Source organism: Streptomyces sp. NPDC058773, assembly GCF_042746015.1.
Classification (GTDB): Bacteria; Actinomycetota; Actinomycetes; order Streptomycetales; family Streptomycetaceae; genus Streptomyces.
In genome coordinates this window covers 56124-102137 of sequence record NZ_JBHYPE010000029.1, presented here as the reverse complement: position 1 = coordinate 102137, position 46014 = coordinate 56124, and the positions used below count along the sequence as shown (strand labels likewise).

Sequence of the window (46014 nt, the reverse complement as noted above, 5' to 3'; positions counted from 1 at the left end):
CGGATCAACGTGCTCTTCGCGATGCTCCGCGACAGCACCTTCTACGAACCCCGAACCCCACGCCTCGCTTGACGAAAGACATAGAGGCACCCCCCGCGCGTCCGGCCAGGCGACGGTGCGTCACACCGACGGTACGGGGCCCTGCATCCGCTCACTGATCCAGTGCAGCGAGTCGGCCATCCGCCGGATGTAGGTGTGCCCGCTGTGCCCGCCGTGCGGTATTTCGAAGAGCGTGGAGTGGACCGGCCCGCCGGTGTAGTCCTTGATGAAGCGCTTCACATCGGGCACCGCCGCCTCCCTGCTGCCGAGCTCGAAGGCGAGGTAGACCGGCAGTCCGTGGCCCGCGGCCAGCCGCCGTGCCAGGTGGCGGGGGTCGTTGGCGCGCATCTCGTCCGGATACCCCTGCCACAGCGGTGAATCCGGCGCGGTGTCCGGACCGTTGACGACGGCCGCCTTGAACTTCCGCGGTTCCTTGAGGACCGCCTTCAGCGCGGCGAAGCCGCCGGAGGAGGACCCCATGAAGGCCCAGCCGTCACGGCTGTCGTACGTACGGAAGTTGGCCCGCGCGAAGTCCGGTACGTCCTCGGTGAGCCAGCTGCCCATCTTGGGCTGCCCCGGGATGTCGCTGCCGTCGTAATACGTCCGGCCGGGATTGAGCACCGGCATCACGACGATGAACGGCAGCGTCCGGCCCTGCCGCGACCACCGCGCGATCCGCTCCTCCAGCGCGAAGTCCGCCCCGGCCCAGTAGTTGAACGGATAGCCGTAGGCACCGGGCAGCGCGATCAGCACCGGGAAGCCGCTGCGTGCGTACCGCGCCTGGTGGTACTGCGGCGGCACCCAGGCCCATATGTCGCCGGTGACACCGGACTTGCGGCCGTGCCACGTCGTCCGTACGACCCGGGTGCCGTCGCCACCGGTCGTACGGAACGCGGTGAAGGACGAGCGCGGGCCGCGGGGCGGCACCATCCGGGGCTGTCCGTTGAGGGCGTCCGCGGCCGGCCGTCGGGGCACGCTCGCCGCGTCGACGGTGTTCCGTCCGGCGCAGCCGGCCAGGAGCCCCAGGGCCACCACACTCACCGCGACGCGGACGCGCAGGCGCTTCATCGGGACGTTCTCCTCGGTTCCTCGGGCCGGCCGTGGTTCCTCGGGCCGGCCGCGGGCAGTCACGCTGCCACTGCGGCACCGGTCGCACGACACGACGGTGAGATCGTCCGCAGCGCCCCCGGCCCCGTCTTCTGCCACGCTGACCTGCCGATCCGCACTCCCCGCGCCCCACTTGACCGTCCCGGCACGTCAATTGCACCGGCCACGTTTCCCTCGTTCGATGAGGCCACGGGTTGTTTACCGGTCGGTCGGTTCTGGCAAGGTTGGTTCCCACTTCCGAAGGGCGCGGCATTGTGCCGTGGTTGGGGATGACGGATGACCGCGAGGGCCGATCGCCGGCCACTGCCCGGCGTAGTGGGACGGGCAGTTGAGCACGATCTGGTGTCCGGGCTGCTGCAGAGCGCCCCGCTCGTGACACTCACCGGAGCCGCGGGAGTCGGCAAGAGCGTGCTGGCCCGCGCCGTCCTGGAGGAACACACCGCCCGGCACGACGGCACGGTCCTCCGGGTCGGCTGCTGGGACGGACCGGCCGAGGGCGGGCTGGTGGCGGCGCTGCTCCGGGCGGCCCAACCAGGGGACGGCGCCCGCCGGGACAGTGCGACGGCTCTCGTCCGGCGGACCGCCGGGTCCCGCGTCGGCGAGCCGGTGCCCGGCGCGGCAGGGCCGCCGGATGTCCCAACAGGGCCTGCTCCGGCGGACGATACGGCGATCGCCGGGCTCGCCGCGCACTGCCGGCGCCATCGCTCGACCGTGCTGCTGGACGACTGCGACCCGCTGCGCGACGAGTGCGCACGGCTCGTACGGCAACTGCTCCGGGCCGATCCTGCGTTGCGCATCGTGGTGACCGCGCGGGGCGCGCTCGGGCTGCCCGAGGAGCGGGTGGTCGAGCTCGCACCGCTGCCGGTGACCCTGGGCGAGGGCACCGCCGGCCCCGCCGTCGAGCTGCTGGCCGCGCGGGCCGGAGCCGCCGCGCCGGAGCTGCTGGCGGCGGTGTGCCAGGCCCTGGAGGGCTCGCCGCTGGCGATCGCGCTGGCCGCGCAGCAGCTGGACCGGATGTCGTTGCCGCAGCTCGCGGCGCAGGTGGGGGCGGACGGCCCGCTGTACTACTCGGGGCCCGCGGCGACCGTGCGGCACACCTCGCTGTACGCCGCGCAGGCCGCGGGTTACGCCCTCTGTTCGCCCACCGACCGGCGGGTCTGGGCGCGGCTCTCGGTGCTGCCCGGCGACTTCGATCCCTGGCTCGCCGGTTGTGTCTGCACCAGCTGTGACGTTCCTGCGGCCGCGGTCGACGGCGCGCTGGAGCGGCTCGTCGGCGCCTCCGTCCTCGAACGCGTACGGGACGGCGGCGCGCACGACGACACCGGCGCGGCGCTGCCGCCGCGCTACCGACTCCCCCGCGCCGCCCGGGACTTCGGGCGGACGCAGCTGCGCGAGGCGGGCGAGGAGTCCGCGGCGCTGCGCCGGTTCCGGCAGGCCTGTGCAGCGCTCGCGGCCGAGGCACAGATCGCCTGGCAGGGCCCGGACCAGCAGGTCGCCGTGCGCCTGGTGGCGGACGAGCGGACCAATCTCGACGCGGCGCTGACCCGGCCCCCGCAGGACGCGGAGGATGCGCTGGGCGCGCTGGAGATCGCGGTGTCGCTGTGGTTCCACTGGGCGGCCTGCGGCCACCGCCGGGAGGGCCGGGCGCATCTGGACCGGCTGCTGCTGCTCTCCCGGGACGACACCGCGCTGCGGGCCAGGGCGCTGTGGCTGGCCGGATATCTCGCGGCGCAGGAGCATGCGCCCGGCGCCGCGGAAGCGCTGCTGGACCAGGCGTGGACGGCGGCCGTGATGCATGCGGACGCCGACGGGCTGGCCCGTATCGCGCATGCGCACGGGGTACTGGCGCTGCGCCGTGGGAACTCCGCGGCGGCGGTGGCCTGTCTGGAGGAGGCGGCCGGGCACCGCTCCAGGGACCCGTGGTTCGGTCCGGGGCCGGCCCACAGCTGGGCGCTGCTCGCCCTCGCCCTGTCCTCGCTCGACGCGGAGCGGGCGCAGGCGGCGGCCCGGCACGCCTGGGAGAACCGGCACTCGGACGGCGACTTCTGGCTGTACTCGACCGTCCTCTATGCCTGTGCGGCGACCGAGCGCGTCCATGGGAAGCCGGGGGCGGCGCTGGAGGCCTGCCGTAAGGCGCTGGCGGCCAAAAAGCTCATCGGGGACCCGCTGTTCATCGCCGGCGCCCGCGAGATGGTGGCCGGTCTGCGGCGTGAGGTGCGCAGCGGGGAACCACTGCCGGACCCTCCGCAGGAGGACCCGTGGTGGCGGCCCGGCGGACCGGGCGTACCGCCGCACCCGTTCTTCTCACGGCTGCGGGCGGGGCCTTGAGGGCCGGAACGGCCGGTGCCCGCCCGGCACCGCCCCGGCAGTTGACCGCCCGGCGACTGAACACGCTGTGTGACGGGAGCGCCACTTTCAGGATGCGGCGATGACGGGCCGGCCGCATGCTGGGCGTATGAAGCGTGCCCCCGTGATCGTGCATCCGCCCTGTACGGGCGGTCGCCGTGTGACGCTCTACGGACAGGATCTGGGACGGGCGCTGCGCCCCGGTGACGTGGCCGCGATACTGCGCCGGGCCGGTTTCTGTGCCACGACCTTCGTCTGGGACGACACCGGCGTCTTCGAGTGGCGGAACGGCGGACCCGACGTCTGGCTGATGCCCTGAGGCGGCAGCCCTTCGCGCCGGGCCCGAAAGCCTCTTGCCCGTGGCCGTGTTGCACCACCGATACGGTCAACTGCCCGTTTTCACGGACAGTCGTCGCGTACGGCCCCTAGGACACGAGCCGCCGTCCGGACGCTCAGTCGACCGTCGCCGCGACCGGGCTCTCCGCCGCCTCGCGGGCGGCGGCGGCCTTCTTCGCCCGGTGCTTCATGAGCAGGAAGGAGCAGAGGCCGAAGAGCAGAGCGGCGACCAGGCCGAGCCAGGAGAAGCGCTTGAGCCAGGACTCGGCGACGATGCCCACGCTGTAGATCAGCGCGGTCGTGCCACCGGCCCAGACGATGCCACCGAGGACGTTGGCGATCAGGAACTTCCAGTACGGCATCTTCAGCACGCCGGCGAGCGGTCCGGCGAAGATGCGCAGCAGTGCGATGAAGCGGCCGAAGAAGACCGCCCACATACCCCACTTGTCGAACTTCGCCTCGGCCATCGCGACATGGTCGGGGCCGAAGTGCTTGGGGAACTTCCGGCCCGCCCACTGCAACAGGGGCTGGCCCCCCTTGCGTCCGATCAGGTACCCGATGGAGTCACCGATGATCGCGCCGGCGGTCGCACAGGCGCCCAGCACGTACGGATTGATGTGATCCTGGGTCGCCGCGAGGATCGCGGCGCTGACGAGGACGATCTCACCGGGCAGCGGGATACCGAGGCTCTCCAGTCCGATGACCACCCCCACCAGGAGGTAGACGCTCACGGCCGGTACCGACTCGAGCCACTCCTGGATGTGCAACGCCGATTCCTCCGCTGGTGTAGGGCCCCGTGGGCCGTGACCCGACATCCGTGAACACCGTGCCGGTCGATCCCCTGGCGCACCGCAGCGCGCCCGGGAAGCGTACTTGATCGGGCCACCCCGGGGCCGAATCCACGTGCGGTACGCAACATCTGGCGTCCGGACGCGACGACGGCCCGCCGCGCGGTGCACGGCGGGCCGCGAGAGGCCCCATGGAGCGGCGGCTCACTTATTGGGGCGCAGGGTCCACACGATGCTCATCTCGCCGGTCACCGCGCCGTCCTCGCGGGTGATGGCGATGTTCACCGGGAATTCGGGGCGCTCCCCGGCGTCCAGCTCGGCGACGACCTCGGCGACCGGCCGGCCCAGCTCGGCGGTGGCGATGACGGGCCCCATGGCGAGCTTCTTGTAGCCGATCTCGGCGCGTACGGCCAGCGGCACCGCGCGGCCGAGCTGGTCGCCGAAGGCCGCCATCACGATGGCGCCGCTCGCCGACTCGGCGAGGGTGAACATCGCGCCGGCGTGCGGGCCGCCGACGTGGTTGTGGAAGTCGGGCTGGTCGGGCAGGCGGACCACGGCGCGCTCGGCGGTGGTCTCGGTGAACTCGAGGTTCAGGGTGCGGGCCATCGGCACGGATGCCGCCATCATTTCGCCGATCGACGGCAGGGTCTCGGAGGACATGGAGTCATGTTACCTAGCGGTAGCTTAGGTGTGAAGAGCCGGCCTCGGCCGGTGCGTGCCGTAGCCGTACAACGAGTGACGCCCCGCTGCCGTCCGCTGCCCCGTCCCGCATATCGTTGACGCCCATGTGGGCAGGACAACAGCACAGCGGAGCCGGGCGGATGACGTGTCCGGCACACCCCGGGCACCGGCCCGACGCCTCGGGCAGGCAGCGGTCCGCCACGGCACCCTCCCGGCCGGTGCGGTCTTGGTGAAGGCCGTCCCCGCATGGGCGGGGCGCAATTTTCTGCTGCTCACGGGCGCCACGGTGATCGCGAACCTCGGCAGCTCGGGCGCGCTGATCGCGACCGCCTTCGCGGTGCTCGGCGCCGGCGGTTCCGCCACCGATGTCGGCCTGGTCGCCGCCGCGCGGACGGTCCCGCTGCTCTGCTTCCTGCTGATCGGCGGCGCGGTCGCCGACCGGTTCCCCCGGCATCGCGTGATGGTCGCCGCGAACGCCCTCAGCTGTGTTTCCCAGGGGTTGCTGGCGCTGCTCGTACTGGCCGGGGAGCCGCGGCTGTGGCAGATGGCGCTGCTGGCCGCGCTCGGCGGCACGGGGCAGGCGTTCTTCGCGCCGGCCTCCGAAGGCATGGTGCTGGCCGGCGTCTCCGGCGACCGGGCGGGGCGTGCCTTCGCCGTGTTCCGCATGGGCATGAACGGCGCGAACATCGGCGGTGCGGCGCTGGGCGGCGCGCTGGTCGCCGCGGTCGGGCCCGGCTGGGTGCTGGCCGTCGACTCCGCCGCCTTCGCTCTCGCTGCGGCGCTGCGCGCCTTCCTCGACGTCCGCGGGGTCCCCGAACGGGCCCCCGGCGGCGGGATGCTGCACGACCTGCGGGACGGCTTCCGCGAGGTCGTCTCCCGCCCGTGGCTGTGGGCGGTGGTGGTGCAGTTCTCCCTCGTCAACGCGGTGGTGGCGGCCGCTGAGGCGGTCTACGGACCGCTGGTCGCCGAGCAGCATCTGGGCGGCCCCGGGCCCTGGGGGCTGGCGCTGGCCGCGTTCGGGGTGGGCACCGCGGCGGGCGCGCTGCTGATGACGCGCGTCGCACCCCACCGCATGCTGCTGACCGGGGTGCTGTGCGTCTTCCCGCTCGCCCTGCCGTCCGCCGCGCTCGCCGTCCCGCTGCCCGCGGCCGGGCTCTCCGCGATCATGTTCGGCACCGGAATCGCCATCGAGGTCTTCGCGGTGACGTGGATGACGGCGCTGCACCAGGAGATCCCCGAGGAGAAGTTCTCCCGGGTCTCGTCCTATGACTGGCTCGGGTCCCTGGCCCTGGTCCCGGCGGCCACCGCGCTGGCCGGCCCGGTCCAGGACCTGATCGGCCGGAGGGCGGCGCTGTGGGGCTGCTCGGCGCTGATCGTGCTGCTGACGGCGGCGGTCCTGTGCGTGCCCGGTGTCCGGCGTCTGACGCGGCGTACGAGCACGGAACCGGCCGCCGGGGCACCGGCCTCCCGCGCGCCCGGTGCGGCGGAACCGGACCCCGCGGGGACGGAGTGACCGGTCACGGCGGCCCCGCGCCGGAGCGGACCGGGCTCAGCCCACGCTGAACGCGCCGTCCGGCGGCACCGGGGACGCCACCACCTCGGCGTCGCCCACGGGGGCCGCGTCCGCGATCAGCCGCCGCAGCGTGGTGCCGTGTTCGACGCGGGCGGGGAAAACGTCACCGGCCGTCCGCCGGGCCAGGGCGGCGACGGGGAGCGGCGCGCGCGAGGCGAGCAGCACGGCGTTGCCGAACCGGCGGCCGCGCAGCACCGAGGGCTCGGCGATCAGTGCCAGATGCTCGAAGACGGTGGCGAAATTGGCGAGTTGGCCGCGCAGAAAGCCGAACGGGGCGCTGTCCGCGAGGTTGGCCGCGTAGCAGCCGTCCGGTCGCAGCACCCGCGCGGCGGCCCGTGCGTATTCGACCGAGGTGAGCTGGGCCGGTACCCGTGATCCGCCGAAGACATCCGCCACGATGACATCGGCGCTGTCCTCCGGCGCCGCCTCCAGCGCCGTACGGGCGTCCTCGGCATGCACGGTGATCCCGCAGGCGCCGGGCAGCGGCAACCGCTCGGTCACCAGGGCGAGCAGCCCGCGGTCGGCCTCGACGACGTCCTGCCGGGAATGCGGACGGGTGGCGGCGAGGTAGCGCGGCAGGGTCAGCGCTCCGCCGCCCAGATGCAGCACGTCGAGCGGCCGTCCCGGTGCGGCCGCCTCGTCCAGTACGTGTGCCAGCCGGCGCACGTACTCGAACTCCAGGTGGGCGGGGGCGTCGAGGTCAACGTACGACTGCGGTGCGCCGTCCACGGTCAGCAGCCAGGCGCGGGGCCGGTCGACGTCCGGCAGCAGCTTGGCGGTGCCGCAGTCCACGGTCCGGGTGACGGGTATCGGCTCGGGTGCTTCGTCCACGGCCCCATTGTGCCGGTGCGGCTCCGCGCTCCTGCTCCGGGCACGGGGGCGCCGGTCAGTCCGACCAGACCCGCCGGATCTCCGCCGCATGGACGGCGGCCTGCCGGCGTCCCGCGCGGGCCGCGTCCGCGCGCTTGGCGGGGTCGAGGACGTTGCGGCCGAACGCGGACCGGGCCGCGCGGTCGGGCGTGAGCACGGACACCCGGGCGCCGTCCCGCGCCAGCCGCTCGCCCTGCGCCCGCGGTCCGGCGATCGGCCCGCCGGAGGCCGCCATCGGCGCGACGACCACCACCCGGCCGTATCCGGTGGCCAGATCGGCGTTGGCGGTGGAGTGCACCCCACCGTCGATCCAGCGCGTGCCGTCGATGCTGACCGGCGGATAGATGCCGGGGACCGCGCAGCTGGCGCCCACCGCGTCGAGCAGCGCCACCCCGCTCGTGTCGTCGAACGCGGTGCGCTCCCCCGTTGCCGCGTCCACCGCGGTGATCATCAGCCGGCGGGCCGGCCAGTCGGTCATCCCCAGGGTCCGGGCGATCACCGCGCGTTGTTCCGCCTCGGGGACCGTACGGGCCGCGAGCGCCAGCTTCCCCATCCGTACGCCGAAGGAGACCGTGTCGCGGGAGCGCAGCGCGATGGCCGCGAACCGGGCGAGCGCGGCCGGTCCCATCCGGGCGGCCGGGCTGCCATCCGGTACGGCGAGCTGGCGTCGGTACATCTCCTCCAGGGGCAGCTGCCGGGAGGTGAGCTGGGCGCCGACGACCGATCCGGCGGAGGTGCCGATGACGACATCGGCACCGGCAAGGTCCACACCGGCCTCGGCGAGCCCGGCGAGCATCCCGATCTCCCAGCCGATGCCGGTGAGCCCGCCGCCGCCCAGGACCAGTGCCGTGCCCGCCATGGGGGTCTCCTTCGCGCCGCCCGTCCGGCCGGCCGCCCGCAAGGCGCGGCGCGGCCGGATCGCCCTCGTCATCCGTGGCGAGCAGTCTCGCACTCCGTCTGTCCCCGGGACAGCGAGCGGCTGCGCCCGGCACCGGGGAGGCGCCGGGCGCACTTGCTGACCTGCGGTCCTACTCCTCGACGGTGCGGACCGTGCCCGCGCCGACGGTCCGGCCGCCTTCACGGATGGCGAAGCCCAGACCCCGCTCCAGCGGCACCTCGCGGCCCAGTTCGACCGACACCGTCACCGTCTCGCCGGGACGGGCGATGCCCCGCTCGCCGAGGTCGAGGTCGCCGACCACGTCCGCGGTACGGATGTAGAACTGCGGCCGGTAGCCGGTGGAGAGCGGCGTCCGGCGGCCGCCCTCCTCGGTGGAGAGCACATACACCTCGGCGGTGAAACGGCGCCGCGGTGTGACGCTGCCGGGCGCGGCGACGACATGCCCGCGGCGCACCTGGTCACGGTGCACCCCACGCAACAACAGCGCGACGTTGTCGCCCGCCTCGGCGGACTCCATGGGCTTGCCGAACGTCTCCAGACCGGTGACCGTCGTCTCGGTCTCCGCGCCGAGCACCTCGACCCGGTCGCCGATCCGCACCGTGCCGCGCTCGACGGCTCCGGTGACGACCGTGCCACGCCCGGTGATGGTCAGCACGTTCTCCACCGGCAGCAGGAACGGCGCGTCGACATACCGTTCGGGCATCGGGACATAGGTGTCCACGGCGTCCAGCAGCGCCTCGATCGCCTGCGTCCAGCGCGGGTCGCCCTCCAGGGCGCGCAGCCCCGAGACCCGTACGACGGGGACGTGCTCCCCGTCGTAGCCGTGGCCGCTCAGCAGTTCGCGCACCTCCAGCTCCACCAGGTCGGTCAGCTCCGGGTCGCCGGCGTCGGCCTTGTTGAGGGCCACGACGATGTGCCGGACGCCCACCTGCTTGGCGAGCAGCACGTGCTCGGCGGTCTGCGGCATGATCCCGTCGAGCGCGGAGACGACCAGGATCGCGCCGTCGAGCTGCGCCGCACCGGTCACCATGTTCTTGATGAAGTCGGCGTGGCCGGGCATGTCGACATGGGCGTAGTGCCGGGTGCCGGTCTCGTACTCGACGTGCGAGATGTTGATGGTGATGCCGCGGGCGGCCTCCTCCGGGGCCCGGTCGATCCGGTCGAACGGCACGAACGTCCCGCTCCCCCGGTCGCTGAGGACCTTGGTGATGGCCGCGGTCAGGGTGGTCTTGCCGTGGTCGACGTGGCCCATGGTGCCGATGTTGAGGTGCGGCTTGGTGCGCACGAATGCCGTCTTGGGCATGGTGTTCTTCCTCGCAACAATGCGGTGAGAACGGCGACTTGGCGCCGTGGGGACCCCTGGAACCGGCCGACCCTCCCCCTGCGGGGTCCGCCGGACGATCCGGAGAGGGTCAGCTTCGTGCGCCGTCGGTCGCTGCGGCGGCCGGGACGGCGGCTGCTGCGACGGCGGTGGCCGCGGCCACCGCATCGGCGCCTGCGGGTGCGAAGTCCGCTGCGGCGAGGGCCGCGAGGGGGTCGACGGCAGCCTTCGGCGCGTCCGCGACTGCGGACGGGAGCGCGAGGAAGGCGTACCGGGACATGCGTCCTATGGTGCCGGTCGGCCGCCCCGGCGTCGAACGATTTATCCGGCCCCGGAGGCGGCAAGGCGGCGGCGTGCCTGGGGACGCCGCTTGGCACCGCCGTCGGTTACGCTCCCGGAATGCTCCCGCCCGCCGCAACGCCCGACGGCCTCGCCGCGCGCTGCTCGCGTGTGCTGTTCTCCCCCTGGGCCCGGCTGGGGCTGCTGCTGGCCCTGCTGGCCTGCGCCGCGGCCGCGATGCTGCTGTGGCGGCCGCAGCAGCTCCTCACCGACGGCTGGCCCGACCGGCTGTCCGGCCCGACCGCCCTGCTGGTCTTCGCCGCGGCCTACGGCGGGTGCACCACCGCCTTCGTGCCGCGCCCGGTCCTCAATCTCGCGGCGGGTGCCCTTTTCGGAGGCCAGGCCGGACTGGCCGCCGCCCTCGCCGGGACGGTGCTGGGCGCCGGGATGGCCTTCGGGCTCGGCCGGCTTCTCGGGCAGGACGCTCTGCGTCCGTTGTTGCGAGCCCGCTGGCTGACCGCCGCCGACCGGCAGTTGAGCGAGCACGGCTTCCGCTCGATGCTGGCCCTCCGGCTCTTCCCCGGGTTGCCGTTCTGCGCCACCAACTACTGCGCCGCGGTCTCCCGTATGGGCTGGCTCCCCTTCCTTCTCGCAACAGCGCTCGGCAGCATCCCGAACACCGCCGCGTACGCCATCGCCGGTGCGCGGGCCACGACGCCCACCTCGCCGGTCTTCCTCCTCGCCCTGGGCTTCATCGCGGTCAGCGGGCTGGCCGCGCTGGTGGTGGCCTGGCGCAAACGGAAGGCGCTGCGCGGGCGCTGAACGCGGCGGTGCGGGCGCCGGATTCCGCCGCTGCCCCGGGGTGGGCAGGGTACGAACAGGCCCCTTTGCCCGCCCGGACATGGCCGGACGTTACGCTGCCCGGGTCGGCGGTGATCTGCATCAGCCGCCACTGTCCGCTTTCTCCCGTCTCGCGCAGGTCAGCGCTTGATCACCCTTGGATAGCGTATTTTCCATGTCTTGGTTTGAATCTTTCGTCCTCGGACTTGTTCAAGGGCTGACCGAGTTTCTGCCCATCTCCTCCAGTGCACACCTCCGTTTGACCGCGGCGTTCGCCGGCTGGCACGACCCCGGTGCGGCGTTCACCGCCATCACCCAGATCGGCACCGAAGCGGCGGTCATCATCTACTTCCGCAAGGACATCGGGCGGATCATCTCGATGTGGGCCCGCTCCCTGGTCAACCGGGAGTTGCGGCACGATCACGATGCGCAGATGGGCTGGCTGGTGATCGTCGGCTCGATCCCGATCGGTGTGCTGGGCATCACGCTCAAGGACGCCATCGAGGGCCCGTTCCGCGATCTGCGGCTGATCGCCACCACCCTCATCGTCATGGGCGTGGTCCTGGGCATCGCCGACCGGCTGGCCGCCCGCGACGAGACCGGCGGCCGGCACCGCGCCGCCAAGCAGCGCAAGACCCTCACCGACCTCAGCGTCAAGGACGGCCTGCTGTACGGCGTCTGCCAGGCGATGGCGCTCGTCCCCGGTGTCTCCCGCTCCGGCGCCACGATCAGCGGCGGTCTGCTGATGGGCTACACCCGCGAATCCGCCGCCCGTTACTCCTTCCTGCTCGCCATCCCGGCCGTACTGGCCTCCGGCGTCTACGAGCTCAAGGACGCCGGCGAGGGGCACGTCTCCTGGGGACCCACGGTCTTCGCCACGATCATCGCCTTCGTCGTCGGCTATGCGGTGATCGCATGGTTCATGAAGTTCATCTCCAACAAGTCCTTCATGCCCTTCGTCATCTACCGCATCCTCCTGGGCATAGCCCTCTTCGCCCTGGTCGCGGCGGGCACCCTGTCGCCGCACGCGGGCGAGACGGCGGGCTAGAACAGCCCCGCCCCGGTACGTGCCTGCCAGGGTCCGCGCCATAAGGTGCCCCGCATGGACTCCTTGATCACCGCCATCCGCGAACACGACGACGCCACCGACTTCCTTGCCTGGCCAGGCGATTTCGAGCTGGGCCGAGGCGATCACGTCGAGGAGGTCCACCTCGCTTCGGGTGCCGCGCTGGAGGGTTTCGCGGGTGACGGGGCCGGGGGCACCTTCTTCTTCTGCGGCGAGGGCGGCGAGGAACGCCCGGTCCTGTACGCGGACTCCGAGGGAGGGGCCGCCCTCCTCGCGATCGGTCTGCCCGAACTCCTGCGACTCCTCCTGGTCGCCCCGTGGTGGCGCGACTGCCGCACATTCACCGAGGAGGAGAGCCGGGAAGTCGCAGCGGACTACCTGGAGGACATGCCGGACCTGCCGGCCCAACGGGGCCGCGCCGCCACGGCCCTTGGCCTCACCCTTCCCACGGAGGCGGACGCCTTGGCCCGCATGCGGGAGGTGGCCGTCGAGACCGGCAAGGACTTCGTCCTCGTCTACACACCGGAAGACAAGCCCTACTCTCCGTTGATCACGAAGTGACGTCCGGTGGCCCGGCCCCGCGGTACCGCCGTGCCACGAGGCGGCGCACGAGGAACCGTCAGCGATAGCCGGTGTCATCGGCGGGGCGGCCCGGGTCCTGCACCTCGACGAGGTAGCGCCAGCAGTCCGGCTGGGTGCCGTCGGTGTCGGTGAACCCGTAGAGCGGGGCGAGTTGCCCGCTGGAGACGACCTGGCCGGTCCAGCGGGCGACATCCGGGTCGGCGGCGAGCGCGACCACCGCCCGTGCGACATAGACCGGGGACTCGGCGATGCAGAAATGCGGCACGTCGGCGGTCGCGTCCCGCCAGTTGCCCTCGGTCACACCGAACGCCTCAAGCATCTTCTCCGAGCGCAGCCAGCCGGGGGTCACGGCGACGGCGGAGCCACGGTACGGGGCGAGTTCATGGCTCTGGGCCAGCGTCATCCGCTGCACCGCCGCCTTGACCAGGTCGTAGTAGAAGCCCTCGTGATGGCGGTAGGCGGCGTTGTACTCCGCGGTCCCGTCGGTCATCTCGATCACCAGCCCGCCGGGACGCCGGATGAGCAGCGGCAGCGCGTGATGACTGGTGATCGCGTGGGTGTCGATGCCCATACGCAGCATCCGCAGCCCGCCGCCGAGATCGTGCTCCCACAGGGTGGTGCCGAACTGCGCGTAGGCGTCGCCACCGAAGATGTCGTTGACGAGGAGGTCGAGGCGGCCGTGATCCCGGTCGATACGCCCGACGAGGTCGCGGACCTGATCGCTGTCCAGGTGATCCACCCGCAGGGCCGCGCCGGTGCCCCCGGCCGCGGCGATCAGCTCACCGGTCTCCTCGATCGTCTCCGGCCGGTCGATCTCCGACCGGCCGGCGGTCCGACTGCTGCGCCCGGTCGCGTACACAACGGCGCCCGCGCGCCCGAGTTCCACCGCGATCGCCCGCCCGGCACCCCGGGTGGCGCCGGCCACCAGCGCCACCTTCCCCTCCAGTACTCCCCCCGGCCCACCCGGCGCCCCCGCCCGCGCGTCCTCCCTCCTCATGGCGCGGCCTGCTTCCTTCCCGTCATCCGCCAGAAACCGTGCCAATATCAGGAACTCAGGTGGTACTGGGCCCAGGGCTGATGGGCCGCCACCGGCTCCTCGTGCGAGGGGGCGAGGGTGCCCCACGGGGCGAGAGCACTGTCCCATTCGGAGGCCAGGGCGGTCATGTCCGGCACGGACTCCGGCGACGGCATCGTGCCCGTGTGCCATGCGGACGCCATGTGATGCCCCGAGGCCGCGGCGTTCCAGGAGGCCGTCTGCTGTGCGGGGATGCTGTATTCGGATTCATGAACGTCGGCTCCGCGCCGATGGCGTCCCGCATGGGTTTCCACCGGCCCCGGGTAGAACCGCCCCTGGGCGGAGAGCTGTTGGGCCCGGGTAACCAGGCGGGTGAGGTCGAGCCCGAATTCAGCGGCGAGTTCGCGCAGGTCCACCCCGGTCTGCCAACTGCCGATGAGCACCGCGTCCATCGCCGGGGACCAGGTCTGCTCCGGCGCCCCCACACCGCCGGTGGCCTCGCGGGTGGCGCCGGCCGGGCGCGCTCCGGCGGGCGGATTCTGGTGGGAATAATCAACCGCGGGTTCCGGCGCCGGAGCGGCCTCCTCGGGCTCCCGCGGGGGCGCGGCGGGCGTGGCGGCCGCCAGCAGCTCGTCGGCGACGGCGCGGGCGTCCTCCTTGCCCACCGTGCGCCGGGCGATCCGCACTTCGCGCTCGTTCAGACCGAACAGGCCGGCCACCGCGCCGGTGCTCCCCACCGTCACCGCGAACGCCGCCAGCACCCGCGACCGGTCGGCCTGGGCTTCGTCAAGCCTGGCCTGCGCCTCGCGCACACGCTCGTCACCCAGGCAAAACGCTTCTGCCAGGACGGCGTTGCGGTCCCACAACTCTCTAGGATCCATACCCATTCAACGGCTCGTGGCACCAGGTGTCCCGATCGGGCGCAGTAAAGCACCCCAAAGCACCCATCGAACCACCAGATGAAAATCGTCCTGAATGCGCGGCCGCGGACCGCCCCGGACCCCATCTGGCGTCACATGCCCTGGCCAGAGGCCCGCGTAAAGACGCAAGACCGATTGTCAGTGCCATGAGTTACGGTCTGGATCAGTCGCATCTTCGCATTTCCAGGTGTTCATGGGGGGACCATGGCTCAGCGCTTCCGTATCTCGTCCCGCGTCGCCGGGGCGCTGCTCACCGCCGCCGCGCTGTGCGGCACGGCGGCGTGCTCGGCCGACGGCCCTTCCGATGCCCGCTCCGCCGCGTCGCAGCGCCCCGACGCGGCGACGGTCGCCGCGGTGCGCAGGGCCGTCGACAAGGACGCCGCGCTCAACTCCCTGTCGTATCGCGTCTCCGGCAAGGTCCCCGGGCAGGGGACCGTCGAGGGCAAGGCATCGTCCAGCCTCCGTCCACGCGCCGTCGACATGCGGATGACGGCGTCCGGGGGCTTGAAGGAGGGCGAGTTCTCGGTGCGGCTGCTGGGGGACGCGGTGTATCTCGGCGGGGGCGGGCAAGCGGCTGCCCTGCTGGACGGCAAGCACTGGCTCAAGCTCGCCATGGCGGACGCGGGGGCCGACGCCTTCGGGGGTATGCAGCGGCAGGCCGACCAGGACCCGGCGGCGCAGGCGTCGTTGCTCCGCCGGGCCGATGACGTCAGGAAGGTCGGCGAGGAGACCGTCGACGGGGTGCGGACGACGCGTTACGCGGGGGTGGTCGACGTGGCGGAGCTGCCGGAGGAGCGGGGCGTCGCGGGTCCGCCGGCTGCCGGGCGCCGGGCGAAGGTCATCGAGCAGTATCAGCAGCTCGGGGTGGGCAAGCTGCATCTCGATCTCTGGGTCGGCCCCGGCGACCGCACGGTGCAGTTCCGTGAGCGGGCGAAGGCGGCTCAGGGACCGCTGGACGTGACCATACGGATCCTCGACCGCGGCAAGCCGGTCACGGTCCAGGCGCCACCCGCCGCCGACACGATGGATCTGGGGCGGAAGCTCAAGGAGAGGGGGCGGCAGGGGGCCTAGGCTCCGGGGTCGCGTCGTACCGGCTCGTCGAGGTGGGGCAGGCCGATCGGGTTGGGGAACGGGAGGACATCGGCGGCCAGGATGCGCCGGACGACGGGATCCAGGCCCTGGAGCAGTCGCTCGGTCTCCGCTTCGGGCAGCGCGCGCAGCAGTCGGCCGGCCAGCCGGTCGGTCGCCTCCTCGATGCGCTCCCGTTCCCGTCGGCCGTGGTCGGTCGCGTCGCCGTATGCGTCCACGAGGCCCCGGGAGCGGAGCCGGTCGGTTGCGGCGGCCCACTCCGCCTCGCTCCAGCCGCGGTCCTCCCGCATGGTGTCCTTGGGCACCCGACCGGACGCGGCGGCCAGGACCAGCGCCTCGCAGCCGTCCAGGCCCTCGTCGGCGAGTACGGCGTGGTGTGCGTCGCCCCGGAACTCCCGGACGGTGGTGGCAAGTTGCCACAGGCGCTCGACGGGGTCGGCGTGGTCGCAGAGGGCGCGGTTGGCGGCGAACAGGGGCCGTGCGGTGGCCGGTGCGTCGTCGACGACCGCCTGGAGCGGGGGCAGCAGCTCGGCCGCCGCGTGCTCCAGACCGGGGTCGATCCCGCGCAGGGCGTCCGCCGCACGGCTGCCGCGCTCGTCGAGCGCATGGGCCGGGCTGACGATGCCCCAGGCCGCCGGCAGCGCGCGGGCGACCATGCCCGGGGCGAACACCCCGAGGACGGCCGTGGCCGCCGCCGGTTCCACCGCCCCCAAGGGTGCCGTGCGCGAGGCGAAGTACCCCATCCAGAAACCCTTGAGACCGAGGTCCTTGCCCAGGTTGCGGCACCGCTCGTCGAAGTAGCAGACCGCGTGCAGCGGCTCGGTCAACAGCCAAAGCGATCGTGCTTGCAGCTCCATGTCCCGCACGCTACCGCCGCCCGTCGCCGGGCGCAGCGCACCTGAAGGGAAAGGCCGCGAGCGGCGCCCCGTCGGCGGACCCGGTCCGCGTCGAGAGCCGACGGCCGGGGAGGGGCCGGGCCTGGGCCGTCCGCCCGCGGGACTGGCGTCAGCCGTCGTTGCGGCCGCCGGCCCCGAAGCCCGACTGCCAGGCCCACAGATGGGTGCAGTTGGGGCACTGGAGATGCAGCACGCTGCCCTTGTTCGACAGGAGGTAGCGCCAGTGGTCGGCGCAGGTACGGCCGTCGAGGCAGGTCGCGCAGCCCTGGTGGTCCTGGCAGCGGGGGCAGGGGACCCAGGCCCGGCGGCCGATGTCGGCGGTGGGGTCGAGCGGCAGCATGCTCAGGCCTGCCCGGAGGCCGGCAGCACCCCGGCGGCGACCAGCGCGTCGTAGGTGGCCTGCTGCTCCGCGTCCAGGCCGGAGTAGAGGAGCCGGTATGCCTCGGCCTCGCCCTCCATCGCCGCGATGGGGTCCCAGGTGTCACCCAGGGCCGCAAGGACTTCGGCCCGCCGCCGGGTTTCGTGCGCGGTGAGGTCGACCTCGAATGTCTGAGGCTCCGGTATCCGGGGTTCCGAGGTGTTGCGGTCGTTCATGGTGCGCGTCCCATGCCACTTGCGGATGATTCGGACGTGTCTATCAAGTGGGGCGGCACTGAGGAAGCGTCAGGGGGGAAAGGGGCAGTTCGGGGGCCGGGCGGCGGCACGGGTGAGTGCAGAGCGTGAGGTGGCGAATCGGAATACAGGCGAACAATTCGGAAATATAGGGCGGAGAATTTTTCACGGTATGCCTTCTATCGGCTACCCATCCGGTAATTCTCTGCGTGAGGGAATTCATCTCCCGCGCCGCGCCCGCCACGAGGGCGACAGGGGCTCGCCCCGCCCCTCACCCCGACCGCTCCGCCACCTCCTGGCGCATGGCCGCGATGAGCAGAGCGAGGGCGGACTCGACGGCCGAGCCTCCCATGAGCGGCAGGTGCTCGCGTACGCGGTGCAGGACGGGGAAGTCGTCCGCGGGCAGGTTGCCGTACTCCTCCTGCCAGGCCTGTTCGTCGGCCGCGCGCTGGGCGGGAGCCAGCCGCAGGACGCCGGCGTCCATGGCCGCATGGCCCAGGGCGGTGTCGACGAGGGTGTGGTAGTGCCGGACGGCGGTGGCGTCGTCGAAGCCGGCCTGGAGCAGCAGCCCGATGCCCGTGTCGACCGTGCGCTGCTCATGGGGCCGGCGGGTGACCCGGACCGTGCTGAACGCGGCGATCTGCGGATGGCGCAGCGCGGAGCGGTACGCGCGCATTCCGAGGTCGTGCAGATCGGCGGCCCAGTCGCCGCTGGGGGCGAAGTCGGCCATGGACTCGCCGATGAGGCGGTCGGCCAGGGCCAGCAGCAGATCCTCGGTGTTGCGGAAGTAGCGGTAGACGGCGGAGGGATCGGCGCCCAGCGCCGCGCCGAGTTTGCGCACGGTGAAGGCCTGCGTCCCCTGGGCGTCGATGAGTTCGCAGGCGGCGTCGACGATGAGATCGGCCGACAGGACCACGCCTGAACTGGTCCGCCGTCGACGCTTGCGCTCGACCGGGACGCGCTCGCTCTCCGCCACGCAGAACCCCTCCGCTTCGCTCCGGCCCCGGCCCCTGACCCTTCCCGGAGCCAGTTAATCACCAGGTTACGTCAACACCGTTGACACAAGATTGAACGGCCTGTTTCATCGGCGGACATACACGGACCGCCGCGGTGCCGCATCCCGCACCACCCCCTTCCGTACGAGGCGGCCGGGCCCCGATCCCTGGGCCCGGCCCGCGTCGCCCTGCTCCGCCACCCCCGCCCGCGCCTCCCCGTTCCCCCAGGTCCGGCCGCGACCGGACCGGCCCGCCGTCCAAGGAGTGAGTGCCATGCCTTCCGAAGTGCAGCAGGACCCCGGCCCGGCGCGTATGCGCCGCTCGCTGGGGGTGAAGGACGGGGTGGCGATCGCCGCGTCGAGCACCGCCGCGACCACCAGCATCGGTATCGGCATGGGCACCCTGGCGGCGTACGCCGGCCGGCAGACGCCTGCCCTGTTGCTGCTGGCCTTCGTGCCCATCCTCGGTATCGCGCTGTCGTACGCCCGGCTCAACCGCAGCGAGCCGAACTGCGGCAGCGGCTACACCTGGGTGGGCCGGTCCATCGGCCCCTGGCCCGGCTTCCTGACCGGCTGGGTGGTGCTGGTCGGCAACGTGATCTTCATGGCGTATACGGGGGCGGTGACCGGCTCCGTCGTGCTCCAGTTCCTCAACAAGCTGGGCCTGTACAGCGTCCTGGGGCTCCGACTGGACCCGGCCTCGACCGGCGTCAGCACCGCCGTGGGCCTGGTCGCGCTGGTCGTCGTCACCGTCACCGCCATCACGGGCGTGCGGGCCGCGACCCGGCTCCAAATGGCGCTGCTGATCTTCGAGTACGCGGTCCTGTTGGTCTTCTGCGGCTACGCCCTGCTCATAGGCGACCAGCCGTTCTCGCTGTCCTGGCTCAACCCTCTGGAGATCGGCTCGCCGCAGGCGGTGGCCCAGGGGATGGTGCTGGCGGTGTTCTTCTACTGGGGCTGGGACGCCGCGTTCAGCGTCAACGAGGAGACCCGCAGCACCTCCGACGCGGCCCGCGGCGGACTGATCGCGCTGGTGGTGATGATGGGACTGTTCCTGGTCGGCGCGCTCGCCTTCCAGCGGGTGATGAGCACGGGGGAACTCGTGCACAACGGGCCGCAGGCGCTCACCTTCCTCGGCGCCAAGCTGGCCCCGGAGCCCTGGGCCTCGCTGCCCCTGGCCGCCCTGATGTGCTCCGCCTTCGCCTCGCTCCAGTCGAGCGTCATCCCCACCGCCCGCGGCACGCTGGCGATGGCCCGTGACCGGACGCTGGGCCCGGTGTGGCAGCGCGTGCACCCGCGCTACGGCTCGCCCGCCGTGGGCACCCTGCTGATCATGGCCCTCGCCGCGCTGCTCGCCGTGCTCGCGGTCGGCATCCCCAAGCTCAACGACATGATCCTCACGGCCGTCAACTCGATCGGCCTGACCGTCGCCCTCTACTACGGGCTCACCGCGCTCGCCTGTGCGGTGCGCTTCCGCGACAGCCTGCGCGCCGGGGCCGTGCGCGCACTCCGGGACGTGGTCGTGCCGGCAGCCAGCGCACTGTCGCTGTTCGGGCTCGGCGGCTACCTCGTCTGGGACTACGCGACCATGAGCGACCACTTCGAGGCGAGCCCCGACAACGGCTGGTTCATGCTGCTGCTCCCCGCCCTCTTCATCCTGGCCGGACTGGCGACCGCCGCCTGGGCCAAGTGGGTGCGCCGCGCCCCGTACTTCCGCACCGGCCGGGGGACGGACGCCGATGCGCTCACCTTGCCGATGGACGGGGACGGCCGCCCGGTCCCGAGTCCCGTGGAGGGCTGACCACCCCGGATCCATCCCGAACCCCTTTCCCCCACCCGTCCGGGCCCTCGCGGCCACCACACTCCCCACACCACATTCCCCACACCACTGGAGCACTCACCCCATGGACCTCAGCACCACCCCGGATGCCCACACACCCGGTTCCGCCGCCGACGGCCCCGCGGACCTCGTCTTCCTCTCCGGTCCCGTGCACACCGTCGACTCCGCACGCACCCGGGCGAGCGCGGTGGCGGTGCGCGGCGACCGCATCGTCGCCGTCGGGCACGAGGAGGACGTCCGCGCGCTGACCGGGCCCCGCACGGAGGTCGTCGATCTGCACGGCAGGCTGCTGGTCCCCGGGTTCCAGGACGCGCATGTCCATCCGGTCGGCGGCGGGCGGGAGTTGGCGCTGTGCGATCTGAGCGCGGCGGACACGGCGGAGGCGTACCGGGAACTGATCAGCGCGTACGCGGCGGAGCACCCGGAGGTTCCCTGGATCACGGGCGGCGGATGGTCCATGGAGGCGTTCCCCGGCGGCACGCCGACCCGCCAGTTCCTGGACCGGCTCGTTCCCGACCGTCCGGTGTTCCTCGTCAACCGTGACCACCACGGCGGCTGGGCCAACTCCTGCGCCCTGGAGCGGGCCGGGCTCACCGAGCGTACGCCGGACCCGGCCGACGGGCGGATCGAGCGGGACGCCGACGGCCGGCCGACCGGCATGCTCCAGGAGGGCGCCATGCAGCTGGTGGCCGACCTGATCCCGGAACCGACGCTCGCCGAGCAGACCGAAGGGCTGCTCCGGGCACAGCGCCTGCTCCACGGATACGGGGTGACCGCCTGGCAGGACGCGATGCTGGGCTACGCCCCCGGTATGCCCGACGCCACCCCCGCGTACGTGGCCGCGCGGAGCGACGGAAAGCTCACCGCCCGGGTGACCGGGGCGCTGTGGTGGGACCGCGCCCGCGGCGCGGAGCAGATCCCGGAACTCATCGCCCGGCGGGCCGAGTTGACGGCGGGGCGGCTGCGGGCGACCAGCGTCAAGATCATGCAGGACGGCATCGCCGAGAACCACACGGCCGCCATGCTCACCCCCTACCTCACCGCCTGCGGCTGCGCCTCCGACAACAGCGGCATCTCGTTCATCGACCCCGAAGCGCTGCGGACCTATGTGACGCAGCTCGACGCCGAGGGCTTCCAGGTGCACTTCCACGCCCTGGGTGACCGGGCCGTACGGGAGGCGCTGGACGCCGTCGAGGCGGCCCGGCGGACGAACGGGCTGCGCGACACCCGGCCGCACCTGGCCCACCTCCAGGTCGTGCACCCCGAGGACATTCCGCGCTTCCGCCGGCTCGGGGCGACCGCGAACATCCAGGCGCTGTGGGCGGCCCACGAGCCGCAGATGGACGAGCTGACCATCCCGTTCCTGGGGCCCCGGCGCGCCGCCTGGCAGTACCCGTTCGGCGACCTGCTGCGCTCGGGCGCCACCCTGGCAGCGGGCAGCGACTGGCCGGTCAGCTCCCCCGACCCGATCGCCGCGCTGCATGTCGCGGTCAACCGCCGGGCGCCGGAGGAGCCGTCGGCGCCGGTCTTCCTGCCCGAGCAGCGCATCGACCTGGGCGCGGCACTCGCCGCGTACACGGCCGGCAGCGCCTACGCCAACCACCTCGACGACGCCGGCAGCATCCAGCCGGGCAAGCTGGCCGACCTGGTCGTGCTCGACCGCGACCCGTTCGACGGCCCGGACGACGAGATCGCCGCGACCCGGGTGCTGCAGACGTTCGTCGGAGGGCAGCGGGTGTACGCGGCCGATGACGCCTGAGCGGGAGGGGTAGCGGGCCGGGCCCGTCGGACACGGTCGGCCGGGCCGGGTCCGGCGGGCCTGTCGTGCGGGCCAGTTCACCGCCCCGCACGCGTCCCGGGCCGCCCCGGCCCGGCGGACCGGACCCGCACGCCACCGGGGCCGGCCCACCGGGCGCCGCCCGTCCCTACTCGATGACCAGCTCGACCTCGATGTTCCCGCGGGTGGCCTTGGAGTACGGGCAGTACTGGTGGGTGGCCTCGACCAGCTGCCGGCCGGTCTCGCCCGCGAGGGTCTCCGGCAGCTCCACCCGCATGACGACGGCCAGGCCGAAGCCGGTGTCGTCCTTGCCGATGGAGACCTCGGCGGTGACCGAGACGTCCTTGGTGTCGACCTTCATCTGCCGGCCGACATTGCTCATCGCGCTGGCGAAGCAGGCCGCGTATCCGGCGGCGAAGAGCTGCTCCGGGTTCGTGCCGGCGCCGTTGCCGCCCAGCTCGGGCGGCATGGCCAGGGCCAGGTCGATCCGGCCGTCGGAGCTGACGGCCCGGCCCTCACGGCCATTGGCGGTGGCGACAGCGGTGTACAGCGCGTCCATCACGGTTCCCCTTCGATAGCGCGGCGGCCGTTCCCCGGCCGCCCGACGGCCACCACAGTTGCACACATCCAAATTGCGCGCAACTAAGTTGTGCGCAACTAAATGGCTCGCGGGCTAACCTGGGTCCATGACCTCCGCGACCAGGCCCCCGGTACCCGACGCCGAACTGCTCCGCCTCGACCACCAGGTCTGCTTCTCCCTGCACGCCGCCTCGCGCGCGTTCGGCGGCGTCTACCGGGACGCCCTGAAGGGCCTGGGCCTGACCTACCCCCAGTACCTGGTCATGCTGGTCCTGTGGGAGCACGGTTCCCAGCCGGTCAAAAGCATCGGCGAACGCCTCCGTCTGGACTCCGGAACCCTCTCCCCCCTCCTCAAGCGCCTGGAGTCGGCCGGTCTGGTCCGGCGCGAACGGAGCACCGAGGACGAGCGGTCGGTCACCATCCACCTCACCCCGGCCGGCGACGAACTGCGCACCGAAGCTCTGCCGGTCCCCCGCAGGATGCTGGCCGCCACCGGCCTCACCATCGAGGAACTGCGCACACTCCAGGGCCTGTTGGGCCGGGTGACGCGCGCCCTGGACGAGGCCTGACCCCGGGAGGTTCCGGAGTCCGCCGCCAGTCGCCCCGTACCTCCCGGCGGTCCGCGGCGTTACGTACGTAGGTGCTTTCCGCGGTGTCCGCAAGGCGAGGTGCGGACGGGTTCTCCACCCCGGTCGCTCATCACCCCATTGAGCTACCAAGGTTGGGGCCTCATCGGCGCAAAGGCGTATAAAGGGTGGTCAAACCAGCCGGAGCCGCCGGTGAAATCCCGCCCACGACGCGGTTGGCAGCATCGCCTACGACAAGCGGAGGAGCGCCACGTGAAAGCGGCAGAAGTTGTCAACACCTTGCTGGTCCAGCGGTTCGGGGTGGCCCCCGCCGACATCACCGACGAGACTCCGCTGCGGAGCCTGCGCCTCGACTCCCTGGCACTGGAGGAGCTCCGCGTCCTCATCGAGGAGCGGCTCGACCTCGACCTCGACGAGGTGTCGCTGACCCCGCGGAACACCGTGGGCCAGCTGGTGACGGCCGTCGACGGCAACGTGCCGGCATGACGGCCCGCCAGGAGCCGTTCTCCGCGGCAGTGACGGGACTGGGGCTGGTGACCGCGGCGGGCGTGGGGGCGAAGGCCACCTGGCACTCCGTCACCCAGGAAACAGTGCCCGACGGAGTGCACCACCAGGAAGAACTGGCCGATCTGCCCTGCGACTTCATGTACACCGTCACGGATCTGGACACCACCGCACTCCTCGGCGTGGCCACCCAGCGGCTGATGGACCGCTTCTCGCAGCTCGCGGTGATCGCCGCCCGGGAGGCCGTCGCCGACGCCGGTCTCGACCCGGAGTCCTGGGACGGCAGCCGGGTCGCGGTGGTGATCGGCTCCGCGCACGGCGGGCTGCCCTTCTACGACCAGCAGCATGTCGCGATGGCCCGGCGCGGCGCCCGCCGGGTCTCCCCCAAGCTCGCCCCGCTGACCGTCGTCAACAGCGCCGCCAGCAGCGTCTGCATGGACCTCGGCGCACAGGGCCCCAGCATGGGCGTGGCGACGGCCTGCTCCTCCGGCACGGTCGCCGTGGGCACGGCCCACCAGCTGCTGCGCGCCGGGGTCTGCGACATCGCGGTGGCGGGCGGGGCGGAGTCGGTGCTGTCCCGGCTGCTGATCGCCAGCGCCTGCCAGATGAAGGCGGTCTCCACCCGCCGGGACGATCCGTCCGCGGCCTGCCGCCCCTTCGACGCGGCCCGGGACGGTTTCGTGGTCGGCGAGGGCGCCGGGCTCCTCGTCATGGAGCGGCCCGAGCACGCGAGCGCCCGCCGGGCCCCCGTCCGCGCCCATATCCGCGGCTACGGCGCATCGAGCGACGCCTATGCGGCGGTCGCCCCGGACCCCGACGGCAACGGCATCGAGCGGGCGCTGCGCAGCGCGCTGGCGGACGCCCAGGTGGAGGGCCGGGACGTCGGCCATGTCAATGCGCACGGCACCTCGACGGTCGTCAACGACCGCGTCGAGGCCACCGTGCTGCGGCGGGTCCTCGGCGAGCACCCGCTGGTCACCTCGACCAAGGCGATGACCGGGCACGCGCTGGGTGCCGCCGGCGGGATCGAGACCGCGCTCACCGTGCTCGCCCTGGAGCAGCAGCTGGTGCCACCGACCGCCAATCTCGAGGTACCCGATCCGCGGATCCCGATCGACATCGTGCGCAGCGCGGCCCGGCCGGCGGCGTTCGACTGCGCCGTCAAGACGTCGCTCGGCTTCGGCGGGCACAACGCCGCGCTCGTACTGACCCGCTAGCGCGCCCCGCCCGGCGCGTCCCCTCCCCCCGGTGCCCCGAGAAGGAACTGCCATGTCCGAGGAAATGATCCGCTCCTTGTCGGTGCGCGGAGTGTCCTTCGCCTACCGGCGGCTGCGACAGCCGACGCGGATCACCGAGCCCGTAGTGGTGCTGGGCGGTGCCCTGCAGGGGATGTACGGCTGGCCGCAGATGGAGGATCACGTGGGGCCGGTGGCGGACGTGGTCACCGCCGATCTGCCGGGCATGGGCAGCGCGGACCCGCTCCCTCCGGGGCCGAGCATCGAGGTCGTGTGCGCGGCGATCGAGCGCATCATCGACGATCTGGACGTGCCGCGGATCAATCTCTTCGGTTTCTCGTACGGGGCCGGGCTGGCCTATGGGTGCGCCCTGCGGTTCCCCGGGCGCATCGCTCGGCTCGCCCTCGGCGGCGTGCCGACGCACATCAGCGACGCCCAGGTCGAGCTGTGGCGGCGGGCGTCCGACCATCTCGTACAGGGCGACGTCGAGGCCTTCGCCACCCTGGTCGCGCAGGGCCTGATGTGCCTCGACGACCGCCGGCACGTCGCCCGCCGGAAGCTGGCCTACCGCTACGTCCGGCGCGCGATGCTGCATGCCGCCCGGAACTCCCAGCACGCGGTCGACTCGTTGCTCCGCGGCATCTCGGACCGCCCGGACTTCTCCGGCGGGCTGACCGGTGTCCCCACTCTCGTCTTCAGCGGCGAGCACGACACGGTGACCTCCCCGGCCCGGCAGCGGGACTTCGCGGCCACCATCCCGGGCAGCCGCTTCCTCACGATTCCGGACGCCGATCACTGGGTGGTGCTCGAACGCCCGCAGGAAGTCGCGGACTTGGCGGCGCGGTTCTTCACCGATGGATCGCTGAGCTCGGCGCCCTGCCTGGCGCCGGTGGTGCGCGAGGAGCCGTCACCGGCCGGCACGGCGTGCGCGTGAGCCCTGGCTGCCCTGGCCCCCGCCCCGTTCCCAGCACCAGCACCAGCACCAGCACCAGCATTCTCTTCCGGCTATATAACTCGAATGGCATGCTGAGGCCATGCCCCTCCCGTTCGACGTACTCGCGGAGCCGAGCCGGCGCAAGATCCTCGACCTGCTGCTGGAGCGTCCGCGGCTGGTCGGCGAGCTGACGCAGCAGCTCGGGCTGAGCCAGCCCGGCACCTCCAAGCACCTCCGGGTACTGCGGGAGGCCGGGCTCGTCCGGGTCCGGCAGGACGCCCAGCGCCGCTGGTACGAGCTCCGGCCCGAGCCCCTGGCGGAGCTGGACGCCTGGCTCGCCCACTACCGGCACCTGTGGACCGGGAGCCTGGACTCTCCCCCCGCCAACGCTGGGAGGTACCCCCGGAAACGGCACCTCGACGCCATGGAGGACGACCCCCGATGAAGCCGCACTCCGACACCCTCACCACCGCCGACGGCCGCACCGCACTGCGTATGGAACGCCGGCTCACCCATCCGCCCGCGAAGGTCTGGTCGGCGATCACCGACCCGGCGCACATCGGGCAGTGGTTCCCCTCCGGGGTCACCGAGGTCACGGCCCCGAGGGTGCTCGCCTACCGCTGGCACCCGGAGGGCACGGTGCGCTGGGAGCTGGGCCAGGGCACCGGCCACGGCCCCCGCCTGATCTGACCCAGACCGGCCCGCAGGGCTTTGACGTGGGTGCCGCGCTGGATGCCTGGCACGAACGCATCGAGCAGTTCGCCGCGCGGCTGCTGGCGGACTGAATTACCGCCCTCGCCCCCTCCCCCCTTTACCGTCGCACAGTCGCGCCCCCTGTGGACTGCCACAGGGGGCGCTTGCGACAGGAGGCCACTCGGCGTCGCCGGCCCTTCGGCACCTGTTGCGGAATTACCGCTTCACCGTGTGAGCCAGGCAACTCCGCGGTGCCCTGAAACGGAATGCGGAGCCCGTGCCGCGTGATGCCGGGCACGCGACGTACGTCACGTACGAGCATTCCTAGTCGGGGCCCTGCCGCGCGTATACCGCGATGTGCGGCATTTATAACGGACATCTCGCCCCATCTCACGAAGATAGGTAGTACAAGGCATCTTTGCCACCATCCTGGGCCCGCGCTAACCATGTTCCGGGTAGCACCGAGAACGACACCGCGATCTCAGCCAGAGCGGCGAAACGCGGCAATGACCCTCGGTCCTCACGCGCCAACCGAAGGCCGTTTCCCCCGCCACCAAGCCCTGGAAGAGGTCACCTCCGCATGCCCAACTTCACCCTGCCCCGCACCGTCCGCATGAGCCGTATGACCCGCACGCACAAGGTCTCCGCGGCGCTGGTGGCCACCGCGAGCTGCGCCGCCGCACTGGCCCTCACCGCGGGGCCCAGCAACGCCGAGGCCACCGCCGCCCACGGCGCCGCCGCGGTCAAGCCGGTCAGCTCCAACGGCCTGCCGCTCACCGCGAAGGACCGCGCCGACAACGGCAAGCAGGCCCAGCCGGTCGCCGCGTCCGTCACCGCCGGCCTCAAGGTGGCCCCGGCCGAGAAGCAGGACCACTCCGCCGAGCAGGCCGCCAACCGCTCCATCGAGCGCAAGGCCCTGGTCGCGCCGAAGGCCGCCCCCAAGGCTCCCAAGGTGCACAAGGCACACAAGGCCGCTCCGAAGCGCTACGCGAACAACCTCGACGGCTGGATCCGTGAGTCGCTCGACATCATGAAGGCCAAGGGCATACCGGGCTCCTACGAGGGCCTGCACCGCAACATCATGCGGGAGTCCAGCGGCAATCCCAACGCCGTCAACGACTGGGACATCAACGCCATCAACGGCGTGCCCTCCAAGGGTCTGCTCCAGGTGATCCAGCCCACCTTCGACGCCTACCACGTCGCCGGCACCCCCCATAAGCTCACCGACCCGGTCGCCAACATCACCGCCGCGGCCAACTACGCGGCCGACCGCTACGGTTCGATCGACAACGTCGACTCGGCCTACTGAGCCGAGCGACACGACCGCCCTCACGGCGGAACAGGACTGATACGGGTGCCGCGCGGCGGCCCCGGACACAGCAACGGCAGTGGCCCTGCCCGCATCCCGCGGGTGGGGCCACTGCCGTTTCGGGTGGCACCTGCGCCGGGCCTCAAACCCCCGGCGCCACCGGTCAGTACCGGTCGCGCCGGGAAAGGCCGTCACCGAAGAGGGTGTCGAGAACCTCGCCGGCAATACGGAGTCCCTGCCGCTCCTTGGCCGTGAGGCGGTCCTGGTGGCGGCCGTCGACCGGCGCGGCGGCGGCTGCACCGGTCGCGAGGAAGCCGGTGACGAGAAGACCGGTGAGCACAACGGAAATACGACGCAGCATCAGCATGTCCCTACGGTGAGTGGTGACGGTGTGCGGTGCCACCTTCCGGGGCGGGCGGCCCGGAGTCATGCGACAGCCCCGGGCGCTGCTGCGAACGGACCAGCGGCACCGCCGTATTGCCGTAGCGGACCGCTCACCAACGGCCGAGCCGGGCCACCCTTCCCCGCCACGTGCGGCACCACGCAACAGGGCACGCCGATAGTGAATCAGGGCACAATTACCCGCCCTATTGGCGGCCGCCTCAATGCCCCTCGTCACATTTACGGCTTCCCCCTTCCCCGCACCGGTCCCGCGGCCGGATGAATTCGCCGCCACCGGCGGTGGAACCGATACCGTGGGCGGCTAATTCCGGTGTGAGCCAGGCAACTTATCCCCGGGCGCCGAGCTGCCTTTTGAGGGCGTTATCGGGTGACCCGAGGCACGCGATGTATGTCACTTACGAGCCTGCCTAGTCGATATCCATGCGCCCGTTCCGGGCCAACGCTGCCAGAAACGCTTATCACTTCAGCGATCCGGGTTTATCTCACGAAGATGAGTAGTACAGAGCACCATTGCCTCGATTCGGGACGGGCGTTAACCATGGATTCCGACGCACCGAGAGCGAGCTTGCGAATAGCGCCCAACGGCGCACGCAGCAAAGACCTCCGGTTCGTAACGCGCCGCCAACAAATGGCCGCCTCCCCGTCCCCGTACCTGGAAGAGGTCACTCTGCATGCCCAGCTTCACCCTGCCCCGCGCCGCCCGGATCACCCGCATCACCCGTACCCACAAGGTCGCCGTGGCCGTTCTGGCCGCCGCGGGTGCCACCTCGGGCCTGGCCCTCACCTCGGCTCCGGACACCGCTCAGGCCGCTTCTGAGCACTCCCCCGCCGCGGTCAAGCCGGTCAGTGCGAAGGGCCAGCCGGCCAAGGCGGACGACGCCAGGACCGGCCGTCCGGTGACCGCCTCGGTCGCCGACCACGTGAAGGTCACCGCAGTCGAGAAGCAGCACAGCGCCCAGCAGGCCGCCAACCGCTCCGCCGAGCGCAAGGCCGTCAAGGACTACCCGAACAACCTGGACGGCTGGATCCGCGAGTCGCTGGCCATCATGAAGGCCAAGGGCATCCCGGGCTCCTACGAGGGCCTGCACCGCAACATCATGCGGGAGTCCGCCGGTGACCCCAACGCCGTCAACGACTGGGACATCAACGCGATCAACGGCGTGCCCTCCAAGGGTCTGCTCCAGGTGATCCAGCCCACCTTCGACGCCTACCACGTCGCCGGCACCCCCCATAAGCTCACCGACCCGGTCGCCAACATCACCGCCGCGGCCAACTACGCGGCCGACCGCTACGGCTCGATCGACAACGTCGACTCGGCCTACTGAGCCGACGGAGCCGAAGAGCCGTCACCGGCACCCCAGGCCGGCCCAGCCAGATGAGGCGACGGACATGACGGACCACACAGACGAGCCGGAAGGCTCGGTATAGAGCAGCTTGCGAAGCGGCGGAATGGCGCGTTTTCGCCGCTGCGCGGTGGAGCGGGTCCTGGCGAGAGCCGGGGCCCGCTCCGCTCGTCCCTGCGACCCGGAGGCCCGGCACGGGGGCGTGCCTGACCGCTTCCGCCCGCCGGACGGGTGAGATGCAGGGCCGGTCGGCGGACTGACGGGCCATTGGGTCATAGAGTCAGGCAGTTCTGCGTATATGTCTCTTATCGGCAGGATTCTGCTCAAAAGCTGCCGAACCTGACTCAACCGAAGGCCTTCGGAGGCATGCGATGCCCTTGCGCAGATCCGGTCCGGCCCGCCGTACAGTCCCTCTTGCGGCCGGAACTCTCGTTTCTCTCCTCTCCGTGCTCGCTCTGCCCCTCGCGCTGCCCGGCTCCGCCACGGCGTCAGATGCCGAGAAGAGACCCGCCCACCCCGAGCAGGACTGGATGGGTTCCACGATCATGGCCCACGAGGGCGGCGACCGGGCGGCGGCCGGCGGTTCCGGGGCGCGGGCCTCGTCCAGAAGAGGCGTGTCCGGCGTCGACGTCTCCAGCCACAACAAGAAGGTCGGCTGGTCCTCGCTGCGCAGGTCCGGGGTGCGGTTCGCATACGTCAAGGCCACCGAGGGGACCAGCTACACCAACCCGTACTTCACGCATCAGTACAGGGGCTCCTACAACTCCGGCATGATCCACGGCGCGTACCATTTCGCGCTGCCCGACCACTCCAGCGGCGCCTCCCAGGCGCGGTACTTCGCCGACCACGGCGGCGACTGGTCCAGGGACGGCCGGACACTGCCCGGTGCGCTCGACATGGAGTACAACCCCTACGGCGCGACCTGCTACGGCAAGAGCCACAAGGGAATGGTCAACTGGATCCGCGACTTCGTGGAGACGTACGAGGAGGAGACCGGCCGTCACGCGGTCATCTACACCTCCACCAACTGGTGGAAGCGGTGCACCGGCAACTCCGGCAAGTTCGGCCGGACGAACCCGCTGTGGATCCCGCGGTACGGCTCGTCCGTGGGCGCGCTGCCGGCCGGCTGGCGCTTCCACAGCATCTGGCAGCACACCTCCTCGGGCCACACGGTCGGCGACCGCAACCGCTTCAACGGCTCGTACACCCGCCTCAGGGTCCTCGCGAACGGCGGCTGATCTTCCCGACGACCGGTCCCCGGCGCGCCCCTCACGGCGCCCGGGGACCGGTCGCTTTGTGTCCGTTCGCGACAGCCGTTGCACCGGCCGGACACCTTTTTGGTCAACTCCTCCGGCATCACGGCGAATTCATGTCGCGGTACAACCATCCGCCACCGGCCGCCGTCCAACACTGCGAAATGACCACGCGACGCACTGACCCAACGGGGGGCAATCCATGAAGCGTTCTCGTGCCATCGCAGGAGCCGCGGCACTGGCCGTGGCGGGTATCGCCACGATGGCGACCGCCACCACCGCGTCCGCCGCACCGAAGGCCGCCGCGTACAACGGAGCCTGCGGAAGCGGCTACAAGGTGGTGAATTCCGTACCGGTCACCGGAAAGGGGACCGTGTACCTGACGTACAGCGCCAAGTCCGGAAAGAACTGTGTCGTGACGGTGCGGAACAGCCCCGGCAAGCGGGTGTACATGTACAGCTATCTCACGGCCACCAACGGCAGTTCGGACTGGGTTTACGACAGCGGTCAGTACACCTCCTACGCCGGACCCGTCTACCTGCCCGGAAAGGGCATCTGTGTGGACTGGGGCGGCGCGATCGAGTCGGTCAGCGTCAGCGTCTCCGGCTCCAACTGCGGCCGGATGGCGGCCGGTGTGGTGACCCACCACTGAGCACCTACCGACGGCGGGTTCCCGGATGGCGTCGCACCCGGGAACCCGCCGTCGGCATGCCGTCCATCGGACGTGCCGTACGTCAGTCAGCGGCCGCTACAGGAGCTTGACGATCGATCAGGGCTGCGCAGGGCACCGGCGTCGCTTCGATACTCGGTCGCCGCGGCCGCCGCGATGTTGCGGGCCATACCGCCGAACACCGCGGTGTGGAAAGGCGAGATGGACCACCAGTAGGCATGGCCGGTCAGTCCGTGCGGGTGGAACAGGGCCCGCTGGCCGTAGAGCGTCCGGCCCCGGGCATCGCGGCCTACCGTCAGTTCCAGCCAGGCGAGGCCGGGGAGCCTCATCTCGGCGCGCAGCCGCAGCAGCCGGCCGGGCTCGACCTCCTCGACGCGCCAGAAGTCGAGCGAGTCGCCGACCCGCAGCCGCCCTGCGTCCCGTCGCCCCCGGCGCAGCCCCACCCCGCCGACCAGCCGGTCCAGCCAGCCGCGCACCGCCCAGGCGAGCGGCAGCGAGTACCAGCCGTTGTCGCCGCCGATCCCTTCGACCACCCGCCACAGCACCTCGGGCGGGGCGTCCACGATCAGCTCCCGCCGGTCGGTGTAGAGGCTGCCACCGGCCCAGTCGGGGTCCGTCGGCAGCGGGTCGCTCGGCGCTCCGGCCACCGCGGCGTTGGACCAGCGGGTGGCGACCTCGGCGTCCCGTACCCGGCGCAGCGCCAGTTCCAGCGCGTCGTCGAAGGCGATGGGATGGCCCGGCGGGTCCGGGTCGGGGACGTAACGGGCGATGTCGTGCTCGCGGCAGACGACCTCGTACCGCAGTGATGCGGCGAGCGGACGGGCCAGACCCGGCGGTACAGGGGTGACCAGGCCGATCCAGAGGCTGGAGAGGCGCGGGGTGAGCATCGGCACGGGGAGGATCAGCCGCTCGGGCAGCTCGGCGACCCGGGCGTAGCGCTGCATCATGTCGCGGTAGGTGAGGATGTCCGGCCCGCCGATGTCGAAGGCCCGGCTGACGTCATCGGGGAGGCGGGCGCAGCCGACCAGATAGCGCAGCACATCGCGGACGGCGACCGGCTGGATGCGGGTGCGGACCCAGCTGGGGGTGACCATGACCGGCAGCCGCTCGGTGAGATAGCGCAGCATCTCGAACGAGGCCGAGCCGGAGCCGATGATGACGGCCGCGCGCAGCACGGCGGTGGGGACGCCGGACGCCAGCAGGATGTCCGCGACCTCGGCACGCGAGCGGAGATGGGGCGACAGCTCCCGCTCCGGGACGCCCGCGGGGGTGAGACCGCCGAGGTAGACGATCCGGTGGACGCCGGCGGCGCGGGCCTGCCGGGCGAAGATCCGCGCGGCCCGGCGGTCGGTGTCCTCGAAGCGGCGACCACTGCCCAGGGCGTGCACCAGGTAGTACGCGACGTCGACTCCGGCCATCGCGGTGCGGACCGATTCCTCGTCGGTGACATCGCCGCGCAGCACCTCCGTGCGCCCGGCCCAGGGGTGGTCGCGCAGCTTCTCGGGTGTCCTGGCCAGTGCCCGTACGGCGAATCCGGCCGCCAGCAGCTCGGGGATCAAGCGGCCGCCGATGTAGCCGGTGGCGCCGGTGACCAGGGCCCGCGGGCGCGCCGCGGGCCGCCCCGTCTCGCCTGTGCCGGCCATCTCCGCGGCCTCCTCCGGGCTGGTAGCAGCATGCTCAGCCTGCCCGGCAAGTCTGTCACCGCTTCAGCCACGAGGCATTACGGCACGGTCGGCGGGCGTCCTGGCAGGGCATCCCGATGTGACGAACGATCAGTCCGGCGCCGGAGCGGGGCGGGGCAGGGTCCCGGTCCGAGGGCCGACCAGGGCGGCCGGACGGGCCCCGGCTGTGGGTTACGTCCGTGGCCCGCCCCACCGTGGCCGGGTGTCCCGGCGTGGTGCCGGCCTGCGCTCACGGCGGGGGCCGCGCCCGCTCCCCGGACCGCCGTCACATTCCCGGCCGGCGCCCGCCTCATGGCCGTACGGCGCTTCGTGGTCCGGGTCGCGGCTCGGGTCCAGGCCCAGCATGTCCATCAACAAGGACAGGTCGTCCGCGTTCCGCGCATGGCCGGCCAGCGCCTTCCTGGCGAGCCGTCGTTCCTCGTCACACGGCACGGCGCGCGGCGCGGGGTCATCGGCACTGCGGTGTTCATCGCTCACCGCTGCATTCTCGGCCGGACCACGGGACCCTGCCCGTCGAGCGGGCCGGGGACCGCCCGCTGGAAATCCCCGGGCAGACGCTGCTTCATACGGGTGAGACGAGGCCCGCGCCCCGGCTCCCGGCGGGGGAACCTCCGCGGCCCCTTTTCCCTCTTTATGAGCACTTGAACGTGATCATCCAGCCGCGGAGCCCCCCTTGAAACGCCCCTACGCCGTCGCGCTCGCCATCGCACTCGCCGCTTCCTCCTCGCTGCTCGCCGGCTGCTCGGACGCCGGAAAGCCGGTGGACTTCAATGCCGGCGGGAAGGGCGACGGTGCCGCGCGGGCCCGGCCCGTCGATGACGACACCCTCCTGCCGACCGGCCCGAAGAGCGACTTCCGGATCACCCGGACCCTGGACGACGGCACCCATATAGCGCGGGCGACGCTGCGGGGCCAGAAGTCCGGCGTCACCGGAAGCGTCTGGGTCTGGGCTCCGAAGGAATACGCGGACCCGAAGTACGCCAAAAGCGGGTTCCCGGTGCTGATAGCCCTGCCGGGCGGCCTGGGCAGCCCCAAGGAACCGGGCGGGGTGACGAACTACTGGGTCGGCGGCGACATCGAGCTGCAGGAGAACCTCACCCGGTGGACCGCGGAGGGCAAGAGCCTGCCGTTCATCGTGGTGATGCCGATGCTCAACCCGGACACCCAGTACCACGACGCCAGCGACATTCCCGGCAGCCAGAAGATGGGGGCCTGGCTGACGGAGGACGTCGTCCAGCTGGCCCGGGCCAACTTCCGCACCTTCAAGTCCCGCGACGGCTGGGCCTTCATGGGCTCGTCCTCGGGCGGCTTCGCCGGGCTGAAGTCGGTGCTGAAGCACCCGGACAAGTTCAAGGCGGCGATAGCCAGCGGCCCGGACCTGGCGCCGGATTCGCCGCTGTGGGCGGGCCACCAGGCGGAGAAGGACGCCAACGATCCGGCGAAGCTCGCCCAGCGGCTGCTGCGGAAGGGCGGTCCGGACGTGTACCTCGCCTTCCAGGCCGGCTCCCGGGAATCAGGCAAGGTCACCGCCTCCATACAGCGCTTCCGGCAGTCCTACGGGAAGGGCCCGATCCACACCGCGGTGCAGATCATCCCCGGCGGCCGGCACAACGCCTGGGACTACCAGAAGGGCATGGCGGCCGGTTCGATCAAGTTCATCAGCGACCGGATGAAGGCACCCGTCCCGAGCGGCTCCTGAACCGGGCGGGACGGGCGGCCGGGGCGCCCGTCGGTGCCCCCGGCGCGCGGATGCAGATCACCTGGGAGGGGGCGATGCTGGAGTCGTGGGGGACCCTCGTGAGGAGGACGCATCATGTCCATGATGGACAAGATCAAGAGCATGTTGAAGGGCCACGAAAGCCAGACGGAAAAGGGCGTCGACAAGGCCGGCGACACGGCGGACGAGAAGACCCAGGGCAAGTTCCAGGGCCAGGTCGACACCGCCCAGGACAAGCTCAAGGACCAGTTCGGCGGCGGGCAGGGCCCGGATCAGCCGCCGCGGACCTGAACCGGCGCATCGAACCGGCGGATCGAGCCGCGGATCGAACCGGCGCCTCGCGCGGCGCCGGCCTCACCGTCAGGCCGTTACGGCGCACGGATGATCAGTGCGTGGACCGCACGGCCGCGTCCCCCCTGACATCCGGAATCCGGAAGATCGGCGGCCGGTGCCGGCCCCCGCCGTCGGCACGCTGCCTCAGATGCGCCGACCGGGTGAGACCGTGCCGCGCAGCACACGACGGTGCCCGCCCCGGGGGTCGGGGGCGGGCACCGAGGGGTGCGTCCGTCGGCCTCAGGCCAGCCGGATCTTCTCCGCCTGGGGGCCCTTGTGGCCCTGGGTGACCTCGAAGGTCACCTTCTGGCCCTCCTGGAGCTCGCGGAAGCCCGTGGCGTCGATGTTCGAGTAGTGGGCGAAGACATCCGCGCCACCGCCGTCCTGGGCGATGAAGCCGAAGCCCTTCTCCGAGTTGAACCACTTCACCGTGCCGGAAGCCATTTCCGTCTCCTTCGTTCAATGGGCTCGAATCGGCTTCCGCACGCTGCGGAACCCGGAGGTGATCGCCTGGCCCGGAGACGCGCCACACAGCAAGAACGCCCGTGAAGGCGACACGGGCGTCCGGCACTTCGGAACCACGACAGCTGATCAGGACGCTACACCGAGCAACGCCCGGCAGGCCGCACAACCGTGACGGACGCGTCGCCCTTCACCGGGCAAGGCCATCGGACGTCCTCCGTATCCCTGACCGATCGGATGGATGTACGACATCCGGTGGCGGGTAGGAGGCCTCAGCCGGAGCCGGGCTCGGACCCGGACGCGGACCCGGACCCGGACCCGGACGCGGACCCGGACCCGGACGCGGACCCGGACGCGGACGCGGACTCGCCGCTCGGGCCCTCGTGTGAGAGGCGCCGGCGCCGCCACAGCACCGTGCCGAGCCCGGCGACGGCGACGACCGCGACGGCCGCAGCCGCGGACAGGAACCACCAGTACCGCGTGAACGGTGCGCCCTCCGCCGCGACCCCGGCCTTGTGCAGCGGCACGGCCCGCGGGCGGTGCGTGACGGGCCGCAGTTCACCGGTGCGTTCATCGGGCTCCATGGCGGGAAGCACACCGACGGCCGCGGCCCGGGGAGCCGCCTCGAATCCCCAGTCCAGCAGGTCGCGGGTCTCCTCGTAGACGGCGTTCCGGCCGCCGGACTGCGGGTTCATCAGGGTGACCAGCAGCGTCCGGCCGTCGCGCCGGGCGGCGGCGATCAGGGTGTTGCCGGCGTGGGTCGTGTAGCCGTTCTTCACCCCGATCAGGCCGTCGTACGGCTTGACGCCGTGTGAGCCGACCAGCAGCCGGTTGGTGTTCTGGATGGTGAACGCGTCCGGGCCGCCGTCCTGCGGCAGCTCGGCCCGTTTCGTCGCGGCGAAGTGGGCGAAGTCCCGGTTGGTCAGCCCGGCCTGGCCGAAGAGCGCCAGATCATAGGCGGAGGAGACCTGGCCCGGCGTGTCGAATCCGTCCGCGGACTCCACCCTGGTGTCGCGGGCACCGAGGCGGCGGGCCGTCTCCTGCATGTCGTCGATGGTCTTGCGCCAGCCGCCGTTCATGCCGGCCAGAGTGTGCACCGCATCGCTGCCCGAGCTGAGGAAGACGCCGTGCCACAGATCGGCGACCTGGTAGGGCGTGTCCTCCCTGAGGCCGGCGAGGGAGCTGCCCGCCTCGATGCCGGCCAGGTCCTCCCAGGAGACGGTGTGCACCGCCCCCTGGGCGAACTTCGGCAGCACCGTGACGGCGAAGAGCGTCTTGAGCGTGCTGGCGGGCGGCAGTGGCCGGTGGACGTCCTTGGCCGCGAGGACCTTGCCGCTCGCCATGTCCGTCACCATCCAGGACAGCGCGGAGACGTCCGGCGGCTCGGGTACGTCCGGCCGGGGCAGGAACTGCACACCGCGCTCGTCCAGCCGGCTCTCGACATCGGCGGATTCGGCCGCGTGTGCCCCGGGCCGCAGATCGTCGATGCCGTTCGGGCCATCGGCGGCTGCCGGACCGGGCGCGGCCCACAGGCTCGCGGCACAAACGGTGGCGGCGGTAACGACTCTGACGGGGGCCCAACTCACGCTAGACATGTGGCCCACGCTAAAAACGAGCGCGGCCCGGCGCCGGTTGGCCTACTCCATCCGATGCGCGGGCGCCCTGGTGCTGTAGCCCGTGGGCCGGGGCCCGCGGGGGGGGCGCCCGGCCCCCCCCCGGCGGTATGGCTCAGGCGCGGTGCTGCTTGAGGAAGTTGGTGATGAGCTGCTGCCACTCCTCGGGCCGCTCGACCATGGGCAGGTGGCCGGTGGGAATCTCCGCGATTTCGGCGCCGGGGATGCTCTCGGCGAGGCGGCGGTGCAGGGTGGGGGGCGCCATGTGGTCGGCGGTGGTGGAGATGACCAGGGTGGGCACGCGGATGCCGGCGAGGTCGTCGCGGACGTCGATCCGGCTGACGAGGTCGGCGTGCTCGACGGTGCCCTCGGCGATGTCGGCGGCGGCGTAGGCGATGACCTGCTCGAGCTGCTCGGCGGGCATGGCTTCCATGGCCTGGGGGCTGAGGGCGTGCGGGAAGAGAAACTCGCTCACCAGGCGGTTGTCGCCGGTGGCGGCGAGCTTGCCCCAGACCTTGACGGTGAGGGCCTGCTGATTGTTGGAATGGGCCATGGTGGCGCTCAGGACGAGGGCGGTGACACGCTCGGGGTGGCGGGCGGCGGCGCGGATCGCGACCGGGCCGCCCATGGAGTAGCCGTGCAGGGCGAAGGTGTCCAGGCCCTCGGCGACGGCTGCGGCCACGAGCTGGTCGGCCAGGTCGTCCAGCGACAGCGGGGTGGTGGAGCGGGGGGTGTCACCGCTGCCGGGGTAGTCCACGCCGACCACGGTGTGGTCGGCGGCCAGGCCCTCGAGTATCGGACCGTAGGTGCCGGCGATGCTGCTGCCGGCACCGTGGGCCAGCGCCAGGCCCGGGCCGGAGCCGAGCACGGTGCGGGCGAAGGTTGCCTCGGGGAGGGTGCGTGCGGACATGAAGTGATCGTTCCTTCGGTTGTGGTGAGCGGCGGTGGGCGAAGGGCGGAGCGGTCACGCCGCTCGCCCACCCCGTGACGGCCGAAAGCAGCACCGCCAGCGGCCGTTGCGCCTCCGCACGGGTGCGGAAGCAGCGGCCCCACCACTCTCCCGGCGCACCGCGCTCCCGGTCAGGCGAGAAATACGGGCATCGCTACCTGCTTCGTGCGCACCCGTACGCCGCAGGCCACCAGCAGCGGTGTCCAGGGGGGGCATCCCCGGCCGGGCGGGGCGGGCACGCCGGGGCGCGGGGCGCGTCAGGGCCCCAACCTCACCTGGGACAACGGCCGCTGGCACGCCCGCCCCGAAGACGACGACCTGCCCAGCTGGGCCGGCCAGTCCGCCACCCAGGCCCGCGTGGTCGCCACGACGAAGAGCACCGCCGTGATCAGCGTGGGCAACGGCGAAATGGGCGCCACGTACGCCGTCGACCTCGACAGTCGCAAGGCGACCTGGCAGAACGACAAGGTGGCGGCGGCCGCCGTCATCGGCGACACCGCCGTTGCAGTCACCAGCAAGGACAGCGTCCGCCAGCAGGTCATCGGCCTCGACATCGAGCACGACGGCAAGCGCAGCTGGAGCAAGCTCGACGGATACGAGCTGACCGTCCGCCCCGCCGGCCCGTACCTGGTCGCCATTACCGGCAGCGACTACAACAGCGGCGACAGCATCGGCGTGCTGATGAAGCCGGACGGCAGCAAGGCCGCCGGCCTCACCGGCGATTCGTCGAGCCTCACCTGCCACTACGACGACGCGTCGGTCACCGTCTGCCAGACCGAGGAGCCCCGGACGCTCGCGCTGGACGCCACGACCGGCAAGGAACTGTGGGGCCTGCCGGAGAAGAGCGGCAACCGTGTCGCCCCCACCGTCACGGCCGCCTGGCACGGCCTGGTCTACGGCACGACCAGTAACGGTCCCGTCGCCCTGGACGCCAAGACCGGCGCCGACCGGAGCACCTCCCCCGGCTCCGCACCGGTCGCCGTGAACGAATACACGGGGGTTGCTCTCGACCGGGCCGACCACCGCACGCTGATCGCCCACCCCGCCACCGGCTGACCGGCACGTCGAGAAAGCGGAGGGGCCCGGCGGCGCCGGGCCCCTCCGTCCTGTGACACCGGTCTCTGACTCCGTGCCATCGAACCTTGAAGGACGCGAGTTCGTGTCATCGAAGATTGATCGCGCTGGTCAAGGACCCGTGCGCGGCCGCCCTGCCCTGTCGCCCCCTGATCGGTCCTCGCCTTCGTCCGCGTAGCCGAACACGCGGAGACCGTTGAGGTCGCCCTCGTCGCGACGCTGGGGCTACGTGTGCGGGCGCGCCTCAGCCGGCGGTGCCGGCCAGGCGACGCATGATCGTCATGAGTTCGTCAGGCGGGGAGATGCTCATCGTCCGACTTTGCTGGTCGCAGTGTGTGATCGATGTCAGGGTGCCGGCGCGCCACCAGAACACCCGGGGGGAGAGGCGTCCGGGGCCGTCCTCGTAGGCGCCCTGCCCGAACTGTGCCAAGGCGTTGACGGCCTCGCCCACGTGCCTGTCGGCGAGCGGGTAGAAGACGAGGTTGTGCCGGTTCGGGACGACGAGCAGCACACCCTCGTCCGGTATCTCGGGGCCGTCGGTGGCCCGCACCGCCTCGTCGAAGACGAGCAACTTGCTGGCCGCGAACACCGACTCCGGGTGGCCGAGGATGTGGAGGACCGCGCCACCGGGGAGATCGACGGTGTCGTAGTTGAGCGGCTCGCTGAGCAAGTTGGTACGCGCGGCTGCCGCGAGGGTGTCCCACTCGACGAGGGCCACGTCGCGGTCACTGAGGACGCGGACGTTGTCAGGGGTATCGAGGGCGATGCCCGCCAGCAGATCCGTGGCCAGCGGTCGCAAGTAGCTGAACTGCCCTCGCGCTTCCTCGGGTATCGATTCCTCGGCGACCAACCTCAGATACACGCTGCGCAGGGGTTCCGGGGCACTGCTGTAGTCGGTGCGGGCTGACAGGTCGCTCATACGCGGCTCCTTGGGTGTGCGGCCGCGGCAGGGTGCCGGGCACATCTGGTCGGGTGGTCCGTCGGGCGGCTCACGTGGAGCAGCTCACCGATCAGATCACGCGTCCTCGCGCCGCCGCACCGTGGTTCCGGCGCCGCGGTCTGCAGCTGCGATCACGCGTTCGTGAGGATTTCGGCTTCACCCGCAACCCGGACGTCACCCCGGAGGTCGTGGCGGACCTGAAGTCACCGGGCTGGGTCCGCGAGGGCCGCCCACTGGTTCTGAGCCGTGCACCGCGGCGCCGAGCTTCCAACCCAGGTTGAGCGCGTCCTGAATCCCCGTGTTCATGCCCTGCGCGCCGAGCGGATGGTGGACATGGGCGGCATCGCCCGCAACCGACCAGCCCCCTGCTGTTTCGATCTGGGCGCCGAAGGACTGCGCGGCGATCGCTCCCCTGGTGTCCGACCGCATCGTGCGGGCGCCGTCGTAGCGGTGGACGTCGATGAGTCGGGCTCAGGTCTGCGCTTCGTCGCGCGTCAGTTGGGGCATGGTGCCGTACGGCCTGCGGGGTGTACAGAGGTCTCGGAAGACCGGGAAGGTTAGGGGCATGGCTTCTCAGCACTAAACTATTCCTGGTGATCGGGCCGTGGCCACGGCCCGGGAGGGCAGCTCGGGGAGGACCCACGGATGGCCAGGAAGACGGCGGCGCAGCCGGACGCGGTGGCGTCAATCATCGAGGACTGGCGGCGGGAGCGGCCGGAGCTGGACACCTCGCCGCTGGAGGTGCTGGCGCGGCTGCACCGTACGTTCCTGCGCTACAGCGCGCGGCTCACGGCATCGGTGGAGGCGCACGGGCTGTCGGTGGCCGGGTTCGATGTGCTGACGGCGCTGCGCAGGGCGGGCAGCCCGTTCCGGCGTACGGCGGGGCAGTTGGCGGACTCGGGGCTGATCTCGTCGGCGGGGGTGACGCTGCGCATCGACCGGCTGGAGAAGGACGGTCTGATTGTGCGGGAGCGGGACGCGGAGGACCGCCGGGTGGTGCGGTCGCGGCTGACGGAGGAGGGGCGGGCGAAGATCGACGCGCTGTTCGCGGAGCACCTGGAGAACGAGCGGCGGATGCTGGCCGGTCTCTCCCCCGCCGAGTGCCGTCAGCTGGCGCGCTTGCTGTCGAAGCTGGAGCGGTCGATCACGGAGGCGGAGGCCGGGGGCGACGGCTGACCGGCGGGCGACGGGCCGGGACCCGTCGCCGCGCGCACCGGTCAGCCCGCCGCGGACTGGGACTCGGCGCCCGCGCGGAACAGGCGCCGCAGCCGCACCACCCCCAGGTCGTGCTGGTAGAGGTTCTCCTGCTGGTCGGCGTCGGCCGGGAGGGCCTCCAGCATGACCCGGTCCTGCTCCAGGACGTCCCAGTGCCGTTGCTCGATCAGCGTCCGGTAGAGGAAGCGCCAGGTGTCGCGCTGCCAGCCCTGGACGCGCCGGTAGCGCCAGAAGAAGACCCCGCAGCGCTGTACGTCCACCGGGCAGACCATGCCGACGATGCCGAACGGGCCGCCGGGCCCCGCCGACGGGGGGTACGGGATCTCCAGGTCCACCCAGTCGACGCCGGTGCGGCACAGTTCCACCCAGTCGAAGTTCACGCCCCGCTGGTCGGTCTTCTCGAAGAAGTAGCCGCGGTCGGTCTCGCGGATGCGGAACTTGGCGGTGGTGTCCCCGTCGTACATGCTGTGCGACTCGTGGTGCAGGAACGCTCCGTGCATCGGGTCGAGGAGGTTCTCGACGGCGTAGCGCCAGGGCACGTTCCACTCGGCGTAGCACAGGAAGGCGTCGGTTCCGGGGTCGGTGAGCGGCTCGGGGAGGGTCAGCCCGGCCGGTTCGGGGTGTTCCTCGTCGCCGAAGTACGCCAGGATCGCGCCGCCGACTTCCTGTACGGGCAGGGAGCTGACGAGCTTCTTGCCCTCCAGGTTGCAGCCCGGCAGCCCGGGGACGGCGGTCACGGTGCCGTCGGTGGTGACCTCGACGCCGTGGTACCAGCAGGCCACCCGGTCGCCGAGGTGGGTGCCGAGGGAGAGGGGTGCGCCGCGGTGCGGGCAGCGGTCGGCGAGCATGGCGAGGGTGTTGTCGGAGCGGCGGAACAGCAGCCACTGCTCGCCGAGCGCGGTGACCTTGCGCATCGCGCCGGGTGCGACGAAGGAGGACGGGACGACGGGGTGCCACTGGTTGCGCAGGCCGGTGGCGTAGATGTGCTCGGCGGTGTCATGGCGGGACAGGGTCATGTCAGGCTCCCAGGCGGTGCATCTCGGCGCGGAAGGATTCCTCGGTCCACGAGGCGCCGTCGGGGGCGTGGACCAGGCGGGCGTTCAACCCCCGTACGACGTCGGTGAGTTCATGGCCGTCCTTGGTGAAGACCTCTTCGAGGGCGGCGGCCAGCTTGTACTCGTAGGGGGTGGGGTCGTGCGTACGGGACTGGTGGATGTCCAGGTACGGCCAGGTGGCGTCGGGCATGGGGGCCTCCAGAGGGGGGTCACAGGTCGAGGACGAGGCGGCCGGAGGCACAGCGCGAGACGCAGATCATCATGGTGGCGTTCGCGGTGTGCTCGGCCTCGCTGAGCAGGAAGTCGCGGTGGTCGGGGGTGCCGTCGAGTACGCGGGTCTCGCAGGAGCCGCAGATCCCGTCGCGGCAGGAGCTGTCGACGCTCAGCCCGGCGTCCTCGGCGGCCTGGAGGATCGAGGTGTCGGCGCCGACGGTGAGGGTGCGGCCGGAGCGGCGGCATTCGACCTCGAAGGCGGTCCGGTCGCCGGTGCGGGCGGCGGCGGGGGCGGGGGCGGCGAAGCGTTCCAGGCGCAGCTGTTCGGCGGGGCAGCGTTCCTCGACGGCGGCGAGCAGGGGTTCGGGGCCGCAGCAGTAGACGAGGGTGCCGTCGGGCAGGCCGGCGAGCGCGGTGTCGAGGTCGATCGGGCCGTCCTCGTCCTGCGGGACGGTCGTCACGTCGCCGGCGAGGGCCGCCAGTTCTCCGGTGAACGCCATCGAGGTGCGGCTGCGGCCCCCGTAGACCATGCGCCAGGGCGTGCCGCGCCGGGTGGCCGCGCGGGCCATGGCGAGGAGCGGGGTGATGCCGATGCCGCCGGCGAGGAAGAGGTAGCCGGTGGCGTCCTCCAGCGCGAAGTGGTTGCGCGGGCCGGTGACGGTGAGCGGCTGGCCGGGGCGGAGCCGGGTGTGGATGTGGCGCGAGCCGCCGCGGGAGGCGGGCGCGTCGAGGACGGCGATGCGGTAGGTGTCCGTGGCGTCCGGGTCGCCGCAGAGGCTGTACTGGCGGATCTGTTCGCCCACGTGGACGTCGAGGTGCGCGCCGGGTTCCCAGGCGGGCAGGGGTTTGCCGTCGGGGTGGGTGAGTTCGACCGAGAGGACGTGGTCGGCCTCCCAGGTCATGCGGTGCACCCGCAGGTCGAGGCGGGTCTCTGGAGCGGTCATGGTGGCGGCCTCCCTACGGGGTGGGGATCTTCACGGGCGGGGTGAACGGCTTCTTCATGGGCCCGAGCGCCGCCAGGTCGACCTCGACGAGCGTCGGCCCGTCGGCGGCGACGGACTCGGTGATCACCTGCTCGGCGTGCTCGGCGGCGGCGATCCGCCGGTACGGCAGCCCGCAGGCGCGGGCCAGCAGCGCGAAATCGGGTGTGGTCAGGTCGACGCCGGAGCGCCGGTCGCGGTGGGCGTCCTGCATGTTGCGCAGGACTCCGTAGCCGCCGTCGTTGAAGACGAGCAGGGTGAGGCGGGGGCGTTCCTGGGCGAGGGTGAGGAGTTCGCCGAGGTGCACGGCGAGGCCGCCGTCGCCGGCCAGGACGACGGTGGGGGTGTGCGGGCGGGCGAGGGCGGCGCCGATGCCCATGGCGAGGCCCTGGCCGATGCCGCCGCCGCGCGGGAAGACGTTGTCGCGCGGCTCGTAGATCTCCAGCAGCCGGTTGCCCCAGCTGCTGGCGGGGATGGTGACGTCCCGGGCGATGACCGCCTGCCGGGGCAGGGCGGCGCGGAGCGCGGCGCAGAGCGCGGCCTGGGGGCCGATGGCGTCGTGCAGGGCGGCGCGGACCTCGTCGCGGGCGGCGGTGATGCGCCGGGTCCAGCCGGGTTCGGCGGGCCGCGCGTGCGGCAGCAGTCGTTCCAGTACGGCGGTGGCGTCGCCGTGCAGGGGGTGCCGGGCCGGGTAGCTGCGGCCGAGGGCGGCGGCGTCGAGGTCGATCTGGAGGTGGGCCTCGGGCAGGCCGAGGCCGTAGTCGGCGGTTTCGTTGGAGCGGAAGTGGGTGCCGATGCTGAGGAGGAGGTCCGCGTCGGCGAGCAGGGCGCGGGCGGCCGGGGTGGTGGCGAAGTTGCCGAGGACCTGGGGGTGGTCCTCGGGTACCGCGCCGCGGCCGGAGTTGGAGGTGAGCAGGCCGGCGCCGGTCGCGGCGAGCAGTTCGGCGAGGGGGGTGCGGGCCCGGGTGGCGCCGCCGCCGGCCCAGATCAGCGGGCGCCGCGCGGCAGCCAGCAGCGCGCCGGCGGCTGCGAGTTCGCCCTCGTCGGGAGCGGGGGGCGGCGGCGTGGCACAGCAGGGCTCGGCGGGGTCGTCCTGGGCCGCGTACTGGAGGTCGATCGGCCATTCCACGCTCGCCGGGCCGCCGGGCGTGGTGCGCGCGGCGCGGGCGGCCGTGCGCAGGATGCGGCCGGCGTCCCCGGTGGACGGCACGGTGGCCGCGTAGGCGGACACCGCCGTCAGCATGCCCAGTTGGTCCTTGGTCTCGTGGATGAAGCCGCGTCCGCTGCCCAGGAATGGCGACTCCACCTGTCCGGTGATGTGCAGGACCGCCGTACCGGACGACAGGGCCTCGATGAGCGAGCCGGCGGCGTTGCCGGCGCCGGTACCGGTCGAGGTGAGGGCGCAGCCGAGGGTGCCGCGGGCCCGTCCGTAGGCGTCGGCGGCGTTCACCGCGGATGCCTCGTGGCGTACCGGGACGAAGCGGAGCTCCCGGTCGACGGCCTCGACGAGCGGCAGGTTGTGCACGCTGACGATGCCGAAGACGGTGTCGATACCGAGTTCGCGCAGGACGGCGACGAGGAGATCGCCTCCGGTGTCGTGACGCATGGTGCGCTCCTCAGAGAATGCCGCGGCCGACTCCGCCGCAGACGTCGATGCTGGTGCCGGTGATGTAGGAGGCGCGCGGTGAGAGCAGCGTGACGATCGGGTAGGCGACCTCCTCTGCGTGGCCGAGCCGGCCGAGGGCGATGCCCCGGTCGGCGGCCAGCTCCGCCTGCCAGTCCTCGTAGGTCATGCCGGAGTCCGCGGCCGCGTGGCGGCGGGTCCACTGACCGGTGTCGATCAGGCCGAGGCAGACGGAGTTGACGCGGATGCCGTCCGGGGCGAGGGCGCGCGCCAGGGACGTGGCGAGGTTGAGGAGGCCGGCGCGGGCGGCGCTGGTGGTGATCAGGCGCGGTTCGGGCTGTTTGGCGAGGACCGCGTTGATGTTGACGATGCTCGCCGCGTCCGAGGCCTTCAGGTAGCGGCGGGCCGCGTCGAGGGGGTGGAGGACGCCGGAGAACTTCAGCTCCAGCTCGTCGCGCCAGTCCTCGGCGGTCGCCTCGTCGAGCCCTTTCATCCGGGACTGCCCGGCGTTGTTGACGAGCCCGTCGAGGCCGCCGAAGGTGTCGGCGATGCGCCGGGCGAAGGTGTGGACGGCGTCCGCGTCGCGGATGTCGCACACGCCGGTCAGCAGCCGGTCGCCGTCGAGGTCGGCGGTCGCCCTGGCGAGCCGGCCGGCGTCCCTCCCGCACGTGGCGACGCGGGCGCCCTCGGCGAGCAGGGCGCGGACCGTGGCCAGGCCGACGCCCGAGCTGCCGCCGGTGACCCAGATGGTGCGGTCGGCGAGGCCCAGATCCATAACT

At 72.0% G+C, this 46014-nt stretch carries 49 protein-coding genes and 1 pseudogene; 23 read left to right on the top strand and 27 right to left on the bottom strand.

Features of this window, described 5'->3' with window-relative positions; translation table 11 throughout:
• Nucleotides 1-120: 120 nt before the first annotated feature.
• Nucleotides 121-1107 carry an alpha/beta hydrolase gene (locus ACFW5B_RS24000; RefSeq protein ID WP_386443103.1) on the bottom strand — a complete coding sequence of 329 codons (987 nt, stop codon included), beginning with the start codon at nucleotides 1105-1107 and terminating at the stop codon, nucleotides 121-123.
• Between the two features lie 315 nt (nucleotides 1108-1422).
• Here ACFW5B_RS24000 and ACFW5B_RS23995 point away from each other — a divergent pair, with 315 nt between their 5' ends.
• A complete protein-coding gene (locus ACFW5B_RS23995; protein WP_386443100.1) occupies nucleotides 1423-3474 on the top strand; it encodes an ATP-binding protein in 2052 nt (683 codons plus the stop codon).
• A gap of 127 nt (nucleotides 3475-3601) precedes the next feature.
• Nucleotides 3602-3811, top strand: a complete 210-nt coding sequence (locus ACFW5B_RS23990) for a hypothetical protein (protein WP_386443097.1) — start codon at nucleotides 3602-3604, stop codon at nucleotides 3809-3811.
• Between the two features lie 133 nt (nucleotides 3812-3944).
• Here the strand turns inward: ACFW5B_RS23990 and ACFW5B_RS23985 are convergent, their stop codons facing one another.
• Nucleotides 3945-4595, bottom strand: coding sequence for a DedA family protein (locus ACFW5B_RS23985; RefSeq protein WP_386443094.1), 651 nt, complete (start codon nucleotides 4593-4595; stop codon nucleotides 3945-3947).
• A 225-nt stretch (nucleotides 4596-4820) separates the two neighbouring features.
• Nucleotides 4821-5276 carry a DUF4442 domain-containing protein gene (locus tag ACFW5B_RS23980; RefSeq protein ID WP_386443091.1) on the bottom strand — a complete coding sequence of 152 codons (456 nt, stop codon included), beginning with the start codon at nucleotides 5274-5276 and terminating at the stop codon, nucleotides 4821-4823.
• 250 nt (nucleotides 5277-5526) lie between these two features.
• Between ACFW5B_RS23980 and ACFW5B_RS23975 the strand changes: the two genes are divergently transcribed.
• Complete coding sequence (locus ACFW5B_RS23975; protein WP_386443114.1) at nucleotides 5527-6810, top strand: MFS transporter; 1284 nt, start codon at nucleotides 5527-5529, stop codon at nucleotides 6808-6810.
• 36 nt (nucleotides 6811-6846) lie between these two features.
• Here the strand turns inward: ACFW5B_RS23975 and ACFW5B_RS23970 are convergent, their stop codons facing one another.
• The 4 genes from ACFW5B_RS23970 to ACFW5B_RS23955 form a co-directional block, all read right to left on the bottom strand.
• On the bottom strand, nucleotides 6847-7701 hold the full coding sequence (locus ACFW5B_RS23970) for a spermidine synthase (protein ID WP_386443088.1): 855 nt from the start codon (nucleotides 7699-7701) through the stop codon (nucleotides 6847-6849).
• A 55-nt stretch (nucleotides 7702-7756) separates the two neighbouring features.
• Complete coding sequence (locus ACFW5B_RS23965; protein ID WP_386443086.1) at nucleotides 7757-8599, bottom strand: patatin-like phospholipase family protein; 843 nt, start codon at nucleotides 8597-8599, stop codon at nucleotides 7757-7759.
• A 169-nt stretch (nucleotides 8600-8768) separates the two neighbouring features.
• Nucleotides 8769-9941 (bottom strand): elongation factor Tu, encoded by a 1173-nt coding sequence (gene tuf, locus ACFW5B_RS23960; RefSeq protein ID WP_386443083.1) that lies wholly within the window; start codon nucleotides 9939-9941, stop codon nucleotides 8769-8771.
• A gap of 109 nt (nucleotides 9942-10050) precedes the next feature.
• Complete coding sequence (locus ACFW5B_RS23955) at nucleotides 10051-10239, bottom strand: hypothetical protein (RefSeq protein ID WP_386443081.1); 189 nt, start codon at nucleotides 10237-10239, stop codon at nucleotides 10051-10053.
• 119 nt (nucleotides 10240-10358) lie between these two features.
• On the opposite strand from ACFW5B_RS23955, the gene ACFW5B_RS23950 reads away from it, so the two are divergent.
• From ACFW5B_RS23950 to ACFW5B_RS23940, 3 genes are all read left to right on the top strand, one after another.
• Nucleotides 10359-11060 (top strand): TVP38/TMEM64 family protein, encoded by a 702-nt coding sequence (locus ACFW5B_RS23950; RefSeq protein ID WP_386443078.1) that lies wholly within the window; start codon nucleotides 10359-10361, stop codon nucleotides 11058-11060.
• A gap of 193 nt (nucleotides 11061-11253) precedes the next feature.
• Complete coding sequence (locus ACFW5B_RS23945; RefSeq protein WP_386443075.1) at nucleotides 11254-12126, top strand: undecaprenyl-diphosphate phosphatase; 873 nt, start codon at nucleotides 11254-11256, stop codon at nucleotides 12124-12126.
• A 54-nt stretch (nucleotides 12127-12180) separates the two neighbouring features.
• Nucleotides 12181-12705 (top strand): hypothetical protein, encoded by a 525-nt coding sequence (locus ACFW5B_RS23940; protein WP_386443072.1) that lies wholly within the window; start codon nucleotides 12181-12183, stop codon nucleotides 12703-12705.
• A gap of 58 nt (nucleotides 12706-12763) precedes the next feature.
• Here ACFW5B_RS23940 and ACFW5B_RS23935 read toward each other — a convergent pair whose 3' ends face one another.
• Nucleotides 12764-13723 (bottom strand): SDR family oxidoreductase, encoded by a 960-nt coding sequence (locus tag ACFW5B_RS23935; RefSeq protein ID WP_386443069.1) that lies wholly within the window; start codon nucleotides 13721-13723, stop codon nucleotides 12764-12766.
• A gap of 47 nt (nucleotides 13724-13770) precedes the next feature.
• A complete protein-coding gene (locus ACFW5B_RS23930) occupies nucleotides 13771-14622 on the bottom strand; it encodes a hypothetical protein (protein WP_386443067.1) in 852 nt (283 codons plus the stop codon).
• Nucleotides 14623-14865: 243 nt separating this feature from the next.
• On the opposite strand from ACFW5B_RS23930, the gene ACFW5B_RS23925 reads away from it, so the two are divergent.
• Nucleotides 14866-15732 (top strand): hypothetical protein, encoded by an 867-nt coding sequence (locus tag ACFW5B_RS23925; RefSeq protein ID WP_386443064.1) that lies wholly within the window; start codon nucleotides 14866-14868, stop codon nucleotides 15730-15732.
• Here ACFW5B_RS23925 and ACFW5B_RS23920 read toward each other — a convergent pair.
• From ACFW5B_RS23920 to ACFW5B_RS23905, 4 genes are all read right to left on the bottom strand, one after another.
• Nucleotides 15729-16607: a hypothetical protein gene (locus ACFW5B_RS23920; RefSeq protein WP_386443061.1), complete on the bottom strand. Its 879-nt coding sequence runs from the start codon at nucleotides 16605-16607 to the stop codon at nucleotides 15729-15731. The two genes, ACFW5B_RS23925 and ACFW5B_RS23920, sit on opposite strands and share 4 nt — an antisense overlap.
• A gap of 148 nt (nucleotides 16608-16755) precedes the next feature.
• Nucleotides 16756-16986, bottom strand: coding sequence for a hypothetical protein (locus tag ACFW5B_RS23915; protein ID WP_386443059.1), 231 nt, complete (start codon nucleotides 16984-16986; stop codon nucleotides 16756-16758).
• Between the two features lie 2 nt (nucleotides 16987-16988).
• On the bottom strand, nucleotides 16989-17240 hold the full coding sequence (locus tag ACFW5B_RS23910) for a DUF6400 family protein (RefSeq protein ID WP_386443056.1): 252 nt from the start codon (nucleotides 17238-17240) through the stop codon (nucleotides 16989-16991).
• 289 nt (nucleotides 17241-17529) lie between these two features.
• A complete protein-coding gene (locus ACFW5B_RS23905) occupies nucleotides 17530-18234 on the bottom strand; it encodes a helix-turn-helix domain-containing protein (protein WP_386443054.1) in 705 nt (234 codons plus the stop codon).
• Nucleotides 18235-18526: 292 nt separating this feature from the next.
• Between ACFW5B_RS23905 and ACFW5B_RS23900 the strand changes: the two genes are divergently transcribed.
• A complete protein-coding gene (locus ACFW5B_RS23900; protein WP_386443051.1) occupies nucleotides 18527-20053 on the top strand; it encodes an APC family permease in 1527 nt (508 codons plus the stop codon).
• 103 nt (nucleotides 20054-20156) lie between these two features.
• Nucleotides 20157-21851 carry an amidohydrolase gene (locus ACFW5B_RS23895; RefSeq protein WP_386443048.1) on the top strand — a complete coding sequence of 565 codons (1695 nt, stop codon included), beginning with the start codon at nucleotides 20157-20159 and terminating at the stop codon, nucleotides 21849-21851.
• 166 nt (nucleotides 21852-22017) lie between these two features.
• Here ACFW5B_RS23895 and ACFW5B_RS23890 read toward each other — a convergent pair whose 3' ends face one another.
• The gene (locus ACFW5B_RS23890; RefSeq protein WP_386443046.1) at nucleotides 22018-22428 is read right to left on the bottom strand and encodes an organic hydroperoxide resistance protein; all 411 of its coding nucleotides are present in this window, start codon (nucleotides 22426-22428) and stop codon (nucleotides 22018-22020) included.
• 127 nt (nucleotides 22429-22555) lie between these two features.
• Between ACFW5B_RS23890 and ACFW5B_RS23885 the strand changes: the two genes are divergently transcribed.
• From ACFW5B_RS23885 to ACFW5B_RS23855, 7 genes are all read left to right on the top strand, one after another.
• Nucleotides 22556-23017 carry a MarR family winged helix-turn-helix transcriptional regulator gene (locus ACFW5B_RS23885; protein ID WP_386443043.1) on the top strand — a complete coding sequence of 154 codons (462 nt, stop codon included), beginning with the start codon at nucleotides 22556-22558 and terminating at the stop codon, nucleotides 23015-23017.
• A 270-nt stretch (nucleotides 23018-23287) separates the two neighbouring features.
• Nucleotides 23288-23521 carry an acyl carrier protein gene (locus tag ACFW5B_RS23880; RefSeq protein WP_386443040.1) on the top strand — a complete coding sequence of 78 codons (234 nt, stop codon included), beginning with the start codon at nucleotides 23288-23290 and terminating at the stop codon, nucleotides 23519-23521.
• On the top strand, nucleotides 23518-24756 hold the full coding sequence (locus ACFW5B_RS23875; RefSeq protein ID WP_386443037.1) for a beta-ketoacyl-[acyl-carrier-protein] synthase family protein: 1239 nt from the start codon (nucleotides 23518-23520) through the stop codon (nucleotides 24754-24756). Before ACFW5B_RS23880 ends, ACFW5B_RS23875 begins: the two co-directional genes overlap by 4 nt.
• Nucleotides 24757-24808: 52 nt before the next feature.
• A complete protein-coding gene (locus ACFW5B_RS23870; RefSeq protein WP_386443034.1) occupies nucleotides 24809-25708 on the top strand; it encodes an alpha/beta fold hydrolase in 900 nt (299 codons plus the stop codon).
• Between the two features lie 100 nt (nucleotides 25709-25808).
• A complete protein-coding gene (locus tag ACFW5B_RS23865; RefSeq protein ID WP_386443031.1) occupies nucleotides 25809-26153 on the top strand; it encodes an ArsR/SmtB family transcription factor in 345 nt (114 codons plus the stop codon).
• Entirely contained in the window at nucleotides 26150-26398 is a 249-nt protein-coding gene (locus ACFW5B_RS23860; protein WP_386443028.1) for an SRPBCC domain-containing protein, read from the top strand. Before ACFW5B_RS23865 ends, ACFW5B_RS23860 begins: the two co-directional genes overlap by 4 nt.
• A 583-nt stretch (nucleotides 26399-26981) precedes the next feature.
• A complete protein-coding gene (locus tag ACFW5B_RS23855) occupies nucleotides 26982-27710 on the top strand; it encodes a transglycosylase SLT domain-containing protein (protein ID WP_386443026.1) in 729 nt (242 codons plus the stop codon).
• Nucleotides 27711-27873: 163 nt separating this feature from the next.
• Here the strand turns inward: ACFW5B_RS23855 and ACFW5B_RS23850 are convergent, their stop codons facing one another.
• Complete coding sequence (locus ACFW5B_RS23850; RefSeq protein WP_386443023.1) at nucleotides 27874-28077, bottom strand: hypothetical protein; 204 nt, start codon at nucleotides 28075-28077, stop codon at nucleotides 27874-27876.
• A gap of 706 nt (nucleotides 28078-28783) precedes the next feature.
• Here ACFW5B_RS23850 and ACFW5B_RS23845 point away from each other — a divergent pair.
• From ACFW5B_RS23845 to ACFW5B_RS23835, 3 genes are all read left to right on the top strand, one after another.
• Nucleotides 28784-29437, top strand: coding sequence for a transglycosylase SLT domain-containing protein (locus ACFW5B_RS23845; protein ID WP_386443021.1), 654 nt, complete (start codon nucleotides 28784-28786; stop codon nucleotides 29435-29437).
• Between the two features lie 389 nt (nucleotides 29438-29826).
• A complete protein-coding gene (locus ACFW5B_RS23840; RefSeq protein WP_386443018.1) occupies nucleotides 29827-30693 on the top strand; it encodes a lysozyme in 867 nt (288 codons plus the stop codon).
• Between the two features lie 217 nt (nucleotides 30694-30910).
• Nucleotides 30911-31360 (top strand): spore-associated protein A, encoded by a 450-nt coding sequence (locus ACFW5B_RS23835; RefSeq protein WP_386443015.1) that lies wholly within the window; start codon nucleotides 30911-30913, stop codon nucleotides 31358-31360.
• A gap of 86 nt (nucleotides 31361-31446) precedes the next feature.
• Here ACFW5B_RS23835 and ACFW5B_RS23830 read toward each other — a convergent pair whose 3' ends face one another.
• Nucleotides 31447-33021, bottom strand: coding sequence for an SDR family oxidoreductase (locus ACFW5B_RS23830; protein ID WP_386443012.1), 1575 nt, complete (start codon nucleotides 33019-33021; stop codon nucleotides 31447-31449).
• Nucleotides 33022-33231: 210 nt separating this feature from the next.
• The gene (locus tag ACFW5B_RS23825; protein WP_386443009.1) at nucleotides 33232-33537 is read right to left on the bottom strand and encodes a hypothetical protein; all 306 of its coding nucleotides are present in this window, start codon (nucleotides 33535-33537) and stop codon (nucleotides 33232-33234) included.
• 196 nt (nucleotides 33538-33733) lie between these two features.
• Between ACFW5B_RS23825 and ACFW5B_RS23820 the strand changes: the two genes are divergently transcribed.
• Both ACFW5B_RS23820 and ACFW5B_RS23815 read left to right on the top strand, forming a co-directional pair.
• Entirely contained in the window at nucleotides 33734-34759 is a 1026-nt protein-coding gene (locus ACFW5B_RS23820; protein WP_386443006.1) for an alpha/beta hydrolase, read from the top strand.
• Nucleotides 34760-34873: 114 nt separating this feature from the next.
• Nucleotides 34874-35068, top strand: coding sequence for an antitoxin (locus ACFW5B_RS23815; protein ID WP_386443004.1), 195 nt, complete (start codon nucleotides 34874-34876; stop codon nucleotides 35066-35068).
• Nucleotides 35069-35350: 282 nt separating this feature from the next.
• Here ACFW5B_RS23815 and ACFW5B_RS23810 read toward each other — a convergent pair whose 3' ends face one another.
• The 3 genes from ACFW5B_RS23810 to ACFW5B_RS23800 all read right to left on the bottom strand — a co-directional run bounded on the left by ACFW5B_RS23810 (nucleotide 35351) and on the right by ACFW5B_RS23800 (nucleotide 38095).
• Nucleotides 35351-35554, bottom strand: a complete 204-nt coding sequence (locus tag ACFW5B_RS23810) for a cold-shock protein (protein WP_006601696.1) — start codon at nucleotides 35552-35554, stop codon at nucleotides 35351-35353.
• A 290-nt stretch (nucleotides 35555-35844) separates the two neighbouring features.
• A complete protein-coding gene (locus ACFW5B_RS23805) occupies nucleotides 35845-37167 on the bottom strand; it encodes a D-alanyl-D-alanine carboxypeptidase family protein (RefSeq protein WP_386443001.1) in 1323 nt (440 codons plus the stop codon).
• Nucleotides 37168-37300: 133 nt separating this feature from the next.
• Nucleotides 37301-38095 (bottom strand): alpha/beta fold hydrolase, encoded by a 795-nt coding sequence (locus ACFW5B_RS23800; RefSeq protein WP_386442998.1) that lies wholly within the window; start codon nucleotides 38093-38095, stop codon nucleotides 37301-37303.
• 204 nt (nucleotides 38096-38299) lie between these two features.
• Here ACFW5B_RS23800 and ACFW5B_RS23795 point away from each other — a divergent pair, with 204 nt between their 5' ends.
• Entirely contained in the window at nucleotides 38300-39190 is an 891-nt protein-coding gene (locus ACFW5B_RS23795; RefSeq protein ID WP_386442995.1) for a PQQ-binding-like beta-propeller repeat protein, read from the top strand.
• A 262-nt stretch (nucleotides 39191-39452) separates the two neighbouring features.
• Here the strand turns inward: ACFW5B_RS23795 and ACFW5B_RS23790 are convergent, their stop codons facing one another.
• Nucleotides 39453-40127: a hypothetical protein gene (locus ACFW5B_RS23790; RefSeq protein WP_386442992.1), complete on the bottom strand. Its 675-nt coding sequence runs from the start codon at nucleotides 40125-40127 to the stop codon at nucleotides 39453-39455.
• Between the two features lie 249 nt (nucleotides 40128-40376).
• Nucleotides 40377-40517: pseudogene (locus tag ACFW5B_RS23785) on the bottom strand (FAD-dependent monooxygenase); the annotation flags it as partial.
• Nucleotides 40518-40793: 276 nt separating this feature from the next.
• Here ACFW5B_RS23785 and ACFW5B_RS23780 point away from each other — a divergent pair.
• Nucleotides 40794-41324, top strand: coding sequence for a MarR family winged helix-turn-helix transcriptional regulator (locus ACFW5B_RS23780; protein ID WP_085923438.1), 531 nt, complete (start codon nucleotides 40794-40796; stop codon nucleotides 41322-41324).
• A gap of 41 nt (nucleotides 41325-41365) precedes the next feature.
• Here the strand turns inward: ACFW5B_RS23780 and ACFW5B_RS23775 are convergent, their stop codons facing one another.
• Genes ACFW5B_RS23775 through ACFW5B_RS23755 form a run of 5 tightly spaced genes read right to left on the bottom strand, consistent with a single transcriptional unit; the run spans nucleotide 41366 to nucleotide 46010 of the window.
• Nucleotides 41366-42379, bottom strand: a complete 1014-nt coding sequence (locus tag ACFW5B_RS23775) for a Rieske 2Fe-2S domain-containing protein (RefSeq protein WP_386442988.1) — start codon at nucleotides 42377-42379, stop codon at nucleotides 41366-41368.
• Nucleotide 42380: 1 nt separating this feature from the next.
• Nucleotides 42381-42608 (bottom strand): recombinase-like helix-turn-helix domain-containing protein, encoded by a 228-nt coding sequence (locus ACFW5B_RS23770; RefSeq protein WP_386442985.1) that lies wholly within the window; start codon nucleotides 42606-42608, stop codon nucleotides 42381-42383.
• Between the two features lie 19 nt (nucleotides 42609-42627).
• Nucleotides 42628-43575 (bottom strand): PDR/VanB family oxidoreductase, encoded by a 948-nt coding sequence (locus ACFW5B_RS23765; protein WP_386442982.1) that lies wholly within the window; start codon nucleotides 43573-43575, stop codon nucleotides 42628-42630.
• A gap of 13 nt (nucleotides 43576-43588) precedes the next feature.
• Entirely contained in the window at nucleotides 43589-45217 is a 1629-nt protein-coding gene (locus ACFW5B_RS23760; protein WP_386442979.1) for a thiamine pyrophosphate-binding protein, read from the bottom strand.
• A gap of 10 nt (nucleotides 45218-45227) precedes the next feature.
• Nucleotides 45228-46010, bottom strand: a complete 783-nt coding sequence (locus ACFW5B_RS23755) for an SDR family oxidoreductase (RefSeq protein ID WP_386442976.1) — start codon at nucleotides 46008-46010, stop codon at nucleotides 45228-45230.
• Between the last annotated feature and the right edge of the window lie 4 nt (nucleotides 46011-46014).

Coding starts and splice junctions, on each gene's coding strand:
- ACFW5B_RS24000 (WP_386443103.1), bottom strand. CDS start 1,107: ATGAAGCGCCTGCGCGTCCGCGTCGCGGTGAGTGTGGTGGCCCTGGGG.
- ACFW5B_RS23995 (WP_386443100.1), top strand. CDS start 1,423: ATGACCGCGAGGGCCGATCGCCGGCCACTGCCCGGCGTAGTGGGACGG.
- ACFW5B_RS23990 (WP_386443097.1), top strand. CDS start 3,602: ATGAAGCGTGCCCCCGTGATCGTGCATCCGCCCTGTACGGGCGGTCGC.
- ACFW5B_RS23980 (WP_386443091.1), bottom strand. CDS start 5,276: ATGTCCTCCGAGACCCTGCCGTCGATCGGCGAAATGATGGCGGCATCC.
- ACFW5B_RS23965 (WP_386443086.1), bottom strand. CDS start 8,599: ATGGCGGGCACGGCACTGGTCCTGGGCGGCGGCGGGCTCACCGGCATC.
- tuf (WP_386443083.1), bottom strand. CDS start 9,941: ATGCCCAAGACGGCATTCGTGCGCACCAAGCCGCACCTCAACATCGGC.
- ACFW5B_RS23955 (WP_386443081.1), bottom strand. CDS start 10,239: ATGTCCCGGTACGCCTTCCTCGCGCTCCCGTCCGCAGTCGCGGACGCG.
- ACFW5B_RS23950 (WP_386443078.1), top strand. CDS start 10,359: ATGCTCCCGCCCGCCGCAACGCCCGACGGCCTCGCCGCGCGCTGCTCG.
- ACFW5B_RS23945 (WP_386443075.1), top strand. CDS start 11,254: ATGTCTTGGTTTGAATCTTTCGTCCTCGGACTTGTTCAAGGGCTGACC.
- ACFW5B_RS23940 (WP_386443072.1), top strand. CDS start 12,181: ATGGACTCCTTGATCACCGCCATCCGCGAACACGACGACGCCACCGAC.
- ACFW5B_RS23935 (WP_386443069.1), bottom strand. CDS start 13,723: ATGAGGAGGGAGGACGCGCGGGCGGGGGCGCCGGGTGGGCCGGGGGGA.
- ACFW5B_RS23930 (WP_386443067.1), bottom strand. CDS start 14,622: ATGGATCCTAGAGAGTTGTGGGACCGCAACGCCGTCCTGGCAGAAGCG.
- ACFW5B_RS23925 (WP_386443064.1), top strand. CDS start 14,866: ATGGCTCAGCGCTTCCGTATCTCGTCCCGCGTCGCCGGGGCGCTGCTC.
- ACFW5B_RS23920 (WP_386443061.1), bottom strand. CDS start 16,607: ATGGAGCTGCAAGCACGATCGCTTTGGCTGTTGACCGAGCCGCTGCAC.
- ACFW5B_RS23915 (WP_386443059.1), bottom strand. CDS start 16,986: ATGCTGCCGCTCGACCCCACCGCCGACATCGGCCGCCGGGCCTGGGTC.
- ACFW5B_RS23910 (WP_386443056.1), bottom strand. CDS start 17,240: ATGAACGACCGCAACACCTCGGAACCCCGGATACCGGAGCCTCAGACA.
- ACFW5B_RS23900 (WP_386443051.1), top strand. CDS start 18,527: ATGCCTTCCGAAGTGCAGCAGGACCCCGGCCCGGCGCGTATGCGCCGC.
- ACFW5B_RS23895 (WP_386443048.1), top strand. CDS start 20,157: ATGGACCTCAGCACCACCCCGGATGCCCACACACCCGGTTCCGCCGCC.
- ACFW5B_RS23890 (WP_386443046.1), bottom strand. CDS start 22,428: ATGGACGCGCTGTACACCGCTGTCGCCACCGCCAATGGCCGTGAGGGC.
- ACFW5B_RS23885 (WP_386443043.1), top strand. CDS start 22,556: ATGACCTCCGCGACCAGGCCCCCGGTACCCGACGCCGAACTGCTCCGC.
- ACFW5B_RS23875 (WP_386443037.1), top strand. CDS start 23,518: ATGACGGCCCGCCAGGAGCCGTTCTCCGCGGCAGTGACGGGACTGGGG.
- ACFW5B_RS23870 (WP_386443034.1), top strand. CDS start 24,809: ATGTCCGAGGAAATGATCCGCTCCTTGTCGGTGCGCGGAGTGTCCTTC.
- ACFW5B_RS23865 (WP_386443031.1), top strand. CDS start 25,809: ATGCCCCTCCCGTTCGACGTACTCGCGGAGCCGAGCCGGCGCAAGATC.
- ACFW5B_RS23860 (WP_386443028.1), top strand. CDS start 26,150: ATGAAGCCGCACTCCGACACCCTCACCACCGCCGACGGCCGCACCGCA.
- ACFW5B_RS23855 (WP_386443026.1), top strand. CDS start 26,982: ATGCCCAACTTCACCCTGCCCCGCACCGTCCGCATGAGCCGTATGACC.
- ACFW5B_RS23850 (WP_386443023.1), bottom strand. CDS start 28,077: ATGCTGATGCTGCGTCGTATTTCCGTTGTGCTCACCGGTCTTCTCGTC.
- ACFW5B_RS23845 (WP_386443021.1), top strand. CDS start 28,784: ATGCCCAGCTTCACCCTGCCCCGCGCCGCCCGGATCACCCGCATCACC.
- ACFW5B_RS23840 (WP_386443018.1), top strand. CDS start 29,827: ATGCCCTTGCGCAGATCCGGTCCGGCCCGCCGTACAGTCCCTCTTGCG.
- ACFW5B_RS23835 (WP_386443015.1), top strand. CDS start 30,911: ATGAAGCGTTCTCGTGCCATCGCAGGAGCCGCGGCACTGGCCGTGGCG.
- ACFW5B_RS23830 (WP_386443012.1), bottom strand. CDS start 33,021: ATGGCCGGCACAGGCGAGACGGGGCGGCCCGCGGCGCGCCCGCGGGCC.
- ACFW5B_RS23815 (WP_386443004.1), top strand. CDS start 34,874: ATGTCCATGATGGACAAGATCAAGAGCATGTTGAAGGGCCACGAAAGC.
- ACFW5B_RS23810 (WP_006601696.1), bottom strand. CDS start 35,554: ATGGCTTCCGGCACGGTGAAGTGGTTCAACTCGGAGAAGGGCTTCGGC.
- ACFW5B_RS23805 (WP_386443001.1), bottom strand. CDS start 37,167: ATGTCTAGCGTGAGTTGGGCCCCCGTCAGAGTCGTTACCGCCGCCACC.
- ACFW5B_RS23800 (WP_386442998.1), bottom strand. CDS start 38,095: ATGTCCGCACGCACCCTCCCCGAGGCAACCTTCGCCCGCACCGTGCTC.
- ACFW5B_RS23790 (WP_386442992.1), bottom strand. CDS start 40,127: ATGAGCGACCTGTCAGCCCGCACCGACTACAGCAGTGCCCCGGAACCC.
- ACFW5B_RS23780 (WP_085923438.1), top strand. CDS start 40,794: ATGGCCAGGAAGACGGCGGCGCAGCCGGACGCGGTGGCGTCAATCATC.
- ACFW5B_RS23775 (WP_386442988.1), bottom strand. CDS start 42,379: ATGACCCTGTCCCGCCATGACACCGCCGAGCACATCTACGCCACCGGC.
- ACFW5B_RS23770 (WP_386442985.1), bottom strand. CDS start 42,608: ATGCCCGACGCCACCTGGCCGTACCTGGACATCCACCAGTCCCGTACG.
- ACFW5B_RS23765 (WP_386442982.1), bottom strand. CDS start 43,575: ATGACCGCTCCAGAGACCCGCCTCGACCTGCGGGTGCACCGCATGACC.
- ACFW5B_RS23760 (WP_386442979.1), bottom strand. CDS start 45,217: ATGCGTCACGACACCGGAGGCGATCTCCTCGTCGCCGTCCTGCGCGAA.
- ACFW5B_RS23755 (WP_386442976.1), bottom strand. CDS start 46,010: ATGGATCTGGGCCTCGCCGACCGCACCATCTGGGTCACCGGCGGCAGC.